Origin of the sequence: Rhizobium laguerreae, assembly GCF_019778565.1 — a bacterium.
Classification (GTDB): Bacteria; Pseudomonadota; Alphaproteobacteria; order Rhizobiales; family Rhizobiaceae; genus Rhizobium; species Rhizobium laguerreae.
Genome location: NZ_JAAXQT010000009.1, coordinates 340,509 through 389,630 on the forward strand (window position 1 = coordinate 340,509; position 49,122 = coordinate 389,630).

General features: G+C 57.4%; 49 protein-coding genes and 1 pseudogene. 15 read left to right on the forward strand and 35 right to left on the reverse strand.

What is annotated here, in order from left to right; all coding sequences use genetic code 11:
* Positions 1 to 176: 176 nt before the first annotated feature.
* Positions 177 to 392: a DUF3072 domain-containing protein gene (locus HFO71_RS26510; protein ID WP_221977118.1), complete on the reverse strand. Its 216-nt coding sequence runs from the start codon at positions 390 to 392 to the stop codon at positions 177 to 179.
* Positions 393 to 514: 122 nt separating this feature from the next.
* Positions 515 to 1,423, reverse strand: coding sequence for a nucleotidyltransferase and HEPN domain-containing protein (locus tag HFO71_RS26515; protein WP_077980503.1), 909 nt, complete (start codon positions 1,421 to 1,423; stop codon positions 515 to 517).
* A gap of 369 nt (positions 1,424 to 1,792) precedes the next feature.
* On the opposite strand from HFO71_RS26515, the gene HFO71_RS26520 reads away from it, so the two are divergent.
* From HFO71_RS26520 to HFO71_RS26535, 4 genes are all read left to right on the forward strand, one after another.
* Positions 1,793 to 2,941 (forward strand): RHE_PE00001 family protein, encoded by a 1,149-nt coding sequence (locus HFO71_RS26520; RefSeq protein WP_221985463.1) that lies wholly within the window; start codon positions 1,793 to 1,795, stop codon positions 2,939 to 2,941.
* A gap of 143 nt (positions 2,942 to 3,084) precedes the next feature.
* Positions 3,085 to 3,693, forward strand: coding sequence for a Shedu anti-phage system protein SduA domain-containing protein (locus HFO71_RS26525; protein ID WP_221985464.1), 609 nt, complete (start codon positions 3,085 to 3,087; stop codon positions 3,691 to 3,693).
* A gap of 563 nt (positions 3,694 to 4,256) precedes the next feature.
* A complete protein-coding gene (locus HFO71_RS26530; protein WP_221988600.1) occupies positions 4,257 to 6,245 on the forward strand; it encodes a hypothetical protein in 1,989 nt (662 codons plus the stop codon).
* Between the two features lie 149 nt (positions 6,246 to 6,394).
* A complete protein-coding gene (locus HFO71_RS26535) occupies positions 6,395 to 6,844 on the forward strand; it encodes a hypothetical protein (protein WP_221985466.1) in 450 nt (149 codons plus the stop codon).
* Positions 6,845 to 6,846: 2 nt separating this feature from the next.
* On the opposite strand, the pseudogene HFO71_RS26540 reads toward HFO71_RS26535, so the two are convergent.
* Positions 6,847 to 7,001: pseudogene (locus HFO71_RS26540) on the reverse strand (IS66 family transposase); the annotation flags it as partial.
* Between the two features lie 360 nt (positions 7,002 to 7,361).
* Here HFO71_RS26540 and HFO71_RS26545 point away from each other — a divergent pair.
* From HFO71_RS26545 to HFO71_RS26570, 6 genes are all read left to right on the forward strand, one after another.
* The gene (locus HFO71_RS26545) at positions 7,362 to 8,255 is read left to right on the forward strand and encodes a pPIWI-associating nuclease domain-containing protein (protein ID WP_221985467.1); all 894 of its coding nucleotides are present in this window, start codon (positions 7,362 to 7,364) and stop codon (positions 8,253 to 8,255) included.
* Between the two features lie 603 nt (positions 8,256 to 8,858).
* On the forward strand, positions 8,859 to 10,028 hold the full coding sequence (locus HFO71_RS26550; RefSeq protein ID WP_221985468.1) for a RelA/SpoT domain-containing protein: 1,170 nt from the start codon (positions 8,859 to 8,861) through the stop codon (positions 10,026 to 10,028).
* 11 nt (positions 10,029 to 10,039) lie between these two features.
* Positions 10,040 to 10,828, forward strand: a complete 789-nt coding sequence (locus HFO71_RS26555) for a hypothetical protein (RefSeq protein WP_221985469.1) — start codon at positions 10,040 to 10,042, stop codon at positions 10,826 to 10,828.
* Positions 10,829 to 10,937: 109 nt separating this feature from the next.
* The gene (locus tag HFO71_RS26560; protein WP_221985470.1) at positions 10,938 to 11,522 is read left to right on the forward strand and encodes a hypothetical protein; all 585 of its coding nucleotides are present in this window, start codon (positions 10,938 to 10,940) and stop codon (positions 11,520 to 11,522) included.
* Between the two features lie 134 nt (positions 11,523 to 11,656).
* Complete coding sequence (locus HFO71_RS26565) at positions 11,657 to 13,729, forward strand: ATP-dependent nuclease (RefSeq protein ID WP_221985471.1); 2,073 nt, start codon at positions 11,657 to 11,659, stop codon at positions 13,727 to 13,729.
* A complete protein-coding gene (locus tag HFO71_RS26570; RefSeq protein ID WP_221988601.1) occupies positions 13,722 to 15,482 on the forward strand; it encodes a UvrD-helicase domain-containing protein in 1,761 nt (586 codons plus the stop codon). The genes HFO71_RS26565 and HFO71_RS26570 overlap by 8 nt, the downstream gene beginning before the upstream one ends.
* Before the next feature lie 45 nt (positions 15,483 to 15,527).
* Here the strand turns inward: HFO71_RS26570 and HFO71_RS26575 are convergent, their stop codons facing one another.
* The 7 genes from HFO71_RS26575 to HFO71_RS26600 form a co-directional block, all read right to left on the reverse strand.
* Positions 15,528 to 16,469: a hypothetical protein gene (locus HFO71_RS26575; protein WP_221985473.1), complete on the reverse strand. Its 942-nt coding sequence runs from the start codon at positions 16,467 to 16,469 to the stop codon at positions 15,528 to 15,530.
* Positions 16,470 to 16,781: 312 nt separating this feature from the next.
* The gene (locus HFO71_RS26580; protein ID WP_221985474.1) at positions 16,782 to 17,726 is read right to left on the reverse strand and encodes a phage exclusion protein Lit family protein; all 945 of its coding nucleotides are present in this window, start codon (positions 17,724 to 17,726) and stop codon (positions 16,782 to 16,784) included.
* A 17-nt stretch (positions 17,727 to 17,743) separates the two neighbouring features.
* Complete coding sequence (locus HFO71_RS35930) at positions 17,744 to 17,992, reverse strand: hypothetical protein (RefSeq protein ID WP_245006974.1); 249 nt, start codon at positions 17,990 to 17,992, stop codon at positions 17,744 to 17,746.
* Positions 17,993 to 18,112: 120 nt separating this feature from the next.
* On the reverse strand, positions 18,113 to 18,475 hold the full coding sequence (locus HFO71_RS35935; protein WP_245006975.1) for a hypothetical protein: 363 nt from the start codon (positions 18,473 to 18,475) through the stop codon (positions 18,113 to 18,115).
* On the reverse strand, positions 18,472 to 19,185 hold the full coding sequence (locus HFO71_RS26590) for a nucleotidyl transferase AbiEii/AbiGii toxin family protein (protein ID WP_221985475.1): 714 nt from the start codon (positions 19,183 to 19,185) through the stop codon (positions 18,472 to 18,474). Before HFO71_RS26590 ends, HFO71_RS35935 begins: the two co-directional genes overlap by 4 nt.
* Positions 19,182 to 19,751 carry a hypothetical protein gene (locus HFO71_RS26595; RefSeq protein WP_221985476.1) on the reverse strand — a complete coding sequence of 190 codons (570 nt, stop codon included), beginning with the start codon at positions 19,749 to 19,751 and terminating at the stop codon, positions 19,182 to 19,184. Before HFO71_RS26595 ends, HFO71_RS26590 begins: the two co-directional genes overlap by 4 nt.
* A gap of 788 nt (positions 19,752 to 20,539) precedes the next feature.
* On the reverse strand, positions 20,540 to 21,574 hold the full coding sequence (locus tag HFO71_RS26600) for an IS110 family RNA-guided transposase (RefSeq protein ID WP_221985477.1): 1,035 nt from the start codon (positions 21,572 to 21,574) through the stop codon (positions 20,540 to 20,542).
* A gap of 199 nt (positions 21,575 to 21,773) precedes the next feature.
* On the opposite strand from HFO71_RS26600, the gene HFO71_RS26605 reads away from it, so the two are divergent.
* The gene (locus tag HFO71_RS26605; RefSeq protein ID WP_221985478.1) at positions 21,774 to 22,391 is read left to right on the forward strand and encodes a hypothetical protein; all 618 of its coding nucleotides are present in this window, start codon (positions 21,774 to 21,776) and stop codon (positions 22,389 to 22,391) included.
* Here the strand turns inward: HFO71_RS26605 and HFO71_RS35940 are convergent.
* The 15 genes from HFO71_RS35940 to HFO71_RS26675 all read right to left on the reverse strand — a co-directional run bounded on the left by HFO71_RS35940 (position 22,388) and on the right by HFO71_RS26675 (position 35,394).
* Positions 22,388 to 22,870, reverse strand: a complete 483-nt coding sequence (locus HFO71_RS35940) for a tyrosine-type recombinase/integrase (RefSeq protein ID WP_245006976.1) — start codon at positions 22,868 to 22,870, stop codon at positions 22,388 to 22,390. The two genes, HFO71_RS26605 and HFO71_RS35940, sit on opposite strands and share 4 nt — an antisense overlap.
* Positions 22,871 to 22,894: 24 nt before the next feature.
* On the reverse strand, positions 22,895 to 23,200 hold the full coding sequence (locus tag HFO71_RS35945) for a site-specific integrase (protein WP_312884354.1): 306 nt from the start codon (positions 23,198 to 23,200) through the stop codon (positions 22,895 to 22,897).
* 130 nt (positions 23,201 to 23,330) lie between these two features.
* The gene (locus HFO71_RS26615; protein WP_221985479.1) at positions 23,331 to 24,092 is read right to left on the reverse strand and encodes a TIGR02391 family protein; all 762 of its coding nucleotides are present in this window, start codon (positions 24,090 to 24,092) and stop codon (positions 23,331 to 23,333) included.
* 204 nt (positions 24,093 to 24,296) lie between these two features.
* Complete coding sequence (locus HFO71_RS26620) at positions 24,297 to 25,049, reverse strand: SDR family oxidoreductase (RefSeq protein WP_221985480.1); 753 nt, start codon at positions 25,047 to 25,049, stop codon at positions 24,297 to 24,299.
* A 132-nt stretch (positions 25,050 to 25,181) separates the two neighbouring features.
* The gene (locus HFO71_RS26625) at positions 25,182 to 26,102 is read right to left on the reverse strand and encodes an AraC family transcriptional regulator (RefSeq protein WP_221985481.1); all 921 of its coding nucleotides are present in this window, start codon (positions 26,100 to 26,102) and stop codon (positions 25,182 to 25,184) included.
* A 176-nt stretch (positions 26,103 to 26,278) separates the two neighbouring features.
* Positions 26,279 to 26,704 carry a GlcG/HbpS family heme-binding protein gene (locus HFO71_RS26630; protein ID WP_221985482.1) on the reverse strand — a complete coding sequence of 142 codons (426 nt, stop codon included), beginning with the start codon at positions 26,702 to 26,704 and terminating at the stop codon, positions 26,279 to 26,281.
* A gap of 4 nt (positions 26,705 to 26,708) precedes the next feature.
* The gene (locus tag HFO71_RS26635) at positions 26,709 to 27,701 is read right to left on the reverse strand and encodes an ROK family protein (RefSeq protein ID WP_221985483.1); all 993 of its coding nucleotides are present in this window, start codon (positions 27,699 to 27,701) and stop codon (positions 26,709 to 26,711) included.
* Between the two features lie 14 nt (positions 27,702 to 27,715).
* On the reverse strand, positions 27,716 to 28,417 hold the full coding sequence (locus HFO71_RS26640; RefSeq protein WP_221985484.1) for a ribulose-phosphate 3-epimerase: 702 nt from the start codon (positions 28,415 to 28,417) through the stop codon (positions 27,716 to 27,718).
* A 3-nt stretch (positions 28,418 to 28,420) separates the two neighbouring features.
* The gene (locus HFO71_RS26645) at positions 28,421 to 29,230 is read right to left on the reverse strand and encodes an alpha/beta fold hydrolase (protein ID WP_221985485.1); all 810 of its coding nucleotides are present in this window, start codon (positions 29,228 to 29,230) and stop codon (positions 28,421 to 28,423) included.
* A complete protein-coding gene (locus HFO71_RS26650; protein ID WP_221969907.1) occupies positions 29,227 to 30,069 on the reverse strand; it encodes a sugar phosphate isomerase/epimerase family protein in 843 nt (280 codons plus the stop codon). Before HFO71_RS26650 ends, HFO71_RS26645 begins: the two co-directional genes overlap by 4 nt.
* Positions 30,069 to 31,145 carry a Gfo/Idh/MocA family protein gene (locus HFO71_RS26655; RefSeq protein ID WP_221969905.1) on the reverse strand — a complete coding sequence of 359 codons (1,077 nt, stop codon included), beginning with the start codon at positions 31,143 to 31,145 and terminating at the stop codon, positions 30,069 to 30,071. Before HFO71_RS26655 ends, HFO71_RS26650 begins: the two co-directional genes overlap by 1 nt.
* Before the next feature lie 23 nt (positions 31,146 to 31,168).
* Complete coding sequence (locus HFO71_RS26660) at positions 31,169 to 32,254, reverse strand: ABC transporter ATP-binding protein (RefSeq protein WP_221969902.1); 1,086 nt, start codon at positions 32,252 to 32,254, stop codon at positions 31,169 to 31,171.
* A gap of 5 nt (positions 32,255 to 32,259) precedes the next feature.
* On the reverse strand, positions 32,260 to 33,171 hold the full coding sequence (locus HFO71_RS26665) for a carbohydrate ABC transporter permease (protein ID WP_245006977.1): 912 nt from the start codon (positions 33,169 to 33,171) through the stop codon (positions 32,260 to 32,262).
* A complete protein-coding gene (locus tag HFO71_RS26670; protein ID WP_168260139.1) occupies positions 33,155 to 34,036 on the reverse strand; it encodes a carbohydrate ABC transporter permease in 882 nt (293 codons plus the stop codon). The genes HFO71_RS26665 and HFO71_RS26670 overlap by 17 nt, the downstream gene beginning before the upstream one ends.
* A 104-nt stretch (positions 34,037 to 34,140) precedes the next feature.
* Positions 34,141 to 35,394, reverse strand: a complete 1,254-nt coding sequence (locus HFO71_RS26675; RefSeq protein WP_221985486.1) for an ABC transporter substrate-binding protein — start codon at positions 35,392 to 35,394, stop codon at positions 34,141 to 34,143.
* 126 nt (positions 35,395 to 35,520) lie between these two features.
* Between HFO71_RS26675 and HFO71_RS26680 the strand changes: the two genes are divergently transcribed.
* The 3 genes from HFO71_RS26680 to HFO71_RS26690 are packed head-to-tail and all read left to right on the forward strand — an operon-like array spanning position 35,521 to position 37,822.
* Positions 35,521 to 35,892 carry a CidA/LrgA family protein gene (locus HFO71_RS26680; RefSeq protein WP_221953445.1) on the forward strand — a complete coding sequence of 124 codons (372 nt, stop codon included), beginning with the start codon at positions 35,521 to 35,523 and terminating at the stop codon, positions 35,890 to 35,892.
* On the forward strand, positions 35,885 to 36,583 hold the full coding sequence (locus tag HFO71_RS26685) for an LrgB family protein (protein ID WP_221969898.1): 699 nt from the start codon (positions 35,885 to 35,887) through the stop codon (positions 36,581 to 36,583). Before HFO71_RS26680 ends, HFO71_RS26685 begins: the two co-directional genes overlap by 8 nt.
* Positions 36,584 to 36,607: 24 nt before the next feature.
* A complete protein-coding gene (locus tag HFO71_RS26690) occupies positions 36,608 to 37,822 on the forward strand; it encodes an ROK family transcriptional regulator (protein WP_221953447.1) in 1,215 nt (404 codons plus the stop codon).
* On the opposite strand, the gene HFO71_RS26695 is transcribed toward HFO71_RS26690, so the two are convergent.
* From HFO71_RS26695 to HFO71_RS26740, 10 genes are all read right to left on the reverse strand, one after another.
* A complete protein-coding gene (locus tag HFO71_RS26695) occupies positions 37,823 to 38,479 on the reverse strand; it encodes an HAD-IA family hydrolase (RefSeq protein WP_312884353.1) in 657 nt (218 codons plus the stop codon).
* A gap of 45 nt (positions 38,480 to 38,524) precedes the next feature.
* The gene (locus HFO71_RS26700; RefSeq protein WP_168340877.1) at positions 38,525 to 38,959 is read right to left on the reverse strand and encodes an RbsD/FucU family protein; all 435 of its coding nucleotides are present in this window, start codon (positions 38,957 to 38,959) and stop codon (positions 38,525 to 38,527) included.
* Between the two features lie 86 nt (positions 38,960 to 39,045).
* Positions 39,046 to 40,131, reverse strand: a complete 1,086-nt coding sequence (locus HFO71_RS26705) for an ROK family protein (RefSeq protein WP_221953448.1) — start codon at positions 40,129 to 40,131, stop codon at positions 39,046 to 39,048.
* A 208-nt stretch (positions 40,132 to 40,339) separates the two neighbouring features.
* Entirely contained in the window at positions 40,340 to 41,110 is a 771-nt protein-coding gene (locus HFO71_RS26710) for an SDR family NAD(P)-dependent oxidoreductase (RefSeq protein ID WP_168340879.1), read from the reverse strand.
* A gap of 29 nt (positions 41,111 to 41,139) precedes the next feature.
* Entirely contained in the window at positions 41,140 to 41,901 is a 762-nt protein-coding gene (locus HFO71_RS26715; protein WP_221985487.1) for an ATP-binding cassette domain-containing protein, read from the reverse strand.
* Positions 41,898 to 43,136 carry a sugar ABC transporter permease gene (locus tag HFO71_RS26720; RefSeq protein WP_221953449.1) on the reverse strand — a complete coding sequence of 413 codons (1,239 nt, stop codon included), beginning with the start codon at positions 43,134 to 43,136 and terminating at the stop codon, positions 41,898 to 41,900. Before HFO71_RS26720 ends, HFO71_RS26715 begins: the two co-directional genes overlap by 4 nt.
* A gap of 23 nt (positions 43,137 to 43,159) precedes the next feature.
* On the reverse strand, positions 43,160 to 44,197 hold the full coding sequence (locus HFO71_RS26725) for a substrate-binding domain-containing protein (RefSeq protein ID WP_221953450.1): 1,038 nt from the start codon (positions 44,195 to 44,197) through the stop codon (positions 43,160 to 43,162).
* Positions 44,198 to 44,788: 591 nt separating this feature from the next.
* Positions 44,789 to 45,361, reverse strand: a complete 573-nt coding sequence (locus tag HFO71_RS26730; protein WP_168340882.1) for a TetR/AcrR family transcriptional regulator — start codon at positions 45,359 to 45,361, stop codon at positions 44,789 to 44,791.
* Between the two features lie 72 nt (positions 45,362 to 45,433).
* Positions 45,434 to 45,919, reverse strand: a complete 486-nt coding sequence (locus HFO71_RS26735; protein WP_168340883.1) for a DUF302 domain-containing protein — start codon at positions 45,917 to 45,919, stop codon at positions 45,434 to 45,436.
* Between the two features lie 58 nt (positions 45,920 to 45,977).
* Entirely contained in the window at positions 45,978 to 47,423 is a 1,446-nt protein-coding gene (locus HFO71_RS26740; protein WP_221985488.1) for an amidase family protein, read from the reverse strand.
* Between the two features lie 174 nt (positions 47,424 to 47,597).
* Here HFO71_RS26740 and HFO71_RS26750 point away from each other — a divergent pair.
* A partial coding sequence (locus HFO71_RS26750; RefSeq protein ID WP_420910165.1) for a DUF7256 domain-containing protein occupies positions 47,598 to 49,122 on the forward strand: 1,525 nt, incomplete at its 3' end.

Sequence of the window (49,122 nt, forward strand, 5' to 3'; positions counted from 1 at the left end):
CTGGCAAATTCCGGTCGGCGATGGGTTCTACGGATGCAGCATCTCGGTGCGGGCAACGAAACACTAGGCGAGCACCCTCAGCTTGCATTCGAACAGCTTACACCGCTGGTGTTGCGGCGCGCAAACGTTCTCCTCGGCTTTCGGCTTCACCCAATTGGTTATCGCCAGGCGGCCGCTCATTCCAAATTGAGCGCCTGCTTTAATTCGTCGATCCTCTTGGACGCTTCCGCCTTGGTCAGATCCTCGGCATAGGCATCGGGCTGGTGCGCCTGTTCGGACAAGGTTTTTAGATAGGACCGCTGCGCGCCGGTCATCGGCTCGTCGCCGCTCACCCAATCGTCGGGGTCCTTTTGTGTGTTGGACGATGTCTTGGTTTTCGGATTGTCACTCATAGCTGCCTCCTGAATGCGTTCTCTAAACGTTCCAGGTGATGCCCCGGTTCCAGCCGCATGTCGATGTCGCATTGGGCTCGATCGTACCCCTTCAGTCGGGCGTAAAGGCCACACGCCACCAGCTAGTGGCTGTCGTGTTTCAGCCTTTCGAGATGCTCGGAGCAAACCATCCGGACCAATTCAAGCAGCACGGTTGTCCTCTCGCCAAACCAGGCGAGAGCCTCCTCGCTGATCTCGTAATGTTTTGAATAGCGCGCCTTCACATATGCCTCGTTCAATGTGTTGAACCACGCGCGTTCCCGGTGCTGATCACGTGGAAAGGCCTCGGCCAGCCGGCGGTCCTGCTCCTCGGCGAGCGAGCGCAGAAACTTGATGTTGTGCGATGGTGGACCGTAATTGGTGAGAGTAAGGAGAATGCAGGAATAGGCTTGCTCGAGCGACTGATGAAAAAGAAACCCCGCTCGTTTCCCGTAGCCCCTAGTACGTGCATGTTCGGCCAGATCGAGAAATTCCGTCGAAGCCTCGATCCGCTCTTCAAAATGCTCCTTCGCCACGCGAAGCCGGTCCTCAGTCGAAAGGGGCTCGGGCTCAGCCAACGGCTCATCGTCCAGTTCGTAGAGAACGATGCCTTCCTTGCGAATGTCAGAGAAGAAATACTGCCCCTCCTTGAGGTAGGTATTCACCTCGCGTCTGGAATGGACGATGAAGCTCACTGGTGTTTCGATCGCGGCTTCGTGGATCAGCCGGTCGGCTGCCTTGTGCCAGTATTCGGCGAACTCGCAGAGCTTGCGATTGTTGACGATGATCAGCAGATCGAAATCGGAGCGATACCCCTTCATGGTGAACGGTTCATCGACCCAGCCACCCTTGGCGTAGGAGCCGAACAGGACGATCTTCAGTATCCTGCCACGCTTCTTGAAATCGGCCGTGCCTTCCTTCAGCGCGTCCTCGAATTCCTCGTGGAGGATTTCGAGAACCCGTCCGAGTTCTCGCTGCTTGCGGAGCGGCATATGTTCAAGCGACGATTTCATAAGCAATCGATAGGCGAAAGATCTCGTACCGTCTACTCGCAGTTTTGAGAGGGAAACTGTAGGACGTGGTCACATCTGAGATCACCTTCTTTCGAGAATCGTGTTGATCAAAGATGACCGTGAATGCCGGTTCCTAGGCAGGCCTCACACTCAGTAGGAACGGGAAGGAAAGACCCGCCACCCGACGCATTTGCTGGAGGTAACGCTGAAAAGAGAAATGGTCTGGCGCCTCTAAACGGGATCTGCTCAGAGCGTGATCGTCTCACCATCGATAACCAGTACTTATCGATGTTTAGAACGCCAACTCTCAATCATACCTTGTGAGGAACAATAACATTACGGTAGCGTTCGTGTAAGAAATCATTTACCATGATTTCAATGGCTTACGACATCGCGAAAATCAGCATGACTGCCCTGATGCGGCCGGCTTTCGACGCCGGCATCGCTCTGACGCGTTTGGACGAGCGCATCGCCCGTTCACCGGTCGGCCAGGGGTGGATCGAACGCTCCCAATTCGCCGACGCCTGCGCCTCGCTGTGGATCGACGGCGAACTTGTCCACCTCGAGGACCTCGTCCTTCACGACGCTTTTCGCGACACCCGCACCCCCACCCATGAACTCACCATCGCCCGCGACGTCCTTCGCACCCGCCGGCGCATTACCGGCCAGATGCCCACTTGGGCACTCTCCGCCGACGGTATTCGCGCTCTTCGGAAAACCTCCGCGATCACGCCCGGGGACGCGGATGAGGCGGATATGACCAGCGGCATCCGGCAAGCTGTCGTGGCTAATCTGGAAGGGGAGGGGGATGATGCCAACGGCGCCGAGAATCTTCCCGGTGTCGATTATGCCGCCATCGATGCGCTGCTCGCCCGATCGGACGCAGCGATCGAAGATGCCAAGCGATCGGCCCGCCCCGGCGGAAGCCGTGCGGCCGAGAAGGATCTACTCGTATATGATCTCGACTGGGACGAGGATACGCGGCTTGACGAATGGCGCGGCGTGTTGCGACAGGCAGAAAGCCTGCCGGCGGTGCTGCAGGTAATCGTTGCCCTCGATGCCTGGAATGAACTTGCTGTTCTGCAGCATGCGCCCTGGCTCGGCCGGCTGTTGTGCGTGTCGATCCTACGCCAAGCCGGTCTTACCACCGGAGCCCACCTAGCCGCCATCAATGTCGGACTGAAAACCATTCCCGTCGATCGGCGCCGACATCGCGACCGGGAGACCCGGCTGCTCGCCATCGCCCACGGATTGCTGGCGGCCGCCGAGATCGGCATCAAAGAGCACGACCGGCTGACGCTGGCGAAGACGATGATGGACAGAAAGCTGGACGGCCGCCGGGTTTCATCAAAACTGCCGGAACTGGTCGAGCTGGTGATGGCGAAACCTCTCGTGTCGGCAAACATGGTGGCGGAAACGCTCGAGGTGACGCCGCAGGCGGCGCGGCGGATTGTTTTGGAGCTGGGGCTGAGGGAGATGACCGGACGGGGGAGGTTTCGGGCGTGGGGGGTAATTTGATCCGCAGATCAAACTGAATCTGCCGTTCAACAAACCAGCAGGCTAATGTGCGAGTCCGATATAGAAATGGTCGCTCAAGCAGTTGTTGGTCGGGTCGCGGCAGCTATTATTCAACGACGGGCAATGAGATAGGGGAGTTAGATTTGTACCTGGAGCGAGACGAAGACCTGCTGGCGGAGTTTGAGAAGTTGCTGGAGAGCGACGCTTCCCCTAAGCGGCAAAAAGAGCAGGAAGTTCAAGATTTTCTCGAGGAGAACAGTGAACTCATAATCACGCAAAGCAGATTGGGATACAAGCTGCATTTGAATGCAGTGATTTCGAAATTTCCACTATCGACCGATCTGAAGACGGACTTCGTCTATATCGTGAAAACTTCCGGCGAGTGGGAAATCACGTTTGTTGAGCTTGAGGATCCTCGAAAGCCGATTTTCACCGAAAGCCTGAAACGTACGCAGCCTAGCGCACAGTTTACCGCCGCCCTGGCGCAAGTCCGCGATTGGAAGGTGTTGGCTCAGCGTGCGGAAGCCCAAATCATCGATTTGCTCGCACCTATCATGAAACCCGCCCTTTTCGAGCCTCGGCCAACGACTTTCCGCTACCAACTAATTTTCGGCAGGTCTGTTGATAAGAACCGCAGCGAAGACCGTCAGCGCCATTTCCTACAGATCCGCGAAGAGCACGGGATCGACCTTTTCACCTACGACCAACTCATCAGCTTTTATAACGACGGGCTGCGGTCCAAACGAAATTAATGCGAAAGACGAAGCGCATGTTTGCCTTCAAGTCCTTGGTTGAGGAGCCTCACCACGTGTTCTCCCATTTGGGTCCAGAGATTATCGAGCTCACGACCGCGCAAGAGGCGAGGCTAGTGACATACGGTTACGATATGGAGGCCTGGCGATCCGGCCATCTGCTCACCGCAAACCACCGACATCCCATGTCCAAATTTCGCGGGACGGTCTGATGGGGACCACGTGGCAATCCGTTCATTTTCCACATTATGGCTCTCTGCCCCCGGCCATTTTGCACCTAGCTCGACGTTGGAATCAATTGAATGCCGTGTGATGAGGATTCCTTTGAAAACGAGATGACTTCTCGGAGACCTGCCAACATCAGTGTTGTCCGCGCCGAAGTGATGAAGGAGATGTTGGCCGCACGGCGTCACAATCTTGGCATGGAGGCTGAAGCGTTTCCGCGACTCATGAGGCGACTGCGAGCGCTCCTGCAGAGTTACTATCCCCCGCACTTCTTGGCTGTCTTGGCAGGATGGGGGCTTCGTACAGCGGTCGGTCCGCGTGGCGTTGGTAACCGAACGATGATCGACGGGATCTTTCAACATCACGTCGAGTTGCTTCAGGCAATCGCTTTGTCAATGCCAAGTTGGGAGTGGGGGGAGGAACCGGCCAGCGCATCCGCGATCCAGGAGATCATTGAAATCTTGCTTTCACTGCCCGATGCGTTTGTCGCGGTGCGACGGAGTCGCGCAGATCCCTTGTCCGACCCCTCCATCGCTACTGTGTTTTCGCTGCAAGAACGGTTGCGACTGCATACGCAGATGGTGCGCAATTGGGGCGGTTACAGGTCCATGCTCGAGATACTCCGCAAGCAATATGCACCGCTCGATGCGGCGCTTCGAGAGCGCAACGGATATGGTGCGTTGGACGTCATAGCGGTGATCGAGAACACGGTCAGCAGCATCGAAGCACAGGTGAACGACCGCTTTCGATTGCTCAAAGATATCTTCAAGGCCCGCACGATCCCGGAGCTGGTGCATGATTTTTTCGATCGCTATCCTGGTGTGACCGGCGATCCTGAGGCGTTCTTGTCCTCCCTTGAGGATGAACAGACGATAGATTCCATCCGCGCTAATCTTATTGTTCACGCCGATCGTTGGCTTGTTGTTAGTGCGATTGCGCCAGTTACAGCCATTGCGAAGGCCTGTGGTCTTTCGGAGGAAGTGACACGGACCATTCTCGACCTTATCAGTATGCAAAATGGTGCCCTATCGGAAGAAGACACCGATCATTTCTTTCTGTCCAATCCTGTTTGGACCAAACCCGGAATCAAAACCGGGACAGACTATTTTTTTGCGGTTCCACAAACCGCAGTCAGCTTTCTTGCTCAGATCCTCTCATCACTCTACGCCGAGGCCGGCCTCAAAAGTCGCCTAGAAAACAGGCGTTCAGTGTTTTTGGAGGATGAAACGCTTCGCATTATCGAAAGGGCGCTGCCTTGTGCCACCATCCGACCCGAAGCGAAATGGACATGGCAGGGCAGGACGTACGAAACCGACATTATCGTACTCGTTGACAAAACAGTTGTGATTATTGAGTGCAAGTCAGCAGCGCTGACGCCACAGGGCTTGAGAGGCGCCCCGGACCGTGTCCGCCGACATATCGGGGAGCTCGTCACCGAACCAGCCGTGCAGTCCGCTCGCTTGGCCATGATACTTGATCTTGCCCGTGACGGTGACGCTGTTGCCCGCGACGTTATGAGTGGGCTGGGCTTAGAACCGGCCGAGATTTCCGCCGTAATCCGAGTATCCGTGACATTAGACGATCTCACAGTACTGTCGTCTGCGGAGAGCGAGCTGAAGTCGGCGGGCTGGATACCCGAAGATCTCGACCTACCAACTACGCTCAACCTTGCAGATTTGGCCTGCGTCACCGACATCTTGGACCGACCGTCCTTCTTGCTGGACTACTTCGAGCGTCGATCGACGCTGCAGAAATCCGCCGATGTCCTCGGGTTCGAATTGGATTGGCTTGGCCTGTACCTGGCCACAAACTTTGTTTTGGGGGAAACGAAGGGACACCTTCTGGTGATCCCGGAAATGTCCGAGGAGATAGATCGTTACTATCAAAATCTGGAGATCGGGCACTCAAGCGACAAGCCGAGGCCACTCGCACACAATTACATCGATGCAGTGATAGACTGCCTTGAAGCGCGTAGGCCGCATGGGTGGACGAGGATGGCGGCGGATTTGCTGAGCGTTGGCGATTTAGAAACTCAGACGGAGTGTGCCGAGTCTTTCGAGGACTTGCGTTTGCAAGTCCTTTCGCTCGAGCATGGAGCCGATCAAGTGAACGGATTTTTTATGTCGGCACAACTGAGAGACGACGTCGTCGTAGTGTTCCACGCGTTCTCTCGCGCTATGCGAGACACCAGGAAAGAAGCGGTGCGGGCGCTCGCGGAGCATGCGCTCGCACAGTCTGGCCGCTCGAGGTGCCTGTTCGTTAGTCGAATGGTCGAGACCTGGGAGGTCGTCCCTTATGACACCATCGGCATTTTTCAGGCCCGATAAGCGGATTTAGCGAAGAGCACTAAGCCCCGGCTAACGGGGAGTCCCCTTGCGCAGGCCTACCCAATCCACGTCGCCTTCCGGGATTTCCGATTGAGTTCGAACAAGAATATCAGTTTTAAGTATGCCGAGGTCCCAAATAGGGTCTCACGTTGCTTGCTGAAGACGATGTTTCTTGGGTTCGCGAGACTATCGCCGCAGGTATTCTTGAGGACCTAAACCGCCGTGGCGCTCGTCCGGATGAAATCCGAGAAGTCATCGTTGCATTCGGACTAAAAACCTCAGACGTCGGAGAAATGAAGGCTGCCCTAACGCGATCGTATGAGCGATATCGCGCAGACTATTTCTCGGACGAGTTGCGGGGAATAAACACCAGTCAAGAATACGAGACACTCTTGGACGATCTGAAATTCCTCCAAGGCGTCTTGGGTGTCGATGCGGAAGGCCCAATCGATGCTGTTGCGACTGCGCTGAGCGAGCATGAAGACTATGAAAGCAGTTATGCCGACGCACACGAAGACGACTGGAAAGAGCAGCGCTATGAGCAACGGGCGACCGACGCCGAAATTCGCGATATGTTCGACACCTTGCGAGATATTTGAGCTCGGCATACGTGAATTGGCCGAATGGTCCGTTCGAGGGAGTTGTTGACGATCTCGATACGACCATCGGTGAGGAAGAGACCAAGTCCGTCCCAGTATTTGGCGATATAGGCAGCGCTTCGCCAAGCGGGGACTCGCCCGCGACGCGGGCAGGATGATTGGCGTGCTAGCTGTCATGCTGCAAGGGCGGGCCGTGATCGACTATCATTTGCTCCAGGCCCTACCCTATGTCGCGACGGTCAGTGCACTGGCGATCGCTAGTTACAGAAAGCAATCGTTCAGGCCAGCGATCCGGATGGGCAGATAGCTGCCGGAACCCCGGAAAAGGTCGATGCGACAGCAGATCCTGCCGAGCAAGCTCCAATCCGCGATGTCGCGGAGGATGCCGAATTCCCCGAGATCGGAGCTGCCTCGATGCGGGTCGATCTGTCTCGCATTGGGGGCACTCCCCGCTAGACGGACGATTTTCGCATTTTCCCGTGGCATAACGCCGGCAATTCGCTCTACAGATTGCATTATGAGCGAAGCACAATCACAGCCATCCGAATTGGACCGCCTCAGCGGGTTCCTGAACGCCATGCTCCTCGATGAGTTCTCCAGGGAGGTGCTCAAGGGGTCCGTGATGGCCTACAAGTCGCTCGACAATCCTCTTCGCCTGTCGCAGTTCTCGACAGGAATTCGCGAATTGATCGGTCATACTCTCTCGACCCTTGCAGCCGACGACGACGTCAAGGCTTCGAGTTGGTTTGTGGTCGATACACCGGACGGCCGGCCGACCCGCCGGCAGCGCGTCAAATTCGGCATTCAAGGTGGAATGACGGACGCTTCGATCGCCGCGCTTCAGGTGGATACCGCTGAGATTGATGTCAACGTTCGCAAGGTCGTCGACGGGCTCAGCAAATATACCCACGTTCGCCCGGATACGCTGAAGGTGGACGCCGATGAGGCAGAAGCTTTTGCCTGCGAAGCCGTTGCCACCTTTCTCGAGTTTTTCGAAATTCTCGATGATTGCCGCAAGAGTATTCGGCAAGCTGTCGTGAATGGTGTCGATGAACACGCTCTCGAAGTTTTCACGCAGGATGTCTATAACGAAATAGACATCCTCTCGACCCGCTCGAGCGTCGATGCGGTCCAAATCGAAAAGTTCGAAGTGGTCGCTATCGGCCCAGCTTTCATCACTTACGCGGTTTCCGGCCAGGTCTACGTTGATCTTTCGTATGGTTCCAAAAGCGATTTTCGCAACGATATGGGAGCCGAGATCAGTACCGACTTCCCTTTCAGCATGACGACCACGGCACCTGTCGGAAACATAAGCCAATTTGGAAACGTTGACGCCCGGATCGACACATCGAGCTGGTACGGCGAGGACGACGAGGGTGAAGATCTCTTTCTCAAGATCACGGACTACTAGCCGCACGCCAATCGATCCCCCGCCGATCGGCGTCCGAAAACCTGCACCTTGGAAACAAAACGATAGCCCGACAGACATCAGCCTTTATCAGACAATGCGGTTTTCTGCGTCGGATCGAGGAAAACCTCACAGCAACAAACCGTCGATTGCCTCGATCGTCTGATTCTCGCACTAAGCGATCAGATTCGAGCAAAATTCTCAAGTTAAGTACTCAGTTTCAAATTAAGTGCCCGCTATCTGGCATTGCCGAGATCGACTAGCTTGAAACGTTATCGTTCTGATCGGGGATTCATCGACTGACGCGGGAACACGTTGCCCGTCGAGCGGAGTTCGAACAGCTAGCTCCGCGGATTGAGGTTGACCTATGACAGAATAATTGGTGGGCTTCGGAGCGACACTCACGTCTGGACTGGCATCGATAAGGCTGACCAACGGGCCGTCAGTGCTGGAACTTAACTCCAAAACGGCGAGACCGTAAGAAGGCGGCGGGAATGGCAATCGGACAGCTCCAATCTGCCGGGGTCGCCTGCGAGTCGGGTTGTAAAGTCGGTGCGAACTCTACTACTGTCTGCGCAAACAAAATCAGATTCACGGTGACAGACGTTGTCGAGCTATCCGGTCTATGAATACAGCATGCACGATGTAGCCAGGGCAGGACAACGTTTGAAAGACGTTATTCCGTGGGATGACTATGACGACGAGGTTCGTCGGGTCTTCTCCGTAGCGAACAGTTGGCGCGACAGCCATGTCTTGCCCATGAAAAGCATTCGTCTTTCAATCGCGCATCGGATGCGTCACCTGAAGCTATCGGGTGACGTCGTCGCGCGCGCGAAGAGGATGTCGTCGATCCGCGGAAAACTAAGACGTCATCCGGGTAAGCTGGATCAGATGCAAGACCTCGGTGGATGTCGCGCGATCATGGACGACATCAATGGCGTCAACGCTTTGGTGGCAGAATGTCAGCGCATGCCGCACGAGGTTCGGAATCACAAGAACTATGTCGATGGGGCAAAGCCTGACGGGTACCGTAGTCACCACGTTATTTTCAGATTCGACGGCGATGCGGATCGGGCGATGTACCGTGGACGTCGCGTAGAACTTCAAATCCGCACCAAGCTCCAGCATTCATGGGCCACCGCCGTCGAGGTTGTCGGCCAGACGAGGCTTGAGGAGCTGAAGTCCGGCAAAGGCAGCGCGGAGTGGCTTCGCTTCTTCCGCCTGATGTCCGACGAGTTCTCGTTCGAGGAAGGCTGTGAGTTGGACCGCGTGGCGTCCGGGAGGCGGCAACGCCTCGACGAAATCCGGGACTGCAACAGTATTCTCAGGGCGATGGATGTGCTGGAGAACCATCGCTCGACCACGCGATACATCGCCTCATACATTCTGTCGGGTGACGCGAGGGTGTTTCTGATCCGCTATGACAACGTCAACCATACCGTCAGCGTTGAAGGGTATTCCGACCCTTCGGTAGGCGCACTCGCATTGCAACACGAAGAAATGGCAATGGAAAAGTCTGGTTTGGTTGACAACAGCGCTGTCCTCGTCGATGCGAAAGAAGCTGCGTCGATCGTGTCTGCGTTCCCCAACTATTTCGGCGACGTCTCGCTGTTTCTCGGGAAACTGAAGGCGATCTGCGGAAACGCGCAAGATATTGAGTATCGATTGCCGAAGCAGGAAACCGTTGCTCCCAAGGCTTACGAAGTGCCGGACCTGAGCTGGTTCAAGCAAAGGCACCGCAGGTGGACCGAAGGCGGCAAAGGCAACAAGAAATAGGATCGACGGTGTTGAGCAAGGGTGAATTCGTGATCCTGAACATTTGGAACGATGGCCGCGCGCAACTAATTGAGCGGCTGGACTTCTACCACGCACAGGCGAAGAAGCGGATACTGGATCAGTTCCGGGACATCGAGAGCGAGGCAGAGCGCTACGCCGAGGAATCGTACAATAGGCGTGGGCAGTGGTTCAATCCTGACACCGACGATCCAGCTTCATCGGCGGAAGCCGCATGGGACGACGGCATCGCGTACTATGGTCTTCTCGAAGACCTGAGGAAGCAGATGATTCTTAGTATAGCGGCCGGAATGTACCACGAGTGGGATAAGCAGTTTCGCGACTGGTTAGACCGTGAACTAGGTCATAATTTCAGCCTGGATAAACTTAGGCCTGACCTGTGGAAGCAGGACATCGGGACGCTATTTGACATGCTGGATTCATGGGGGTGGGACCTCAAAGCGCAGGGCTTTCATGACACGATCGACTCGTGCCGCCTCATCGTCAATGTGTACAAACATGGCCATGGAACCTCACTCAATCAGTTGAAGGAAAGATTTCCTCAATATCTCCGCAGCTTCGGCGCGTCGGGATCGTTCGGCTGGGACTACGTACACTACAACCAGCTAGAGGTTGGTGAAGAGGCCCTTACGCTGTTCCATGAGGCTTTCCGGAACTTTTGGAAGTACGTTCCAGCTAGGACCATCGCGGGAGAAAACACCCCTGTACCCGCTTGGTTTGAGAAGGCGCTGACGCGGAAGCCGCGTGACAAGGAGAAACCGATAGCGAAGGGCGCTTTGTGAGTGACCTTACTGCGGCACGGTGCCTGAACGCCGCTGTATTTGAAGGGCACACAGGATTGTGACATCGTCAAAAAGCCCACACGATTTCCATCCTGTCTACCAGGTGGGTATGGCTGACCAGCTGGATGAGGCTTGGGGCATAAACCTGATCGTCGGTCAGAAGGTCGCTTCTCTCGTCGCTCTATTCGGGTCGGTGGAATATCACCTTGAGCGCGCAATCTGGAAACTAAAGGGAATCGACCCGAAAGGAACTCGACCCGAAACCGATGGGAAGATGGTTTCAGCGATGATCGACATGGTCGAGCAGATCGCGGCCACAATACCGTCCAATACCGAACGGGGCATGCTGACGACATGGTGTGCAGCATGTCGGTCGGGGTTTACAATCCGGAACAACATTTCGCACGGAGTGCCGTCTAGAACAGGAACGACCCTTGTGTTCGCGCGAAACCCTCAGTGGCATGGAGAGCAAAGGAAAAAGAGCTTCGGAGACTTTTGGGCCGACGAGTACACTCTCGACCTGGTGCGGCATTCCTTTGCCACGCTACTGCGGGTTATTGTCCAAGTGGAGAAGGGAGAAGCGCCCATCGAAAACATCGCGACGAAGCTTGCTTTAAGGGCGCTCGGGGAGGCCCGTTCCATTCTCGGAGAGTTCGCCAGCCAGACCTACAATCCCAGTTTCGAGAAGTACTGACGGTAGCGGCCGATGGCATGCTCCTAGCATCGGCGACGATGAGGATTTGGAAGGCGACGACGGTGCGCTCTCATGGCGCATTGCTCAGATTTAATCGCGAGCGACAAGCGCGGTGAAAATAGAGGCGGGGGCTGATGCGGATCAAGAGCGTTGACATCGAGAATTTCCGACTATTGCGGCAGGTCGCGGTCGGCCTGGAAGAGCGAACGACCCTGGTTGTAGGGCGGAACAATAGCGGCAAAACGTCGATCGCGGAGTTATTTCGGCGACTCCTGAGCGAGAAATCCCTGGCGTTTCGATTGGAGGATTTTTCACTGGGCTGCCACGAAGAGTTCTGGGTTGCTTTCGAGGCTTTCCAAGCTGGGCAGCTAGTGCCTGATGTGGTCGCGCTGCTCCCAGCGATCAAGGTTTCGATTGATATCACGTACGATGTCGACTCGCCGGACCTTGGCCCGCTCAGCGACTGCATCGTTGATCTTGATCCGGACTGCACGGATGCGCGCCTCATATTGACTTACGGACCGCGCCCGACTGCGCCGGCATTACTCTTTAGCGGCGTGGCGGTCGGCGACGACGTCGCGGTCAACCGGCTCAACATGTTTCGCGCGGTGAGTGTGGGGCTGTCCGGCGCGTATGGAGCATCGCTGGAGGCCGTTGATCCCAATGATCCTACTAATCGCAAGGCGCTGGAGCCAAAGACGCTTACAACGCTGATCCGGGGTGGTTTCATCAACGCTCAGCGCGGGCTCGATGACGACACGCACCGTGAGCGCGATGTTTTGGGCAAAGTCGTGGAGGTGCTTTTCCAATCTGCGCTCACCGACCCCGTCGACCCTGAGAAGCGGAGTACGGCCGAGCAATTGAAGGCGGCCGTCGAGCAAATTCAGGGTGATCTGCACGCAGGATTCAACGCGAAGCTCACCTCGCTGCTGCCGACCTTCGACTTGTTCGGTTATCCCGGTCTTTCCGACCCCGGCCTCGTTACAGAAACAAGTTTCGACGTCGATAAGCTGCTGAACGATCATACGAAGGTCCGCTATGTCGGCGTCAATGGGATGACGTTGCCAGAGACCTATAATGGTCTCGGCGTTCGCAACCTCGTTTACATGCTGCTCCAGCTGTTGCGGTTCTTCCGCGAGTTCCAGGCCACCCCGACATCGGCCGGCGTGCATCTGATCTTTATCGAGGAACCGGAGGCGCATCTTCATCCGCAGATGCAGGAGGTGTTCATCCGGCAGCTGGACCAGATCATCAACGCGTTCGTTTCTCAGCTTAATGAGAATAGGCCTTGGCCCGTCCAGTTTATTGTGAGCACGCATTCCCCGCACATGGCGAACGAGGCTAGGTTCGAGGCCATGCGCTATTTCCTTTCTGTGCCAGATGGCGATGGAATGCGCCGTTCCGTCGTAAAGGATTTGCGCAGAGGAATGGGTGGCGCGCCGGAACCGGACCGCGAGTTTCTTCACCAATATCTGACGCTGACGAGGTGCGATCTATTCTTTTCCGACAAGGCGGTGCTTATTGAGGGCACTGCAGAGCGCATCCTGCTCCCCGAGATGATTCGTAAGACAGATGCGACTGCGGTCGGTGAGCCGCAGCTCGGGAGCCAATATCTTACGGTCATAGAGGTCGGCGGGGCGTATGCGCATCGTTTCTTCGATCTGCTTACCTTCCTGGAACTGCGCACCCTCATCATCACCGACATCGATTCTGTGACGCCTAACGGCACCGGAAAGCGGGTCGCTGTGCCGGTGGCGGAAGGCACGTTCACGAGCAATGGATGCCTCAAGGCGTGGTTCGACGCCGATGTATCGCCAGCCGCGTTGCTGGGAAAATCCGAGGCAGAGAAGGCAATTGGCGGCCGGCGGGTTTCCTTCCAGGTGCCGGAAGTTGATGGGGGGCCGTGCGGGCGGAGTTTCGAGGACGCCTTCATCCTCGCAAATCCTGTTCGCTTTCCGCTTGGCAACGGTGACCGGGCGTTGGCCGCCTATGAGTTGGCTGGTGATCAGAAGAAATCGACCTTCGCCTTGGAGCATGCGATCGTACACACAGACTGGATTGTGCCGCGCTACATCAGCGAAGGTTTGCGCTGGTTGGCGCAGGGCAATCCGGCGCCAGTGCAGCCGGCACCTATGGTTGCTGTTGAGATCGAAGCGGGCGTTGATGGGGTAGCGGTCAACGTCGCCGAGGTTGGCGATCATGGCTGAAGAGGTTGAGAATCCTGCAGATGCCGCTGGGCGAATTGCACTCGAACGCATGTTCGCCTGTCTCGACGACGGCAGCAGCTTTCGGCTTGAGGCTGGCGCTGGCGCTGGTAAGACCTTCTCGCTCGACAAGGCGCTCCGCCGTCTGATCGATCGTCGGGGTGCGGAGCTTCTTCGGGCTGGTCAGCAAGTCGGTTGCATTACCTATACCAATGTCGCCAAGGACGAGATCATTTCACGTATCCAGGCGCATCCCGCTGTGCGCCCTGAGACAATCCATGGCTTTTGCTGGTCACTTCTGAAGGACTTCCAGTCGACGCTTCGGTCACTCGTTCCCAATCTCGACGGCTGGGCGGAGCGCATGAATCCTTTCGGCGGCATTGGCGCGCGACGCGTCCACTATGAGTTGGGATACCCAAGCGTCGGCGACCACCAGGTCACGCTCCGGCACGACGACGTGCTGGCGCTGATGATTGAAGCGTTGAACTATCCCAAGTTCCGATCAGTGCTTACGGCCCGCTATCCAATTCTCTTGATCGACGAATATCAGGACACCGATGCAGGCTTTGTCGATGCGATCAGAACGCAGTTCCTTGATGGGGGACATGGTCCGCAGATTGGCCTCTTCGGCGATCATTGGCAGAAAGTTTATGGAGAGGGCTGCGGTTTGGTGGAGCACCCGGCGCTGGTGGTGATCGACAAGAACGGGAATTTCCGGTCGACCCATCCAATCGTGCAGATGCTCAACCGAATGCGACCAGCGCTCCCTCAAATGGTTCGCGATCCCGCGTTGCCGGGTGAAGCTCGCCTGTTTCATACCAACCAATGGCCGGGTGTTCGCCGTACCGGGCAAGGTGGTGGTCACTGGACCGGCGATACGAGCCCGGAGGCAGCGAAAGCGTATTTCGCGTTTATCAAACAGCGGCTGGCTGGCGAAGGATGGGACTTCGCGGTCGAGAAGACCAAGATCCTCATGCTCAGCCACAGCGTGCTTGCCCGGGAGCAAGGCTATGCGAACATTCCGCCGATCTATGGCCAGTTCAATGATCCTTGGCTCAAGAAGGACGATCCACACATCAAGTTTCTAGCAGATCAGCTCGAACCGGCATGCGCAGCGTTCGAGGCCAAGCGATACGGTGAGATGTTCGAGTGCTTCGGGACCGGGGCGCCGAAAATCCGCAAGCATGCTGATAAAGTGGCTTGGACGAATGCCATGACCGCTTTACTCGCTCTGCGCATGTCGGGCACTATCGGCGAGGTTGTCGATTACATCGCTGGTCAGCCGCACATGCGTCTACCGGACACCGTAGAGGAAGCGGAGAAAAGGCTGGCTGATGCTGGCCCTGAACCGATCGAAGGGGACTCTCGGCGGGTCACTAGACTGCGGAAGCTCCGCGCCGTCCCCTACATTGAACTGATAGCTCTCGATCGGTTCATCGATGGGCACACGCCCTTCGCGACCAAGCACGGCGTCAAGGGTGCCGAGTTCGAGAACGTATTGGTGATTGTTGGCCGCGGTTGGAACAAATATAATTTCGGTCAGATGCTTGAATGGATAGAAGCGGGGCCGCCCGCCGATAAGGTCGAGTTCTTTGAAAACAACCGCAATCTTTTCTATGTGGCGTGTTCTCGACCAAAGGTGCGGCTAGCCTTGTTGTTCACGCAGTTGCTCAGCGCTGATGCCATGGTGCGGCTGAGTGCATGGTTTGGCGCGGACAACATCGTCGCGCTCCCTGCTGATCCGGGGGTAGCATGAGCATCGGGCGAGATGAAGGCCGGCTCGATTTCAGTGGCCTGGAAGCTAGACAAACACCCGTTCCCGGATCGCCATGATTTTCTCCCTGTCTGCACAGAGGAGGATCTGCCGGATATCATGCGCTTTATGCAGCCAACGACCGTAGTGTCGAAGGCGATCGAAGGCCGTCCCTGAGGACCGCAGACCAGGAATGTCGAAATTGTACCGCTCAGCGACATACTCGCACACGCCAAGAGCTTGTTCGGGCGAGGGTAGATCGCCAGTACCGGCAATCATCTGTCGGACCCTGCTTGTCATGAAGTCAGATAGCCTGAACGGGCCCCCGGGAACTACAGAGGGCGAATGCCAGCTGACTTCGTCGCCGGAGGCGCTAAAGGCGTAGAAGTGGCGGTGTGTGCTTACTCTCTCGTGCGGAGCGATCGAAATATGGTTCCTTAGAAAAGGCTGGAAGGCGTAGCGGCTCAACCATGCGCGATGCCCGACATCCGACAATAGTTCGGCGCGTTTCCATATCCAGGGGTCGTCAAGGTGCCTTTTTCCGGTCAGCAAATCGACAAAGTAGCGCTCCTTGTCTAGGTGCAATGGCGCGACATAGATCGCGTGACTGCTTTCAGGTCGGTGATGATCCAGAAGTATGTTGTGCTGAAAATCGCTGGCGTGCTCGGCCATAGCGCGAAGACCAAAAAAGAGTGTGGGATCGTCTGACAGCATATTGTCTCGACGAAATCGACGGACAGATTGCATCTTGTCCTCAACTACGCGGCGCTTTAGCTGTTGCGGAGGAAGCGGCTGCAGACCCTGCGACTTTTTGAATTGTATGTAGATTGGTACGGTGACCGTCGAAAGCTTGTCGGCACCCGTTTCTTGCTCGTCGATATCAAGAAGCCGAAAGGGCATCTCGTTTGAGCACCAACCTAGATAAAACGACACATCCGCTTCGATCTGCTTTTCCGAAAGCTGGCTTTTTAACAAGTACGATGGGGACATGCCGTTACTCTTGACTAAGTGATCTGATCGCTGCTGGAGAGAACTCGACAACTTACTTGTTGCCAAAGCTGAAGCTAGCGGTGCTGTGCACTATTCTGCGACATCGGGAAAGCCGGTAAAATTTGATCGGAACTCTCGCGGCGCGGAATTCTGTGGCGGGCCTCAATTAAGCCGTTACTTTAAAGACCGGTATATCTCTGCGGTTGAGCAATTTCAGCGCGTTAGCCCGATGGGTCTCGAAACATGATCCTCGCGGCCGAATTTGTCGTGAGCAAGATAGTTCCCCGGACGCCAAGCCCGCTCGGCTGGCGATTATTGCCGTGCCTCGCGTGCATGGTCGTACAACCGCGCGCAAGCCTCATCCATGGCAGACCTCGCGGTTGCGTCCGATGGCGGCGCGACTGGCCATTGCCCCTCTGGATCTATCCAGGCCTTGATGAAGTCGGAGAGGATTTCCAATGCCGCGCTATCGTCGGCCAAGCCGAATCCCGTCATGGCGTCGTCTATTCGCGCGGCCACTGCGGGATACATATCAGTATCTTGGGTTCGCGTGTCCTCGTAAATTGCCACCCAGACCAAACCCAGTCCCGCGGCAATCGCCCGACGCTCGAGCTCGATCTCGTCTTGCGAGGGCCTTTCACCTGGTTGGCGCCTAGGGTCGGCGGCGAGTCCGCCGATCACGTAGCACGTTGCAAAGCGGTCCGCTTCCCTCTCCTCATCGCGGCTTTGTTGCGCCGTCCAGGCACGATCATCATGGCCAGAAACGATATGACCGACTTCATGTGCAAGAATCCATTCGAGCGCCCGGAAGAAGAATACGTCGCCGGCGATTAATCTATCTGACCCGGGGTCGGGTTTCGGGAAATAGGTGTTCCATCGGTGGCCCCGCGGCTTGACCAGCGCCCTCGCCTCGTCGATGAAATGGTAACCGAGTTCCGCCTCCGAACCTTCCACGAAATCCAAGCGAGCCTGCCCGGAGCGACGGGCGTTGAACATCGCTGCACACAAGCGGCCGACACCCTGCGACATGGCCCAGAGGCTTGCAATTCCGTGCCAGTCCGCCGTTACCGAGGCCTCGCTTGGCTTGCACTTGAAAAGCATCGATGAGTCCTCCTCGGTGAACTCCAGCTTAGGAGGAAAATCAACGCTCGACGCTGCGACAATCTTGTCGAAGATCGCTTTGATCCTTGCTTCGTAGCCAATGAAGAGGTCTGAAAAACTCGGCAGCGTGTCGCCCGCAAATGTCACGTCTTCCATGACTTACTGCTCCTGGATTATTTCTGGGGCGCTGGAGTCCGCACATAAAAATTGGTCGATCCACCATCGTCCAGCAAGATTTCGGTCGGCTCCCCGGTAGAAAGCCATAACTGTAGCACGCTGCGATCATCTCTCTCTGGAGCAGCTGACTGGCCGCCGCCAAGGAAGACTTCCTGCTCGCTTTCCCTCAATTCCGCCCAGAAGCCATCGGTGGCAAGAAGAAGCCTGCCGCTAACTTTCTCTTCTGCGAGGACGTCTGGGACCATGAACTCCCTGGAACGAAAACTCTGGGTGAGAAGGTGTCTCGTAGGAGATTTTGCGATCGCATCGAGAGGCATGTCCGCCAGGGCGTTTGCGAGGGTATGTGGCATGACTTGCCAGTGTACCTAGCCGTCGTGCCTGCCAAGAAGGCAATCTCCTGAGTGGAGGACCGTCAAGGAGCCTTTGTCTGTTACGTGAAAGAGGATAATGCTGGCGGAACCCCTAGGAAACGATTTGCGAAGGGCTTGATGGATCTCCCGAAGCTTCGCTTGCATGAGCTCGTGGCCCCACGCATCGTCGGTTCCGGCAAACCAGTCGACGACAGCTTTGACGATTGCCCGTGCATATCCTCCGTTGTTCGAGCCGTTCGTGGCGCCATCAGCCACAATAGCAAGAAATTCGCCATGTCTCCCCGCAATCCCCGCATGGTCGCGATTGTCGTCGGTGCGCGTTCCCTTTTGGCTCAACCACCGGGCTTCGATTTTCATTGTGCGGGGCCATCCGCACAATGGCTTATCGAGACAAACCTGTCCCGGACGATTTCTACACGACCGGCGGGCCCGCGGATATTGCCATCGAGGAAATCGTCGAAGTCAGCTTGATCGAGGAGCGCACGAAACTGTCCGGCGATGAAAGTTCGAACGTCGTTGTCGGCCGCCGTGACCTCGGCAAGGAGCTCCTCCCTGCCGTCGACAATAAGGAGGATGTCTTCAGCGTCACGGCTCATGATCAAGTCGCCGTTTCCCCTTCCGGCATAGGCTTCGAGCTTCGTCGCAAGAAACATTGGCGGCGTCAGGATCCGGATCGTGAGGTCTTCCGAGAGCTGGTAATGCTGTGCTGTCTCGATTCCACTCGCATACCATCGATTTCCGAATCCGAGGATAGCCGGATCATCCGGCATGAAGTCGACCTTGAGCTTGCCGAGACGCATGCGGCAGATCACCGCCTCGTCAGCGGCCTCCATGAAGCCCCGGTGTCGAAGCTCTTCCTGGAGCTGTGCCCAGGCAGGAAGGCCCGCAAGGTCAACGATCAGGTCAATGTCATCTGTGGCACGCACATCCTCTAGCGTGACCGGATCAGTGATGAATAGCGCGGTCGTGCATCCGCCAACGAAGACCAGGCGCGAGCGGAGGTCTTCGCCAAGGGCCGAGGCAACGGCTTTCATCATTTCCAGCAGTTGAGCGCGGATCGCGGTCATCTCTTCATGATCCTTGACTTGAGGTGGTCGGTCGCGAGAGCAACTTCCCGCTGGTTCCCGAGCCGGATCGCATCGACCAACGCGAGGTACTCATAGAGTGCGTCGTCCTTCAGGACTGCGTCCGGCACGGTCTTGAAGAGCGGCTCCACCGCCTGCCCCATCTCCTTTCCGTTAGCATAGGGCCAAACGTAGTTGTACGTCCCGCCGCTGATCAGGAGTCCCGTGAGCATAGGTGCGGCGAAGGCGGTCGGTACGCCGCGCTGCATTGGCCCAACTTGGGCGGGGAAGACGAACTTTAGCCCGGTGGTAATGAAGCCGAACAGGTTTCTTCGGCTTGGCCTAGGCTCGTTCTTGCTATTGTCTTTTCGCGCGATGCCTGATGCGACACTGCGCTTGATCGACTGCGCTATTTCGGTCTTGCTGATCCCGAGTAGCGCCTCTAGGTTCCGAACAGAATATGGGTCTCCCCCCACGGATTCCGATCGCAACCGATCGATGCCTTTAGTGATTTCCTGGTCTTGCAAGCTTACCAGCTTCAGCAGGACGACGATGTCTTGGCTCTTCATAAACACTGTCCTCTGTCCTAGGACTGAGGACAGTTAGCCCGAAGCAATGCGTCCTGTCAATCTGTGGGCACCGCGCCAAGGATTGATCGTCTGAAGCAAAGAGCTCGATGTGACTCACACCAATGCATCGCCAAGGTGAAAGCTGGTGATCATCGAGGAGGCAATATTTTATCGAATCCATCAAGACCAGATTTCGAGCTGAAGCAATGCGCTTGGTCATCTCTCGCTGGCCCAGCCTCAAATACTATCTACAATCGCGGGAAAAGCGGAATGCTATTGAGCTGGAATAACGCGTACATTTCCCGAGAAATCTACCGTAAACCATGAACAGTTTTCGGCTTCGCTAGGGCGATTGCCACCGCTGTTAATGCATGACGGAACAAGGGTCGGATGACGACGCCACATGTCAACACAAGAAAATCATATAATAACGACATTTCAACCTAAGTGACTGTTTTATCGAGAGATCGAATGCCAAAATTACTGGTCAACGGTTCGAAACCCATATGTGGACGGCCCCCGACTCGCAAGATATTTCGAGATAATTTGATCCGATCGCTTGCGTCCATATGTCCGGCCTGTTGTTGCGTTCGCACATGAACGCTGGCCAAGATGGTTTCCGCAACACAGGTCCCAAACATCAAGGCGGCCTCGATGGGCCAATGGGATTCCCGGTGTATCCCGTGTCCCGGATTGATCGATCACACCATCTGCTATCATCTTGCAAGTTGTTGTATCACCAACACGTGGTGACAATCAGGATGTCCTGGGTTCTTGCTCCCCAATCTTCATGTGGCGCATCTCGTCGAAGCCGGTCCTGATTGCGCGCTGTACGTCTCTCCGGAGACCATGAGCTTCCAAGCTATGCGCGCCATCTTGTTGGCGAGTGCGACAGCTGCCAGTTTAGGCGGCTTGCGCTTGAGCAGTTCCGCCAACCATCGAGAAGCCTTGCCAGATCGCCGCGCGTGATGAATGACAGCGGTTGCTCCATTCACCAGGATGGCTCGCAGAGCTTCATCGCCGGCTCGCGTGATACCACCGAGCCGCATCTTGCCGCCGGTCGAGTGATCTTTTGGCGTCAGTCCTATCCAAGCTGCGAACTGGCGACCAGATTTGAATAGCTCTGGAGCGGGAGTCTTCATTATCAAAAGAGCCGAACCGATTGGTCCAATGCCGGGGATGGTGTTGAGACGTATGCTTCGTTCGTCGTTACGCTGCCATGCCTTTACCTTGGCCTCCACATCCGCAATCTTCCTCTCCAGTTCAGCGTATTCCTCCGCCTGGCTTATGAACAATTCCTGCGCGAGCTCTGGCACAGTTTTCTCAACTTGTACCCTTTCGAGCAGCATTGGAACATGTGCTAGCCCCTTAGCTGCGGAAATGCCGAATTCATTGGCGTAACCCCGGATTGCGTTGGCGAGTTGAGTGCGATTAGCTATCAGACGGGTACGGACGCTGATCAGCATGAGTGCTGCTTGCTCATCAACTGTCTTAACCGGAACAAACCGCATCGTTGGGCGGCTCATCGCCTCGCACAGCCCTTCCTCGGCAGCGTCATTCTTGTTCCTCTTGACATATGGCTTGGCGAGTTGTGGCGCGATCATTTTTACCTCATGTCCAAATGAGGTGAGTAAGCGCGCCCAGTGATGCGAACCACCACAGGCCTCGATCGCGATCAATGTTGGCGGGCAGGTCGTGAAAAAGTCGACCATCTCCTTGCGTCGCATTTTCTTACGCAAGACCGGCTTCTCTCCGGCATTCACGCCATGCAACTGGATGACATGCTTTGACGTATCCATGCCAATACGAATAATCTTGTCCATGGGCGGCCCCTTCGATTGAGATCTTAACAGCTCATTCTGGCACATTTCGATGCCGTTCAGGGGCCGTCCACTCCATCATCAATCCCTAGGACTTTTATTACTCATGAGCGCTGGCGATCGCATGCCATTGCAATTCCTAGAATGACCCATCAGTATTCAACCTATGAACGAGCAAGCCATATTATATTAGGATTGTGTGATGAAAAATTGGACCGCCATTTTACCAACCCGCGAGATCAAAGCCGATACTCGGTCGCTCGACGCCTTTGCATCTGCGTATCTTCCAGATCAGGAATTGCGCTCGCGCATCGCCGAGAAGCTCTGGTTTGATATCCTGGTTCACTATCTGGAATTCGGGATCCACCCGATGGAAATCGTAGATGCGATCCAAAACCTAGAAGCGGGCGAGCCGCACAACGGCGTAAAGCCTGCAACAGAATTCACGAGACAGCCCCTTAAGGGACTTTGGCATAAGCATTATTTCACGGCAAGATTTCTGCCTGCCAACATTTCTCTGGCTTTAGGTAAAAATGGCTTACGAGATACCATTGAGACGATCTTGGATCCTGTAAAGTATCCTCTGATCACACCGGAAGCCATTGAAGAACTAGCGCATGCCGTTGTCAGCGCGCCTGTTGAAAAGCGAGACTCAGACGGCAAGATAACTGGCGAATGGGTCATCTTTGCCAAACATGAGGGCAAAAACTATTACCTATCAATGGCTATCCACACGTCGCCGGATCAAAAGATCTATGACGACATCATGGAACATAGCACTCGGACGTTTCCCGATCTGAAAACCTGGCTACCAGCTTAAATCAAAATGCGCTCGATCTCATCGAGGCTCAAATCGTCACTCCGACGATCGTAAAGCTGGGTGGTGCGGGTGGAAGAGTGATTGGCGATACTGGCGGCTTTCTCTAGTGTTCCACCGTTCTTCAGATAAGTCATGATGCCAGTTGCTCGGAACGTGTGATTGCACACAGCAGTGTCAATGCCGGCGGCGATCGCACGCCGCTGGATCACCGCATAGGCGTTAGCTTGCGGGAGAGGCGTGCCTGAGAACTGTTCGGTTCCACGTCGGATGGTTTCAAAGAGCGGTGCCCTCGGGGTTTCCTTCAGCTCGGCGGCATCCATGAAGTCATCCAGGTATGCCTCCAGCGTATGGTGGCAAGGTAGCTCCACCTGTTTGCCACCCTTCTCGTGCAGCCGAACCCAGAGCCGGCGATTTTTAACGTAAACATCGCGCACCTCCATACCAGTTGCGGCTCCGATCCGGGCGAAAGTGTAGGTCATGAGGCCAATCAAGGCGCGGTCACGCTAGCCGATGAGAGTATGGGCCGGAATACTGTCTAGCAGCTGACGGGCTTCTTCCGGTGAAAGCACATGGGTCTTGCCGCGCCGGCGAGAATATTTCGGTCCCCGAACGGAGTATGCGGGGTTGGCCTGCATGATATGGCCGGTCACCAGCCAGTCGAACAGGTGCCGCACGGCCGCCAGCCGCTGTTTAATAGTTGGTGCCGAATGCGTGGTGGTCATTGCCTCGATCCAGCCGGCAACGTGGATCGGCGTGATCGCGTCCAGCGACCGCGACCCGCGCGCCTCGCACCAGGCTAGAAATTCCACCGCCGCCTTCAGATAGGAGCGACGGGTGTGGGGTTACGGATCTGCGCGGTGAAGAATTCTAGAAGACGAAAGCGGGCTTTCTCACCTGCGGTAGCGACCAAGCTCAGTGACGTGATGGGCATCAGCTCCATCATGCGTCACCATTCAAGGCCGCCAAGCGGGCATCGACAATCTTCATGAGATGGTTGGCAAGCAGGATAATTTCTACCGCTTCGGTGGGATCGTCCATGTTGACGTCACGGTGAGAATTAGGATTCTTATAGGAGCCGATTGCACCGCAATAAAGCTGCATACGGGCCGTGCGTTCGCCGCCCTCTGCTGCTGCATCGGTTAGAACGCCTCCCTCCGGCTTAAACGCCTCGGTCATCAATTTCACGCCTAGAAAGCTGTTATCTAAGCCGGATGCGTCCCGCACGTAGACTTCGACGGCTTTCATGGCCTGGAACACTGCGGCATCGTATTCGCCTCTAATGAAGGATGACCAGACCCGATCGGCAAACCGCTCGTGCAATATTTCCTTCGGCAGCAGTCGAGCAACCTTTTGCTGGGCAAACGCGGCCTCATTTTCAAAAGCCTTGGCGCGGCGGCTGAGGATCGAAAATCCGTTGACCCCGTTTCCGTCAATGGCTGGAATTATCATTCCTTGCGCTACCAGGTAGAGCCACGCTTCGCTTATTGCGATTTTTACCTCTTCTGCACGGTCGATCGGGTAAGGTGCATCGTTGCCGAAGTTGCCGATGACCTCGTTAAGAGCATTATGCAGGTTGATGTGCCGCGTGTTTGGCTGCTCAAGGCGTCGCCGGAGTACGAACAGAAGCTTTGCGGCCAATTCTTCCGGCTCAAGGGCGAGAAGCTGATTGATATCGGGAATCTCTTTTGCCAGGTCTCTCATAGCCACCCCCTATATATGATAAAGGACATTATCACATATATTCAGCACCTTGGTGTCAATCACCCAAACTGGTTCTAGGTTCGAGTCCCTTCAAGGCGACCGTTCTGCTACGAATTTCATCGCTGTGCATATACCACATCGACACCTCGGCGGGAGCCAGTCGGGCAGAGGGGTGTCCTCAGTCGCCTGGCCCTTGGCGCATTTTTAGGTAATTCCGCCAGCGCGTGCCAATTCCACCGCATCGGGGCCAGCCGGGAAACGAAGTTGCCCAGAGCTGTCGTTGACCGCGGCCCAGATCGCCTCGGCCACGTCTGTTTCCTTGGTTGTCAGCACCGGCTTCGCGAATGCCGCAAAGATCGGAGCGGCAAAGTCAGCATAGGCTGTCGGGATCAGGTCCTCGATGCGCACGGAGGAATTCTCGGCGAAACGTGTCGTTGGCGCGTATCCTGGCTCGACGAGCTTCGTCCGGATTCCAAAATACCCGAGTTCGTGGGCCAGCGAACCGGTGAAGCCCTCGATAGCCTGTTTGCTGGCCTTGTAAGCCGCTGCCAGAGGCATGTCTGCCAGCGTGACGCTGGATGTCACGTTGATAATCGCCCCGGACCGCCGTTCGCGCATCTGCGGAATGACAGCCTGCGTCATGGCCATCAGGCCGAAGGTGTTGGTGTCGAAGATCTTCCGGATATGCGACATGGTTGTTGCTTCGAAAGCGCCGACGACGCCGACCCCGGCATTGTTGACGAGAACGTCAATAGGTCCGGCGGCCGCAATGGCGGCTGAGATGCTTTCGCCGCTCGTGACATCCAGCTGCAGGACGCGAAGCGTTGACGAGCTCGGCAGGATGTCTTCGCGCGGCGTGCGCATCGTGGCAATGACGTTCCAGCCCTTTGCGAGGAAGTGGCGGGCCGTTTCCAGGCCGTAGCCGGACGAGCAGCCGGTGATCAAGATCGTTTGCATGAGAACCTCCATTGTTTCGGATGGCTCCTTCTATGCATTTGTCCTTAGACGCTCCATAATCCGTCGTCCACCATACGTCTTTAATCGTCCAAACTGACACGTTTTTGGATCTTGGTGGCAACAAAAGACGCCCTAGGCCAGCCTCGCCGTCTTTGCAAATTCGCTTGGCGGGCAACCGACTCTTAGGCTGAAGGCGGTACTGAAGGCGCTGGCAGATCGGTAGCCGACCTTTTCGGCGATTTCCTCGAGCGAGCCTCGGCTATGGCGCAGCGTGTCCTTCGCGATCGCCATTCGCCATCTGAGGAGGTATTCGACAGGGGCAAGTCCGACAGCCGCTGAAAACTTTTTCGCGAAGGCGGAGCGCGACATTCCGGCGCGCTGTGCAAGTTCGGCGACCGTCCAGCCACGGCGCACATCCGAGTGAATGTCGCTGATTGCTCGAGCAAGTTGGGGATCGGAAAGCCCGCGTAACATTCCGGGGTTTGGAAGCTTCGATGCTTCTCGCCGCAATGTCTCGATCAGAAGGACTTCCAGCAATCGTGACAAAATGAGGTCGCTCCCAGCCCGTGAGTTGGTTGCTTCATCGCGAATATAGGAGATCAAGTTGCCGAGCCTCGCTCCAATCCCCTCTTCAGCACTGACGCGGACAAGCGTGGGCAGAAGCTCGGACAAGAGTTCACCATTCGTCGGATCGCAGAGGATGCAGCCGCCAATGACGCGCGTCGGGTTTCCTAACTCGGCGCGGCCGACCTGAACTTCTCCATCGACTGAGTTGCGCGCTTTGAATTCCTCATCCGACAGAACGATCTCTTGGCCAGAATGGCTGAAAAATGTGTCGGCAACCGGATTTCCGGATAGAATAAAGTCGCCCGTCTCCAACTGTGTCGTCTCGCCTTTGTCGGCACGAAACAGCGTGGAACCTTCCATGATGAAATACAGCATCGGACCAGGCTGAGACGGAACTTGCACGCCCCAATCTCCATAGGCGGCCATGCTGCCCATGAGGACTGTCTTCGGCCTAAGGAGTTGAACGACGTCGGTCAAAGCATCCATGGTGCACGATCCATAAAATTACCTGCCGATTTCGTTATCAAACCAACTTATCGCATTATCTAGCGTGGCTGGAACATCGTCGCAACAATGCGGCGCCCTGACGCTGCGGCCATCAAAAATGGGATTGTCGACGCCGTCGCGTCTTTGGTGCGCCTTGCCGAGCCGGGTTAGTCCCTTCAGACCGACGGTTTGAGAAAGCCATCGATCGCCGCGACAGCGCATTCGCTGTCTTGGGCCGGTGTTCCGGAACTTACACCGATAGCGCCAACGACCTGGCCGTCAACAAGGACTGGAACCCCGCCCGCAACAATTGATAAACGACCGCCGATTGCCGTGTTGATACCATAGGCTGGCTTTCCAGGCTGGCTGGCCTCTCCGTAAGACTCGGTCGTGCGCTTTGCACCCGCTGCGGTAAAGGCTTTGTCCTGCGCGATCAGGGTGCTTGTGATCTTTCCACCATTCATGCGCTCAAACGCGATCAATTGACCCGACTCGTCCGTAACAGCGATGCACATGGGAACACCGATTTCCTCGGCTTTTGCCCTTGCACCGGCAATCAGCGCTCGGGCATCGTCCAAGTCCAGTCTCTTGATTATCAGCATGGCACTATCCTTTGTGTCCGCGGCCTATGAGCTTGGAGGGCGTATCCAACCTACCGTTCTCCTGCGCAAGAAAAGCGAGAGCAGCAGAACCAATCAGACCGGAATTATGCCCCAAATCGGCGCGTACGACTTCGACGTCCTTAAACCCCGGCATTGCCCATTCGTTGATGTATCGTTGAATGCCAGGTTGGAGCCGCTCAAACTGATTGGACAATCCGCCGCCCATGACGACAACATCTGGTGAAAAAATGTGGATCAGGCTGGTGAACCCGCGACCGAGGATCTCGGCCTCCTCATCGATCAGCTGGTTGGAAAGGTCGTCCCCCTTGCGCGCGGCGGCAAACACGTCGCGGCTATGTATTTCGTTGCCATTCGCGCCTAGTGTCGTCTCGCTGCACGCCATTGCACGTGCGCGAGCTCTTCGCGTGAACGCCGTGCCGGAGCCGTAGGCTTCAAAGCAACCTCGGTTCCCGCACGGGCATAGTTCACCGTTCGGCATTACGGACATGTGGCCGATGTGGGCGGCCATCCCCCGTCGGCCGCGCAGAACGCGCCCATCGGTGATCGCGCCGCCGCCAATTCCAGTGCTGACAGTCACATAGATCAGGTTGTCCACGCCCTTGCCGGCGCCAAACTGCCACTCGCCGATCGCTGCGGCAATACCGTCATTTTCAAGGCTAACCGGAAAAGGGAAGCGCTTTTGAAGCTCCGCTCGTAACGGGAAGTCGGCAAACCCGGAAAGGGTCGGAATGTTTCTCGCAACCCCGGCAACGGTGTCGATTGGGCCTGGTGCGGATACGCCGATACCGACGACGTTCGACGGTTCGGACGTCGCCAGCAAGGCGTCCACGAGGCCGCGGATTTGGGAAAGAATGCGATCCGGACCGCCATGCGCATCCGTTCGCTCCTCGCGCCTTGCGATGACGTTACCCCGCTCGTCGACAAGAGCGCCCCTGGCTTGCGTTCCGCCCAAGTCTATCCCGATGGCAATCTGCATGTCCGGACCAAAATTTAGAGTTCACGAAGCCACGTCATCCGCTCGTCCAGCGACGGGGCATTGAAAGCGAGCGAGCCGAGCACGACGGTTTCGGCACGGGACCGCCGCAGCAGCGGAACCGTGTGTTCGCGGATGCCACCATCGGCGGCCAAAATGATGCGCCGCTCTGCCCCCGCCTCTGCAATCAACCGCCTCGCTTCGAGCAGCCGGTCGCCGGCCTTGTCGTCGAGGCCTTGGCCCTTTACTCCGATTGCCGTACCAAGCAGCGTCACGAACCGGAGCCGCTTGAGGTAGGGTTTGACCTGCTCTACCGGGGTATCGACCTTCAATACCATGCCAGCAGCAACTCCAAGGCGATCGAGAAGATCCAGGGCGGCCTCTGCGACACTCGCGTTCTCGACATGGATGCTGATGAGATCGGCCCCGGCCTCGGCAAACTGTTCGATCTGTGAAAGGATAATGCTGTCAGCCACCATCAGGTGGACATGGATGGGACGTGCAGAAATTTTCCGGACGCCCGCGACGAGATCCGGAAAGAAAAGCATCGCCGGGGAAAAATGGCCGTCGGCCACATCGATGTGAAGGATGTCGACATGGCGATCGACACGGCCAAGATCGTCGGCAAGCCGTACGAGATCGGCGGACCATACCGAGAATTCTGCGATCAGGCGATCGCCCGGCAAGTCATCAATCCAGCGATTTGATGTAACTGCCATCGGCTAAAGCTCCATGAGAAAATTGCGCATTGCCGCGTGAAAATCGGCGACATACTGGGTTCGGCCGCTCGTCTTGGGTGTGATTTCTGCAAAGCGCGCATTCCCGATGCGTTCAGCAAGAGTTCGAGCATACGACAGTGGATGGATCAGATCTTTTTCGTGCCCGATCACCAGCGTCGAGATCGACAGGCCGGCGACCTCGTCCGCGGTTACCCCTGGACCGTCGTTTGAGATCGCAGTGAGAAGCCCAGCGGTGACTTCGATCGGCTGGCGCGAAAAGAAGCCAAGCAGAGAGGCGAGATTGTCCGGAGCATCCGCTGCAAGACGTTGGCCGATTTCTCCGGCGATGAAGGCCTGCTTGGCAGCGTCCGGAGCAAGAATGCCGAGCAGACGACCGACCTCTGCATTTGGCGCCATGTTATCGGGTGCAAAAGCAGTAAGCCAGGCCGGGCGCGCGACGATGAGTGCCTGAACGAGATCGGGGCGCTTGATGGCCAGGCGCAAGGATATGGCTGCCCCCATCGATATGCCTCCGACGATTACCGGTGCCCTGAGCTCTTGCTCGATGAAATCGGCAATATCGCTTGCGAACGTCGCGATAGACAATTTGCTCAGATCGCCGGGTTCTGAAGCTCCATGGCCACGCGCCTCGACCGTCACGCGCTGGAATCCGCACTCGGGCGGAAAGGCTTCCCGGGTCTGGGTCGCATCGCCGCAAAGCCCGTGAAGGAAAACGACCGGCCGTCCATCATCGCCGAAGTCGACGCTAAGTCGTGTTCCGTCACTGGTGGCGAAGTCGCGGGCAAAGCTCATTTGGGCGCCCCAATACTGCTCTTCAGTTTTGCATTCAGGAACGCTGCGACACCTTCGGCTTCGGCGGCGGAAAGACCATGCGTGACCAGGCTGCCCTCAAAGCCGATTGCAGAGAGGCGCCGGAGATAATGATTGTAATCCAGAACACCTTTCCCGGCGGTCACGAACTGCCCGTCACGGGCCCGGTCCTTGGCGTGGGCCATCACGATACGGTCGGCGAGCAGATCGATCGCTGCAGAGACGATCGTCTGCTGTTCCTCCGGCGTTTCGACCTCGAACAGGTTGGCCGGATCCAGAATGATCTTGAGACGAGGGCTCTTGAGCTCGTCGATCAACTGCCGGGCTTTGGTGGCCGAATTGATCACATTGGCGAGTTCGGGTTCAATACCGAGATCGACATCGTAGCGATCGGCAATTTCGATCGCGGTGCCCATTGCTTCGAGCAGGTCCCGCCAGGCGTCAGGCGTGTTGTTGTCGGGGTGCTCTTTCCACTGGTCGACAGGATCGCGCGTGCCGGTGCAAAGCGTGATGAGAACGGTCGACATGGCGGCACAACGCTCTGCAAGAACGGCCAGCCTGCGGTGACCGGCCTGCCGCACGGCGAGGTCCGGGTGGATCATGTTGTAAGTGCCGGAAACGGCGACGATCTCGACGCCGGCTGCGGCGGCCGCATCGGCAACCGAGCGCGCCTGCTCCTCGCTGATTTCGTCCGGCATGGGTGCCAGACCCGAACACGCCATATTATACTGTGTGGAAGAAAAGCCGGCATTGGCAACGGCCTTGAGTACAAGGGCCGGATCGGTGCCTTCGAAGGTTTTCGCGAAAATCCCGAGTTTCATCACACACCACCCGTGACGTCGGCGAGGGCGACAGGCTTTCCGCTTTCCACGGAGCGGGCGATGGCCACCATCGCCTGAACCGATGCCAGCCCGTCGTTGATGTCGGCACCTTCCATCGATGCATTATCGAGGATCGTGCGCGCAAAGCTTTCAACTTGACGACGGTAGAAATGACCATCGGCGCCGAGTACGCGGTGGGTCGCGCCATCGGCTTCGCGGAAGATATCCACTTCACTCGACTTATAATACCAAGGGTTATAGGTCTTTCCGAGGATGCTGCCGTTCTTGCCGTAGATCTGGAACCCTTCATGCCAGTCCATCCGGACCTGAACGGTGAGATCGAGATGGCCGAGCGTGCCGGCGGCGAATTCGACATCGACGAACCAGCACCAGATACCCGCCCGCTCCGAAAGTCGCGCATGGACCGAGACGATATCGCCGGCCAAGTAGCGGGCCGTGTCGATCAGATGGCAGCCGTGGGCCAGCATGTAGTAGCGCCGCAGATCGGCCTTCGGATTTTGGGAGGGCTTGCGGGCATTGGCGCTGGTGACGATGAGCGGTTGGACCGCATCCGTCATTGGGTAGCGATGGGTGTTGTCGCAGTACCACGCTTTCAGGGCGATCAACTCGCCCATTTCATTGGTAATGAAAGTCTTGGCCGCCTGCAAACCTGCGTCGAAGCGTTTCATGTGGCCGACCTGCAATATCTTGCCTGACTTTTCGACCGCGTCCTTAAGGACGAGGCATTCCTCAACCGTCACGCCGATCGGCTTTTCGCAAAGGACGTGCTTGCCGGCTTCGAGGGCCTTGATGGATGCGGGGACGTGGAAGGCGTCGGCTGTCGCGATGATGACTGCGTCGAGGTCCGGATCGGCAAGCATCGTGTCGTAGTCGTTATAGGTTTTCTGCGCGCCATGGGTGATTGCCATGCGCTCGCGCAGATCGTCGGCAACATCGCAGATCGCATAGAGATCGGCGTTGACCGCTTTCGTGCAGCTTTCAAAGTGGGCGGCCTGGGCGATCTGTCCCGCACCGAGTACGCCTATGCGAAGGCGTCGTTCCTGTTTTGCTGGCATCGGAAAGTTCCTATGATCGATGGTTAGATTGCGGCGCCGGTTTTAGCGTCGAAAAGAACGGCTTTCGAGAGGTCGACGGAGAAGCGAGCTTTCTCCCCCACGCGGATCTGGGAGCCGGTCGGAAGCCGGGCCATGATGTCACGCTCTCCCAATTTCGAAGCCACGAAGATGTCGGGACCGGTCGGCTCCACGACCTCGACGTAGACATCGATTGTCGGAAAGGGCGTGGCCTCATTCCCAACCAGCGATAGCCATTCGGGTCTCAGTCCCAGAAGGACCTCCTTGCCTTGCGGCGGCTTGTCGACAACGGATGCAGGGACCGGCAAGGTCGCATCCGCGCCTCGGATAGAAAGCCGCTGCGCGCCTGTGGTAATCACTGCGGGAAGCAGGTTCATCGGCGGCGATCCCATGAAGGTCGCTACAAAGACGTTTGCGGGCCGATCGTAGATGTCTTCGGGCGTCCCGAATTGTTGGAGGATGCCGTCTTTCATGACCGCGATCCTTGTCGCCATGGTCATGGCCTCAATCTGATCGTGAGTGACATAGACGATGGTGGCGCCGAGCCGCTGGTGCAGTTTCTTGATCTCGGTGCGCATCTCGACGCGCAGCTTTGCATCGAGGTTCGACAACGGCTCGTCGAAGAGAAAGATCTTCGGCTCGCGCACCAGTGCCCGTCCCATGGCGACGCGCTGGCGCTGCCCGCCGGAGAGTTGGCCCGGGCGCCGCTTGAGCAGGTGGCGGATCTGCAGCAGATCTGCGACCTTGCCGACGCGTTCCAGCCGTTCGGGCTTGGGCATTTTGCTCATCTCCAGGGAGAACCCGATGTTCTGCTCGACGGTCATTGCCGGATAGAGCGCGTAAGACTGGAACACCATCGCGATATCCCTCTCTTTCGGCTCAAGACCTTGGACCGATTTTCCATCGATGGTGATCGATCCCGACGTGTGCCCGTCCAGTCCGGCGATGATGGACAGCAGCGTCGATTTTCCGCAGCCAGAAGGACCGACGAGGACGAGGAATTCCCCATCTTCGATGGCGATATTGATGTCCTTGAGAACCGTCAGATTGCCAAAGCGTTTGTTGATGTGATTGATCGCCAGGTTGGCCATCGCCGTTATCCCTTCACTGCGCCGGCCATCAGACCACGAAGGAAGTATCGCCCTGCCGCCACATAGATAATTATGGTGGGTAACGCGGCGATCATCGCGGCGGCCATGTCTTCGTTGTAGGCCTTGGTGCCTGTTGAGGTGTTGACCAGGTTGTTCAGTGCGACCGTGACAGGTTGACCGGACCCGGCTGCGAACGAGACCCCAAACAGGAAATCATTCCACACGCCGGTGAACTGCCAGATGATCGACACCATCACGATCGGCCAGGAGATCGGCAGCAGGATCCGGAAGAACACGGCCCAGAAGCCCGCGCCATCGATCCGCGCTGCCTTGAAGATCTCGGCTGGAACAGTCACGAAGTAGTTTCTGAAGAACATCGTCGTGAAGCAAATCCCGTAGACGACGTGGACGAGAACCAGCCCGGGTATCGTACCGGCGAGCTTCAATTGCCCGAGGAGCCCGGCCATCGGGATCAGCACGATCTGCAGCGGTACGAAGCACCCGAACAGGATGAGGCCGAACAGGATATTGTCGCCCTTGAAGCGCCAATTGGCGAAGATGTAGCCGTTCAGCGCACCGAAGCCGACCGATAGGAGGGTGGCGGGAATGACAATCAGAAAAGAGTTCCCGAAATAGCCCTTCAGGCCACCGCAGGTGACGCCGATGCATGCCGATCCCCAGACGTGCTGCCAGGCCTCAAAGGTGATGGCTCGCGGAAAGGAGAGGATATTGCCGGACCGGATCTCATCCATGCTCTTCAAGGACGTGAAAAGCATGGAGATGAGCGGTGCCAGAAACACAGCGGCCAGGACGATCAGGCATCCGTAGATGAACACGCGGCCCAGGATGCGCGAAATTCTCAAATCGACGCTCGGCGCCAGCATCGCGGCGCTTTCGGCGTCAAGTCGTAGGCTCATGGCGCAGCTCCGAATAAAGATATGGAATGATGATGCTTGCCAGGGTGACCAGCATGACGGTTGCGCTCGCCGCACCAACTGCGAGTTCATTGCGCGTAAACGTCATCGAATACATGAAGGTCGATGGCAGTTCGGTCGATACGCCGGGGCCACCCTTGGTGAGCGCCACGACGAGGTCGTAGCTCTTGATGGCGAGGTGGGCCTCGATGACGAAGACCGTCAGGAAAGCGGGTCGAAGCGCGGGAATGATAATGCGCGTGTAGACCTTGTGAATGGGCGCCCCGTCTATGCGTGCGGCGCGGAGGATCTCGGTGTCCACACCGCGAAGTCCCGCCAGGAAGAGCGCCATGACAAAACCGGTCACCTGCCAGACGCCGGCGATGACGATCGTGTAGATCGCGCGGTCCGGCTCGATCAACCATTGGAATGTGAAAGACGTCCAGCCGAGCTCGCGCATCATGTGCTCCAGGCCGAGACCCGGATTGAGCAGCCACTGCCAGATAACGCCCGTCACGACGAAGGAGAGTGCCATCGGATAGAGAAAGACGGCGCGAAAAACGCCCTCGAAGCGAATGCGCTGGTCGATCAGGATCGCGATGAACAGCCCGAGGCAGGTGGCGCCGATGATGTAGAGACAGCCAAAGATCGCCATGTTCTCGATGGCTGTAATCCAGCGAGGATTTTCAAAAAGCCGCCCGTATTGCCGCCAGCCGACGAAGTTGAAACTGGCAAACATCTTGGAGCCGGTGAAGGATAGAAGCGCCGTGTAGGCGATGAAACCATAGACGCAGACGGTGACGACCGCGAGCGACGGCGACAGGACGATTGCGGGCATTATCTTGCCGAGGCGTTTTGAAATGGACATCTGCTGGCCCGGAATCGACGGATTGGCGTCCAGCTTTGCTGGACGCACAACCTTGCTGCAGGATACCCCCGCCGTCTCTGACGGCAGGGGCAGGGAGGAACTGGTTATTTCGCAGCGTTGATCGAGCTGATCAGCGCGGTCACGGCATCCTTCGACGGCATGTCCGAGTTGAAATGCTGGGTCACGACGTCGAAGATCGCACGTTGGATGGAGGCGGGCTCCGCGTGACCGTGGGCGAGGGACCCCATGAGGGTGCCGGTCTTCTCGGCCGCCTTCAGGTCGGCCATGGACTTCTGCGCGCAGGCATCGAACTTGTCGCCTGGGACGTCGGAACGGGCCGGAATCGATCCCTTTACGAGATTGAAGGCTTCCTGGAATGCGGGCGACATGACGCTCGATGCAAGCTTGGTCTGGGCGTCGAGCTTGTCGGCGCCGACTGGGAACATGGCGAGGAAGTCGGTATTGAAGAGGAACGAACCTTCGGTGCCCGGTGCGGTGACGCAAAGGATATCGACGCCAGGCGTCAGGCCGGCCTTGACGATTTCGCCCTTGGCCCAGTCACCCATGAGCTGCATCGCTGCGTCGCCCTTGAGCACCATGCCCGTTGCAAGGTTCCAGTCACGGCCGGAAAAGTTCGGATCGAGATAACCGCGGATCTTCCGCATCTGGTCGAAGACCTTGATCATCGTGTCCGAGCCGAGCGCGGTCTCGTCGAGCTCGATGATGGCCTTCTTGTAGAAGTCCGACCCCCCAAGCCCGAGAACGACGTCGTCAAAAATCGTATCGTCCTGCCAGGGCTGCCCGCCATGCGCCAGAGGCGTGATGCCCTTTGCCTTCAGCTTGTCTGCAACGGCATTGAACTCGCCCCAGGTCTTCGGTGGCTCCAGGCCGTTGTCCTTGAAAATCTTGGCGTTGATCCACAGCCAGTTCGGGCGATGGATGTTGACCGGAACGGCCTGCCACTTACCGTTATGAACGGCGAACTGCTTGATCTGCTTCGGAACGACCTTGTCCCAGCCTTCCGTTTGGGCAACCGCCGTCAAATCACCAAGCAGACCCTGCTCGGACCACTCGTTGACCGCCATCCCGAGCAACTGGGCTGCCGTCGGCGGATTGCCTGCGGCAACGCGGGCTTTCAGGGTTGTCGTTGCGGCTTCGCCGCCGCCGCCGGCAACCGGCATATCCTGCCAGCTGACGCCCTTCTTATGCAGATCGTCCTTCAAGACGCCGACCGCAGCCGCTTCGCCACCGGAAGTCCACCAGTGCAACACCTCGACGCTTTCCGCCGCGAACGCGTGGCCGCTGACCGAGGCACTGAGGGCGGCCGTCAAGGCCATCATTCTGAAAGATAGACGCATGTAATCCTCCCAACCAACCGACCCCATGCCGGCTTTCCAACAAACGACACTCCCTTCGTTTGTTTCGATTGCAAACAAACATAATCGGATTTATGAGTCAAGCCGGTTTGTTTTGGAGCCGAACAAATGATTGTTGGTATTACGATTTTGCTGATATTTCAGCTGGTTGGCGAGGCGATCGCCTACTTCCTGCAGGGTGTCGTGCCGGGCCCGGTCATCGGAATGGCGCTCATATTTGTAGCACTGAGCGTAACGCGAGGGCGATTTTTGGTGACGCCGTCGCGACAGGCAGTCGCCACATCCAATGCACTTCTGGGAAATCTCGGCGTCCTGTTCGTCCCGGCCGGCGTTGGAATCGTCCAGCATTTCGACCTCATCGCTGACCGAGGTCTGGCGCTCTTTGCAACGATACTCGCCTCAACGGTCGCGACCCTCATCGTCACTGTCTGTTGTTACCTCGCAACCAAACGCTTGATGGGGAGAGCGAACAATGGATGAGGGGCTTTGGGTCTATCTCTCGGCGTCACCGCTCTTATGGCTTTCAGTGACACTCCTCGTCTGGATAACGGCGCTGCGGATTGCAAATGTCCTTCCCGCCAATCCTCTTATCAACCCCGTCTTGCTCTCGGTCTCTGCAATCGCCTGCCTGCTGTCCGTCTTTCACGTTCGCTACCAGACCTATTTCGCCGGCGCGCAGTTCATCCATTTCCTCTTGGGTCCCGCAACGGTCGCGCTTGGGATACCTCTCTACGAAAAGCTCCATCTCGTCAGGGCCAATCTTATTCCGATGGTGGTGGCACTGTTTGCCGGAAGCCTGACCGCGGTGACCACTACGATCTATTTGTGCCACGTCTTCGGCTTCGATCAGACAGTCATCGCTTCCCTTGCACCCAAGTCCGTCACCGCCGCCGTCGCCATGGCAATTTCGTCGGGTTTGCACGGTGATCCGGCCCTGACCGCAGCCGTCGTCATTTTGACCGGAATTTCCGGCGCCATCATTGTGACGCCGCTGATGAACGCCATGAAGATCCGCGATTACAGTGCGAGAGGATTTGCTGTAGGGCTTGCATCGCACGGGATTGGAACGGCACGCGCCTATTCGGTCGATCCGGTGGCGGGGCTCTTTTCCGGCCTCGCCATGGGCTTGAATGCGATTGTCACTTCCTTGATTGTGCACCTCTTTTTGTGACTCTGATCGACTGGGAGATCGCCGATGTCCATGCCGCGCGCCGTAAGGCACATTAACGAGGTCAGGGCGCTGGATGTTGTTTTCCGCCATGGCAGGATCAGCCGGGCGAATATCGCCAAAGAACTCAGCATGGGTCGCTCCACGGCAAGCAGTATCGTTGCAAGCCTCGCAGATGAAGGGCTGCTGGTGGAAGATGAATCCGAGGACGATAAAAGTGCTGGCACCGGTCGGCCCGGCACTTTTGTTCGCATCAACCCGAACCATGGGATGTTCATAGGCGCGGATATTGGCGTCGGGCGAATGAACGTCGTCGCCCTCGATATGGAGGCGACGGTGATCGCGCAATCCAGGTCGGACTTCAGCCTCCTGGAGGCGAGCCCAGATCTCGTGGTGCAGCGGTTGGTGGAGGTCGTCGAGGGTATCAGGGAACGGCTGGGAAAAGACTATCGCATCCGGGGCCTGTGCCTGACCGCGCCAGGGGTAATAGATCGAAATGGCACGATTTTGCGTGCTCCGATACTGGGATGGCGCCAGGAGCCAATCCTGGAGAAGTTGCGGCAACGACTGCCCGACATTCCGTTGCTGATCGCCGAAAACGATGCCAACGCATTTGCAATCGCCGAGATTTATCAATCGAAAGATGAAAGCGTCGATACGGAGATCTACATCTATCTCGATGCCGGCGTCGGCGGGGCGATCGTGAATTCCGGCCAACTTCTTCGCGGCCAGGACGGCTATGCCGGCGAGCTTGGCCATATCATACTTGGAGACGAAGGCTTCGTTGAACTGGCCACGATTTCCGGATCGTTCGAGAGTTTTATCGGACAGGAGGCCGTCCTTGCGCGCTACCGTTTTCACGGTGGGTCAGCAGGCGATATTCAAGCTTTCATCGAGGCAGCGAAACAACAGGAAAAGGCCGCTCTCTCGACACTCAAGGACTGGTCATTTTACCTCGGGCGAGGGGTCGCGACGCTGACAAGCATATTCAATCCTGCGCGGATAGTGCTCGGCGGCCCGGTGGCCGCACTTTTCGATCTCTGCCGGGAAGAGACACTGGAAAAAGTCACCCGGAATCTGCTCGACGGGCATCCAATACCCGAAATAAAACTCTCGTCCCTCGGCCTCGAAGGTCCCGCCATCGGCGGCGCGTCAATGCTGCACAAACAGATGTTGTCCGTGGATGAAAACCTCGTTTTTGGCCGCCCGAAAACGGAGACGATGCGAGAGAAAGGTCAATGATTAGATTTGAATCAGGCCCAGGCCCCCGGTGACGATTTTCGGCTTGATGTGTTCGTAGTTCTCGAATTGCCTATGATCTCCTGCCATGCGCAGTTTATGCGTCTCGGCAATGACGACGACCTGGCAACCTGCCGCTGTCGCGGCGGTAATGCCAACCTCGGCATCCTCGAACACAAGACAACGGGCCGGATCAACCGAAAGACGCTCGGCGGCGAGAATAAAGCAATCCGGGGCGGGTTTGCCCCGCCGAACATCCTCGGATGTTACGATCGTCGCGGGCGTCGGCAAACCAGCGGCCTCGATCCGTCTTTTGGCCAAGGCAGCGGGAGCAGAGGTCACGACAGCCCAGCGGTGGGATGGAAGGCTGCTCAGAAAGCGCTGCGCGCCGGTGATCGCGATGACGCCCTTGATTTCATCAATTTCGGCCTGTGTTATGGCAGCTGCCTCGGCCTCAGGATCAATATCCGGAAGGCCGAGGGACGAAATTGTTTCGGAGGCTCTTCGCCCGTGAATAGTCGGCAGGAACACCTCTGGGTTGAGCCCGAACTTCCATGCCCATGCTCCCCAGACGCGTTCGGCAACCGCAATCGAATTGAGGATGGTCCCGTCCATGTCAAAAAGAAAGGCGTCGAAAGAGGATGCGAAGAGATCGGGCACGGTCCTAACCACCTATCTTTGAGTTACCGCTTTGGCGCGACAGCCTCACTCCGGTGCAATGACGCCCTTGCGTAGGATGACGCTTCCGTAGAACCGGCGCTCTCCCGTGACAACGACTGTATGAGCGTCCCGCACGCGGTCCTTGAACTCGTCCGGCTCGACCGCGGTCAGTTCAATTGCCTTGCCTTGGGTCTTCGTCAGGCCAGCGCTGTAGTCTTCGAAAACGGGCAAGATCTTGGCAGCATCGCCCTCTGCGATCATTCTCCATGCGACCTGCGGTTCCTGCTCTTCCAATGGGAAGATCTTGAGGATGGCTTCCAGCGCCCTCGGGCCAGAAACGCCATCGAGGCGAATGAGGCGTTCATCGCCTGCGTCGCAAGGGAAATTTGCATCGACGATTGCAATGTCGTGGCGATGTCCCATCGAGCGAAGGGCGTAAAGAAGTTCCGGGGAGAGAATTGGGTCGATTAGCTTCAGCATTTGTTTCCTCCACTGGCTGGGCTATTTGCGTTTGTATTATACAAATACAAATAGGCTGTCAAACCTGTTTGGCTGTCGGTCTGAAATTAAACGGCGGGCAGTTCGGGAAGGTCGAAAAGGCTCTCGCGAAGCAGGGCGGCGGCGCCGATGGCAGCTCCGTCACCACCGAACCGGGCAACCGAGATCGGCGGGACATTGAAGCCGTGGACGAGGTTTTCGGAAAGCAGACTCTCGACGCGCTGCGACACCCGCGGATAGAGGACAGCAAGCGGGCCCCCCAGCACGATCGTTTTCGGATCAAGTATATGAATAAGATTGAGGAAGCCAGTTGCCAGCGCCAAGGCCCAATCATTAAGGGCTTGGTCGAGAGCTGGGGATCCTTCGAGCGTCACGAGTTTGGCCAACCCTTCCGGGATCGGGACATCGTTCTCGATGATGGGGAGAAACTTCTGATAGCCGGCCAGGATTTCGAACGTGTGTGTCGCCGCCATCCCAGGCTGCCCGCCCATGACCATATGTCCGACTTCGCCACCAAGTCCATGGGCGCCTTCGACGACGCGGCCGTGGCGCAGATGGGCACTGCCGATGCCCTGCGCGAGCAATAGCAGCAGCACGTCGCTCAGATCGTTTTCCGACGCGTCGGCGGCAACGGCGCTTGCAAGAGCAACGGCGTCGTTGCAAATTTGCACCTTCAGTGAAGATTGCATCGCATCGGACATCGCCGACATGACGTCAACATCGCGCCAACTCAGCCAAGGCGCGGAAATGATCCTGCCTTCACGGACGATGCCCGGCGCGGAAATACAGACGCCGCGCACGCGCGATGCCCGTACCTTCGACACCTCGATCAGTTCCTTTGGCAGGGTGGCGAGCAGTTCGATCACCCGTTTCGGGTCATGATAACGATCGGCGATCGACACGATCCGCTTTGCGATGACATGCATCGAGAAGTCGATCAGAACGGCATTGATTTCGGCCGAAGAAATATCGAGACCGATAAAGTAGGCGCCGGCCGGGTTCAGCGCCACAAGAGCGCCCGGACGGCCGGCACCATTGGCCTCAGCGCTCTCGTTGAGGTCGATAACCAAATTTTCCGCAAGGAGTTGCTTGATCGAGTTGCCGACGGTCGCACGCGTTACGTTCAATTCGCGGGCGATATCTGCGCGTGACAAAGGGACGTCTTTGCGCAAGACGCGAAGGCACCGCACAGCATTCATGTGTCGCAAGACACTATTCGTCGTCAATGTTCCTCCCAGGGACAACATGTGTCGGGTCAGGAGCTGTTATCGGGCATCGGCAAAGCACTCGAATCGTTGCCGAAAGTACGCCCTGACGCAGTAGCAGATGCCTGAGTACAAGCAAAGGTTCGCAGGACCCCCGTCATGCGATCGACCATCCCCCGTCGACCAACAGATTGGCGCCGGTGACGAGAGATGCGGCAGGAGATGCGAGATAGACGACAGCGCCGACGACATCATCAGTATCGCCGATCCGCCCCAGCGGAATATGGCCCACCGTGCGAGCGTAGAAATCCGGATCGGCAAGGACCGGCCGGGTCGAATCCGTCCAGATGAAGGTCGGTGCGACGGTATTGACCGTGATGCCGTACTGCGCCCATTCGGCCGCCAGGCACCGGCTCAAATGGTTGATCGCTGCCTTGCTCATGCAATAGAGCGCTTCGCCACGAAGCGTTACCGTGCCGGCCTGCGAACTGATATTGATGATGCGACCGCTTTTCTGTTTTATCATGTGGCGGGCGACGGTCTGCGTGACGAGGAACGTGCCCTTGATGTTGACATCGAGGATCCGCTCGAGGTCCTTTTCCTCGACGAGCTCCGCAAGATTGCCGGGGGCGACGCCGACATTGTTCACCAGCACGTCGATCTTTCCGAATGCAGCGACCGCCTCGGCAACGGCTTCGGCGATCTGGCCACTGTCTGCGATGTCCATCGTGACCGCGAGAATGCGTCGACCAGTTGTTCTCAGCTCGGCCTCGAGGTCTGCAGCCGCCTCTACGTTGCGGACGCCGATGACGACATCGGCCCCGGCCGCCGCGCAGGCGAGGGCACAGGCGCGACCGATACCGCGCGCTGCGCCGGTGACCAGCGCCACTTTCCCATCGAGGCTGAAGTTTGGTGCTTTGACTGTCATGTTTCTGTCCATTCCAGAGTTGGTTTGCCTTATGCGGTCGTGGCGGCCAGGCGGGCCGGCTTGCGGCCGAGGATAATCATTTCCAGGACGTCGTCCTGTGTCAGGTCGCGTGTAGCGTAGGAGCCAACAACCCAGCCTGACTTCATGACGGTGATCCTGTCCGACAGTGCGAAGACATCGTGCATGTCATGGCTGATCAGAAAGATACCTAACCCCTGCTTTTTGAGTTCCTGGATCAAGAGGCCGACATTTTTCGTTTCCTCCGGACCCAAGGCGGCCGTCGGCTCATCCATGATGAGGATGCGCGCATTGAAATGGAGGGCGCGCGCAATGGCAACGGCTTGACGCTGCCCTCCGGACATAGACCTTACTGACGAGGTCAGGGAAGGGATCCTTAACCGCATCCGGTCGATCGTCTGTCGGGCGCCATGCTCCATCGCTTCCGTGTCCAGAAAGCCGAAACGATCCGTCTGTTCGCGCCCCAGGAAAAGGTTGGAAATCGCGTCGAGATTATCGGCGAGAGCGAGTGTCTGATGGATCGTCTCGATCCCGAGTTCCTGGGCGTCGTGGGGCGAGCGGATATCGACGTTTTTGCCATCGATCAGGATCTCGCCGCTGTCGGCTGGAAAGACGCCTGAGAGCGTCTTGATGAAGGTCGATTTGCCGGCTCCATTGTGGCCCAGCAGGGCGACGACTTCGCCAGGCATGAGCGAGACACTGACATTTTCCACCGCGTGAACGCCGCCAAAGGCCTTGTTGACGTTGCGGGCTTCGAGCAACGGGGTTGTCATGATGGCCTCCTTTCGCGCCACATCGTATCAATCCAGACGGCAAGCACGAGAACACCGGCAAGCACCATGCTCTGCAGCGGGCTCGCGATGCCCATCAGAACCATCGCGCTCTGAAGACTTTGCATGATCAGGGCGCCGACGCAGCCGCCTAGGATCGTCCCGGCTCCGCCGGCAAGCGACGTCCCGCCGATCACGGCAGCAGCAATGACGTAGAGTTCCATCATCGTGCCCGCTCCGCTTGCCGCGGCATTCAGTCGGGCCGTCAGCACGATGGAGGCCAAACCGGACAAGAACCCCATCAATACGAACACTTCGAGGACGACGCGCTGGGTATTGATCCCTGTCAACCGGGCGCTCAGCGGATCGCCGCCGACGGCAAACACATGGCGTCCAAACCTATGCTTTTTGGCGATAATCGTCATCAGCGTCGTCACGGCGATCAGAATGAGAACAGGCACGGCCAATCCCATGGACTCTGTCGTTCCCGGCCGTTTGTAGCTGTTCATGACTGCGACAAGACCGAATGCGCAGACGCACCAGAGAGCCGCCGAGACACCGTCGAATGCCGTCAACGGATTCTGAACGCCGAGAGATTTCTTACGCTGATATCTGCGCACAAGATTGAAGACGATATAGGCGGTGACGGCGGCGGCGGCGGCCCAGCTCAACGCGGCTCCGAGAACGCCGTTCTGTCCGCCGCCGAGATTCTGGAATGTCGCGCTCAGTGGGGCGATCGTGGTGCCGTCGTTCAGCTCATAGGCAGCATTGCGCAGGAAAAGCAGACCACCGAGAGTCACGACAAATGACGGTATCCGCGCATAGGCGACAAGGGCGCCTTGGAGCAAACCGATGAACATGCCACCCGTCAGCATGACAAGGCAGGAGATCCACCAGGCATGCATGCTGTCGGGAAGCCAGCTGCTTTGTACGAGACCACCGAGAACCCCGAGAAAGCCGACCTGAGATCCGACCGACAGATCGATATGACGCGTAACGATCACGAGGATCATGCCCGAGGCCATGATTGCCACGACGGAAACCTGCAGCGAGAGATTGAACAGGTTTCGAGGCGAAAGGAATACGCCATTGGTAAGGGCATTTGCGAAAAGCCAGATCAAGGCAAGGACGATCACCATCGCCACGAGGCGAGTGTCGCGGCCACCGCCCCCGACCGCTTGTAGCAGTCGGGGGAGAAGCTTCGTTGAACTGGACGCAGGTTGGAGAATAGAGGTCATGACAAAACTCCAGCTGGAACTGCTTATTCGCAGGCTTTTGGCGGGTTTTTCGTCACGCCTTTGCAAAGCACGTCTTTCGAGATCCAGCCGGCCTTCACGACGAGGTCGAGGTTGTCCCGCGTGATGGCGATGGGATCGAGGATGATCGCGGGCTGCGATGCACCGGTGGACGTCTTGCCAGGCTTTACCCCTGTCACAGCGTCAATTTTCGCGCCCTTGATAATTTCGACGGCCGCCGTTGCGGCGACCAGCCCAAGCGCGTTTGCGTCTTTCCAGACGGTCATCGTCTGGTCGCCCTTGGCGATGCGATTGAGGACGTTCTTGTCGCCATCCTGGCCGGAAATGGCAACCTTGCCCAGGAGATCCTGGCTGGCGAGGGCCGCCGCGACGCCGTTCGCGATGCTGTCGTTCATGGCGAGCACCGCATCGACCTTATTGGCGTTTGCGGTCAACACCTGCTCCATGAGCGACTGCGCCACGTCCGGCTTCCACTGCTCAACGTTCTGCTGGGCCACGATCTTGATGTCGCCTCTGTCGATTGCCGGCTGGATCGCCTGCATCTGGCCGCTCTTGAAAACCTGCTGGATCGTCTGGGCAGGATCCCCGTCCATCGAGACATAATTGCCCTTCGGCACCGCCTTCAGCAGGGCCTCGCCCATGACGCGGCCGACCGCCACGTTGTCGAAACTCGTGTAGAGGACGTCGCCGGTGTCGATCGGCGCATCGTAGGCGATCACGGCAATGTTGCTGCGCTTGGCTTCATCGATTACGGGAATGATTGCCTTGGCATCCTGAGCGACGACGACGAGGACTTTGACGCCGCGGGCAATCAGGCTTTCGATGTCGGCGGCCTGCTTTTGAGGGTCGCCCTGCGCGTCGATGCCGACATAGGAAACATCGGCCTTGTCGAGAACGGACTTCATTGCGGCTTCATCGATTTTCCAGCGTTCGTCCTGGAAATAGCGCCAGCTCACACCGACGGTGTCCTGAGCGGCGGCCACATTCGTCATCAACGCCACAGCGGTGACGGCGCCGGCGAGCATATGCGAAAACTTCGGCATTCTGTTCCTCCCTTGGAAAAAAGTCGCGCGCGGTCTCCCGCCGCAAGCACTAGCGCGACCTCCCGCCGCGCTATTTGTATTTGTTTAAAGCAGATACATATTAGAGTCAATCGCGCTGTTTTTGGTCTTCTGGGTGTCCACTTGGTTGCCGGCAGTCAAGCTTCGAAGTTCTGGCGGGCTACTCGACCAGCTTCCCCGCGATTTGGCGCGAGGGCAGGAGCTGGTCGATTTTCCGACGCCACAGTTGGAACCATGCTCGGCAAGACATTCGGCGTCACACTGTTCCAAGACTCGGTAATGAAGGTGAGATGGTCTGCGCCGCCTTTGCCGGTGGCGAGGCCGGCCAGCTTCATTAGTCGATGGCGACCTCCAAATTCACAGACGGCGTGCTTCAGTTCATTGACAAGCTCGTGTCAGGAACTGTGAAGTACGACCGGTGGTCTTCTTCCAGAGAGTCGCCTGATCGAAGTTGAGTAAGGCAAATTTCTAAGCTATTGGGCTGAAAATGCGCAGATGTGAGCGGAATCGTTGGTTCGATTCCTCTCACGAGAAACGCTTCCTCAAACAGCTGGTCTCTCGCACCGGCTCTGGCTATGTTTTTGCCAGGGTTAGTGCAGCTTGGACGCCACCTTCGAGGATTTCCGTCGCATTGGATGGATCGGAAACAGCTCGCGCTATCTGAAGTGTGCCCACCATTAAGCTGAAGATCGCCATTGCGCGCTCGGATGGTGAGGACGATGGCGAGGCTGGAAGATACGCCGCGAGTGTCTCGATATAACGTGCCAATCCATCCTCATACGCCTTTCGAGTCGAATCCGGTTGACGCCCGATTTCAGACAAGAGTGCCGCCGATGGGCAGCCATCTTCGCTACCTTGCAGATGGGCAATATTCAGATAGTCACGAATGACATCCTCAATCCCCAATTCCGCTGTTCGGGCCTGCTCCAAATTTGCGAGTTGATCATTCAACGCACTGACAACAGCCTCCCTCACGAGCGTCTCTTTTGAATCGAAATGTGGATAGAATGCCCCGTTTGTGAGGCCGGCCTCTGACATAATCCCTGCCAGACCTGAGGCTGCCGCACCGTCTCTGCGAAAACGCTTGGAAGCGACGTCGATGATTCGACGTCGCGTGTTTTCCTTGTGACCCTTTTCAAAGCGCATCTATGTCTTCCGTAAATGGTTGGGCCTCTGCATTGCATTGTTCCCGCGATGCAAGCAGCGGTTTCCGACAGCTTACGCGGCTGCGGACTCAAGCACGGCTTGCAGATCTTTATCAAGCTTTCTCGCGACTTCGTCGACGTCGCGGTCCCCGAACTGGCCGAAGGTGGAGATCGGCCGATCATACTCGAATGCGACACCGTCGCTGTCCTCGCGAAGGAACACTCGGATAGGTGCATAGAGGCCCGCAGAGATGCGGTGGCGAGTCATTTTTGTCGCGGTGAGCGGATTGCCTATGTCGTATTGTATCGCTTGACGCTGGAGACCGGCTACTTGAACCGCGGCACCATGATCTCGAAATCCGAAAATCGATAGCGGCGGAAGCGCCTCCAGTTCCCGAAGCGCTCGGGCTGTTTCCCGATAGCGAAGGAGTGTGAAAATGCCGTCATCGATCCTAGGGATGATGCTTTCCAGGTTCGACCTGACAGCATCGAAATCTTTGCTGGAGTGGATCGTAACGTGTTCTACTTGGATCTTTTGAATGTCGATCGTGCTTGCCATTTTGATAGTCCTTTTCAGCTCGGGATTGGGCGATTACATGGTATCGTGCTGCTTCTATTCAGGAAGACGAGATGCCGAGCGCCTCGACCCGACGGGCGAGCGACAGCAGCCTGCGGTCCTCGCCAAAGGGAGCATCGATCTCAAGGCCGATTGGAAGACCGTTGCTCGCGCTGCCCATCGGGAGACTGATTCCCGGAAGGCCGGCACCACTTGCCGGGATGGTGTTCTTCGCCAACGCTGCGAAGGTCACTTCCCGCCCTGCGATCGAAAACTGGTTTTCCTTCCCGATCTCCGGCGCCGTGCAGGGTGTCGTCGGCAGGAGAAGCGCCTCGGCCCCGCTCGTCGCAATGGCATCGCTGAACAGGCGCTGAAGTCTGGGCCGGTTATTGGCCAATACGGCGTTATAGCCATCGTCAGACAGCCATTTGGAGCCACTTGGCAGAACATGGTGCTGCCACGCTTCTTTCAGGCCCGGCTTGAGGTCCCGGTAAATTTCCTCGAAGGAGGTGGGAATATCGTTCTCTCTGAGAAACGCGGATATCGCACCCATCGTCTCACGGAAGAAGATGTTCCAGGTTGTCGTGTCGGCGAGCGCTGAGAACTCCACTCCGAAATCAATTTCGACGATTTCGGCGCCGGCATCGCGTAGTCTGTGAATGACGTTGTTGAAACGTCCCTCGACCTCGGGATCGATGAGGTCGAGATATTGCCTGGGCGCATAGGCGAACCTCACCCCCTTCAAGTCACTTAATCCGGTCGGCATCGATGCCGGCGCCTTCGTGACCACCTGATCGATGAGCTCGCAGTCTTCAACCGTGCGGGCGAACACCCCGGTTGTGTCGAGAACATGGGAAATCGGAGCGACCCCATTCCGTGGCCATCGCCCTGTCGTTGGCTTGAAACCAACCACGCCACACAACGATGCCGGCACCCGGATTGAACCGATGGTGTCTCCTCCAAAAGCTGCAGGCACGATGCCAGCGGCAACAGCTGCCGCGGACCCGCTAGAAGACCCACCACTGACGCGATTAGGAGCGCGAGGATTTTTCACCTGGCCATACGGATTGTTGTCGCCGGTCAATCCGAAGGACATTTCGACAAGGTTGTTCTTCCCGAACACGATCGCGCCAGCTTCTTTGATCGCGCCAACCACCTCAGCATCTTGCGTGGGCACAAAGTCCTTCAGATTGCTGACGCCGAGTGTCGTGCGCAGGCCGGCTGTGAGGTAGCTGTCCTTGACCCCGAGAGGGACGCCGAGCAGCGGGCTTGATGCGCCAGCCGAGCGGGCCTTGTCGGCTTCGCGGGCGGCCGTGACAACAGCCTCCTCGTCGATTGTGATAAAAGCCTTGAGATCTGACAGCTCGCGGGCACGATCGAGAAGTGCTTCGGCGTATGTCTCCGCCGCGAATACGCCATCGTTCATCGCCCGAGCAGCTTGCCCAACACCTAGGGCGGCCAAGCCATCGGCAGCTCTGGTCTGGTCTGACGTAACTTCCTTGTGCATGGAATCCTCACTTAATTTCATGGGATAGCGCGACTTGCCCGGGATTGAGCAAGACGCCCATTCGCTTGCATTACGATCATCATATTAAATTATGACCGTAATGCAATAGGCATTTTTATGAAAGCCGGAATTCGACGCCCATAAAATCTTAGAGTTCGCGAGGCGGAAACACTTTTGCCGAAATCACCACCCACGCAAATCCGCGAGACCTTCGAGGCGTCCTACAAGACGGTATCCGGGATGGGTGCCGCGGCCTCCGTCATCCAGCAGTTCGTGTCCATGATACGGGCGGAGCGGTGCGCCAATCCGGTTCTCAGCTGTGTTTGCGGCGCCCTGCTCGGCAAGCAGGGGCATGCCCGCCAGTTCGGTCTGCCGCCGTCTAGGGATGGCCGCGTCCGGCCTCGATCATGGATGACGATGGCTGCGACCGCTACGTCATTGCCCTGTCTCCAACCCGTCCTATCTCTTGCGCGGGACGGTCAGCGAGAGAGGACGCGCATGCCGATAGACAATGCGAGATTGGCTCCGATGCAGCCGGGTGTATCTGTGGAGGAGCTGAAGGCGGCTTTGGGGACGAGCTGGAAGGAGCCGAGCCTACAGGCGGAAGGCCATTTGCATATCGAGGAATTCGGCACGCGCATTACCGCCGATGGCAGGCTCGGCGAGGTTCATTTCCGCGCCCCCTTCGAGCTTCCCCCTATCCATGGCGTCAGGATGGGAATGCCGGCCGAAGAGCTGCATCGGCTTTATCCCGGTATCGAGCGCATCTCCGACGAGCGGGAGAAGTATGGCTGGACCATGCTGAAGACGGACCTGTCGGATACGCTGACGCTCGGCGTCGGCATCAGGGAGGATGTCGTCAGGATCATCAGTCTGACGGATCCGACGGCGGTCTATCCGGAGCGGCCCTATAAGTATGCCGATGCCAGCCTCACCGAGGCCTATGACCTGACGATGACCGATCCTGTCGATCTCGCCCGCCGTCCCAATAGCGGTTGGTGCTATGGCCGCCCGCCGGGCATCGATGCCAGCAGATGGCCGGTCAGCATCACCAACGGTATGCCGCTTCGCCATGCCTTCACGGTGAAACTACCGCCGCAATACCGCACGCTCGGCGATAAGTATGTGGCGATCTCGCTCTTTGTCGACGAACAATGGGAAACGCCGCCGGCAAGCAGAAATGTGGACACCGAAGGCGCGCGCCAGGCCGATCCGCGCCGCTTCGACATGGAATTCATGGACAACGACTACGTTCTCTTCTGGCTGACGGAAGAGGAGTTTGCAGCACCGCTCGGCGCGCCGCCGGCCATCGAGGGCGCTCCTGTTCCCGGCTGGCTCTCGAAATCGCCGCTCGATTATTTCGGCGAATTCAACCTGCCGAGAACGGTGGCCGAGCAGCAGGCGAAAAACGTCTTTTCGCCCGGCGGCGGACTTGCCGTCAACGAGCTTCTGGCGGCAGCGCGGCCTCCCAGAGGCTGGAAGAACCTGCCGGGAACAGAAGCGATCGACTACGGTTGGCCGATCGAGATCACCTTGCGCGAGGACGACCCGAATGTCGGAAAGCCAGCGCGCGAATTCAGGCACGAAAACGAGTTCAGCGGCTATATCGCCGCCTATTCGGAAGAAGGCCAGGCATTGGGGCTGGAGCGCTTTCAGGACTGGCACGCCCATCTCGGCGGCACGATGTTTCCCATGCAGG

What these genes read in the sequence shown, in the direction of transcription:
- HFO71_RS26510 (WP_221977118.1), bottom strand. Translation starts at nt 392, where the DNA reads ATGAGTGACAATCCGAAAACCAAGACATCGTCCAACACACAAAAGGAC.
- HFO71_RS26515 (WP_077980503.1), bottom strand. Translation starts at nt 1,423, where the DNA reads ATGAAATCGTCGCTTGAACATATGCCGCTCCGCAAGCAGCGAGAACTC.
- HFO71_RS26520 (WP_221985463.1), top strand. Translation starts at nt 1,793, where the DNA reads ATGATTTCAATGGCTTACGACATCGCGAAAATCAGCATGACTGCCCTG.
- HFO71_RS26530 (WP_221988600.1), top strand. Translation starts at nt 4,257, where the DNA reads ATGATCGACGGGATCTTTCAACATCACGTCGAGTTGCTTCAGGCAATC.
- HFO71_RS26545 (WP_221985467.1), top strand. Translation starts at nt 7,362, where the DNA reads ATGAGCGAAGCACAATCACAGCCATCCGAATTGGACCGCCTCAGCGGG.
- HFO71_RS26560 (WP_221985470.1), top strand. Translation starts at nt 10,938, where the DNA reads ATGGCTGACCAGCTGGATGAGGCTTGGGGCATAAACCTGATCGTCGGT.
- HFO71_RS26565 (WP_221985471.1), top strand. Translation starts at nt 11,657, where the DNA reads ATGCGGATCAAGAGCGTTGACATCGAGAATTTCCGACTATTGCGGCAG.
- HFO71_RS26570 (WP_221988601.1), top strand. Translation starts at nt 13,722, where the DNA reads ATGGCTGAAGAGGTTGAGAATCCTGCAGATGCCGCTGGGCGAATTGCA.
- HFO71_RS26575 (WP_221985473.1), bottom strand. Translation starts at nt 16,469, where the DNA reads ATGTCCCCATCGTACTTGTTAAAAAGCCAGCTTTCGGAAAAGCAGATC.
- HFO71_RS26580 (WP_221985474.1), bottom strand. Translation starts at nt 17,726, where the DNA reads ATGGAAGACGTGACATTTGCGGGCGACACGCTGCCGAGTTTTTCAGAC.
- HFO71_RS35930 (WP_245006974.1), bottom strand. Translation starts at nt 17,992, where the DNA reads ATGGTCCCAGACGTCCTCGCAGAAGAGAAAGTTAGCGGCAGGCTTCTT.
- HFO71_RS35935 (WP_245006975.1), bottom strand. Translation starts at nt 18,475, where the DNA reads ATGAAAATCGAAGCCCGGTGGTTGAGCCAAAAGGGAACGCGCACCGAC.
- HFO71_RS26590 (WP_221985475.1), bottom strand. Translation starts at nt 19,185, where the DNA reads ATGACCGCGATCCGCGCTCAACTGCTGGAAATGATGAAAGCCGTTGCC.
- HFO71_RS26595 (WP_221985476.1), bottom strand. Translation starts at nt 19,751, where the DNA reads ATGAAGAGCCAAGACATCGTCGTCCTGCTGAAGCTGGTAAGCTTGCAA.
- HFO71_RS26600 (WP_221985477.1), bottom strand. Translation starts at nt 21,574, where the DNA reads ATGGACAAGATTATTCGTATTGGCATGGATACGTCAAAGCATGTCATC.
- HFO71_RS26605 (WP_221985478.1), top strand. Translation starts at nt 21,774, where the DNA reads ATGAAAAATTGGACCGCCATTTTACCAACCCGCGAGATCAAAGCCGAT.
- HFO71_RS35940 (WP_245006976.1), bottom strand. Translation starts at nt 22,870, where the DNA reads ATGACCTACACTTTCGCCCGGATCGGAGCCGCAACTGGTATGGAGGTG.
- HFO71_RS26615 (WP_221985479.1), bottom strand. Translation starts at nt 24,092, where the DNA reads ATGAGAGACCTGGCAAAAGAGATTCCCGATATCAATCAGCTTCTCGCC.
- HFO71_RS26620 (WP_221985480.1), bottom strand. Translation starts at nt 25,049, where the DNA reads ATGCAAACGATCTTGATCACCGGCTGCTCGTCCGGCTACGGCCTGGAA.
- HFO71_RS26625 (WP_221985481.1), bottom strand. Translation starts at nt 26,102, where the DNA reads ATGGATGCTTTGACCGACGTCGTTCAACTCCTTAGGCCGAAGACAGTC.
- HFO71_RS26630 (WP_221985482.1), bottom strand. Translation starts at nt 26,704, where the DNA reads ATGCTGATAATCAAGAGACTGGACTTGGACGATGCCCGAGCGCTGATT.
- HFO71_RS26635 (WP_221985483.1), bottom strand. Translation starts at nt 27,701, where the DNA reads ATGCAGATTGCCATCGGGATAGACTTGGGCGGAACGCAAGCCAGGGGC.
- HFO71_RS26640 (WP_221985484.1), bottom strand. Translation starts at nt 28,417, where the DNA reads ATGGCAGTTACATCAAATCGCTGGATTGATGACTTGCCGGGCGATCGC.
- HFO71_RS26645 (WP_221985485.1), bottom strand. Translation starts at nt 29,230, where the DNA reads ATGAGCTTTGCCCGCGACTTCGCCACCAGTGACGGAACACGACTTAGC.
- HFO71_RS26650 (WP_221969907.1), bottom strand. Translation starts at nt 30,069, where the DNA reads ATGAAACTCGGGATTTTCGCGAAAACCTTCGAAGGCACCGATCCGGCC.
- HFO71_RS26655 (WP_221969905.1), bottom strand. Translation starts at nt 31,145, where the DNA reads ATGCCAGCAAAACAGGAACGACGCCTTCGCATAGGCGTACTCGGTGCG.
- HFO71_RS26660 (WP_221969902.1), bottom strand. Translation starts at nt 32,254, where the DNA reads ATGGCCAACCTGGCGATCAATCACATCAACAAACGCTTTGGCAATCTG.
- HFO71_RS26665 (WP_245006977.1), bottom strand. Translation starts at nt 33,171, where the DNA reads ATGAGCCTACGACTTGACGCCGAAAGCGCCGCGATGCTGGCGCCGAGC.
- HFO71_RS26670 (WP_168260139.1), bottom strand. Translation starts at nt 34,036, where the DNA reads ATGTCCATTTCAAAACGCCTCGGCAAGATAATGCCCGCAATCGTCCTG.
- HFO71_RS26675 (WP_221985486.1), bottom strand. Translation starts at nt 35,394, where the DNA reads ATGCGTCTATCTTTCAGAATGATGGCCTTGACGGCCGCCCTCAGTGCC.
- HFO71_RS26680 (WP_221953445.1), top strand. Translation starts at nt 35,521, where the DNA reads ATGATTGTTGGTATTACGATTTTGCTGATATTTCAGCTGGTTGGCGAG.
- HFO71_RS26685 (WP_221969898.1), top strand. Translation starts at nt 35,885, where the DNA reads ATGGATGAGGGGCTTTGGGTCTATCTCTCGGCGTCACCGCTCTTATGG.
- HFO71_RS26690 (WP_221953447.1), top strand. Translation starts at nt 36,608, where the DNA reads ATGTCCATGCCGCGCGCCGTAAGGCACATTAACGAGGTCAGGGCGCTG.
- HFO71_RS26700 (WP_168340877.1), bottom strand. Translation starts at nt 38,959, where the DNA reads ATGCTGAAGCTAATCGACCCAATTCTCTCCCCGGAACTTCTTTACGCC.
- HFO71_RS26710 (WP_168340879.1), bottom strand. Translation starts at nt 41,110, where the DNA reads ATGACAGTCAAAGCACCAAACTTCAGCCTCGATGGGAAAGTGGCGCTG.
- HFO71_RS26715 (WP_221985487.1), bottom strand. Translation starts at nt 41,901, where the DNA reads ATGACAACCCCGTTGCTCGAAGCCCGCAACGTCAACAAGGCCTTTGGC.
- HFO71_RS26720 (WP_221953449.1), bottom strand. Translation starts at nt 43,136, where the DNA reads ATGACCTCTATTCTCCAACCTGCGTCCAGTTCAACGAAGCTTCTCCCC.
- HFO71_RS26725 (WP_221953450.1), bottom strand. Translation starts at nt 44,197, where the DNA reads ATGCCGAAGTTTTCGCATATGCTCGCCGGCGCCGTCACCGCTGTGGCG.
- HFO71_RS26730 (WP_168340882.1), bottom strand. Translation starts at nt 45,361, where the DNA reads ATGCGCTTTGAAAAGGGTCACAAGGAAAACACGCGACGTCGAATCATC.
- HFO71_RS26735 (WP_168340883.1), bottom strand. Translation starts at nt 45,919, where the DNA reads ATGGCAAGCACGATCGACATTCAAAAGATCCAAGTAGAACACGTTACG.
- HFO71_RS26740 (WP_221985488.1), bottom strand. Translation starts at nt 47,423, where the DNA reads ATGCACAAGGAAGTTACGTCAGACCAGACCAGAGCTGCCGATGGCTTG.